Source organism: Nonomuraea sp. NPDC049684, from assembly GCF_044465345.1.
Taxonomy (GTDB): Bacteria; Actinomycetota; Actinomycetes; order Streptosporangiales; family Streptosporangiaceae; genus Nonomuraea.
Genome location: NZ_JBITLO010000009.1, coordinates 223,526 through 279,749, shown reverse-complemented (window position 1 = coordinate 279,749; position 56,224 = coordinate 223,526). Strand labels below are relative to the sequence as shown.

51 protein-coding genes and 1 riboswitch (1 of these 52 only partly in view) are annotated in these 56,224 nt (G+C 72.4%); of the genes, 19 read left to right on the top strand and 32 right to left on the bottom strand.

The window, feature by feature from the left end:
• Positions 1–91: 91 nt before the first annotated feature.
• Entirely contained in the window at positions 92–277 is a 186-nt protein-coding gene (locus ACIBST_RS27925) for a hypothetical protein (RefSeq protein ID WP_397175859.1), read from the top strand.
• A 101-nt stretch (positions 278–378) separates the two neighbouring features.
• Here ACIBST_RS27925 and ACIBST_RS27920 read toward each other — a convergent pair whose 3' ends face one another.
• Together ACIBST_RS27920 and ACIBST_RS27915 are read right to left on the bottom strand one after the other, a co-directional pair.
• A complete protein-coding gene (locus ACIBST_RS27920) occupies positions 379–1,068 on the bottom strand; it encodes a hypothetical protein (protein ID WP_397175857.1) in 690 nt (229 codons plus the stop codon).
• 81 nt (positions 1,069–1,149) lie between these two features.
• Positions 1,150–2,322: an Ig-like domain-containing protein gene (locus ACIBST_RS27915; protein WP_397175855.1), complete on the bottom strand. Its 1,173-nt coding sequence runs from the start codon at positions 2,320–2,322 to the stop codon at positions 1,150–1,152.
• Between the two features lie 224 nt (positions 2,323–2,546).
• Here ACIBST_RS27915 and ACIBST_RS27910 point away from each other — a divergent pair, with 224 nt between their 5' ends.
• Positions 2,547–3,434 carry a polysaccharide deacetylase family protein gene (locus tag ACIBST_RS27910; protein ID WP_397175854.1) on the top strand — a complete coding sequence of 296 codons (888 nt, stop codon included), beginning with the start codon at positions 2,547–2,549 and terminating at the stop codon, positions 3,432–3,434.
• A 28-nt stretch (positions 3,435–3,462) separates the two neighbouring features.
• On the opposite strand, the gene ACIBST_RS27905 is transcribed toward ACIBST_RS27910, so the two are convergent.
• Positions 3,463–4,113: a hypothetical protein gene (locus tag ACIBST_RS27905; protein WP_397175852.1), complete on the bottom strand. Its 651-nt coding sequence runs from the start codon at positions 4,111–4,113 to the stop codon at positions 3,463–3,465.
• 144 nt (positions 4,114–4,257) lie between these two features.
• On the opposite strand from ACIBST_RS27905, the gene ACIBST_RS27900 reads away from it, so the two are divergent.
• Genes ACIBST_RS27900 through ACIBST_RS27890 form a run of 3 tightly spaced genes read left to right on the top strand, consistent with a single transcriptional unit; the run spans position 4,258 to position 6,933 of the window.
• Entirely contained in the window at positions 4,258–5,793 is a 1,536-nt protein-coding gene (locus ACIBST_RS27900) for an aldehyde dehydrogenase (protein ID WP_397175851.1), read from the top strand.
• On the top strand, positions 5,790–6,515 hold the full coding sequence (locus ACIBST_RS27895; RefSeq protein ID WP_397175850.1) for a gamma-glutamyl-gamma-aminobutyrate hydrolase family protein: 726 nt from the start codon (positions 5,790–5,792) through the stop codon (positions 6,513–6,515). The genes ACIBST_RS27900 and ACIBST_RS27895 overlap by 4 nt, the downstream gene beginning before the upstream one ends.
• Positions 6,493–6,933, top strand: a complete 441-nt coding sequence (locus ACIBST_RS27890; RefSeq protein WP_397175848.1) for a GNAT family N-acetyltransferase — start codon at positions 6,493–6,495, stop codon at positions 6,931–6,933. Before ACIBST_RS27895 ends, ACIBST_RS27890 begins: the two co-directional genes overlap by 23 nt.
• 26 nt (positions 6,934–6,959) lie before the next feature.
• Here ACIBST_RS27890 and ACIBST_RS27885 read toward each other — a convergent pair whose 3' ends face one another.
• Genes ACIBST_RS27885 through ACIBST_RS27870 form a run of 4 tightly spaced genes read right to left on the bottom strand, consistent with a single transcriptional unit; the run spans position 6,960 to position 10,994 of the window.
• Positions 6,960–7,808 (bottom strand): fumarylacetoacetate hydrolase family protein, encoded by an 849-nt coding sequence (locus ACIBST_RS27885; RefSeq protein WP_397175846.1) that lies wholly within the window; start codon positions 7,806–7,808, stop codon positions 6,960–6,962.
• Positions 7,801–8,709 (bottom strand): 3,4-dihydroxyphenylacetate 2,3-dioxygenase, encoded by a 909-nt coding sequence (locus ACIBST_RS27880; protein WP_397175844.1) that lies wholly within the window; start codon positions 8,707–8,709, stop codon positions 7,801–7,803. Before ACIBST_RS27880 ends, ACIBST_RS27885 begins: the two co-directional genes overlap by 8 nt.
• Entirely contained in the window at positions 8,702–10,162 is a 1,461-nt protein-coding gene (locus ACIBST_RS27875) for an aldehyde dehydrogenase (RefSeq protein ID WP_397175842.1), read from the bottom strand. Before ACIBST_RS27875 ends, ACIBST_RS27880 begins: the two co-directional genes overlap by 8 nt.
• A 25-nt stretch (positions 10,163–10,187) precedes the next feature.
• Positions 10,188–10,994, bottom strand: a complete 807-nt coding sequence (locus ACIBST_RS27870) for an acetoacetate decarboxylase family protein (protein WP_397175840.1) — start codon at positions 10,992–10,994, stop codon at positions 10,188–10,190.
• A 127-nt stretch (positions 10,995–11,121) separates the two neighbouring features.
• On the opposite strand from ACIBST_RS27870, the gene ACIBST_RS27865 reads away from it, so the two are divergent.
• Positions 11,122–12,447 carry a glutamine synthetase family protein gene (locus tag ACIBST_RS27865; RefSeq protein ID WP_397175839.1) on the top strand — a complete coding sequence of 442 codons (1,326 nt, stop codon included), beginning with the start codon at positions 11,122–11,124 and terminating at the stop codon, positions 12,445–12,447.
• 4 nt (positions 12,448–12,451) lie between these two features.
• On the opposite strand, the gene ACIBST_RS27860 is transcribed toward ACIBST_RS27865, so the two are convergent.
• The 3 genes from ACIBST_RS27860 to ACIBST_RS27850 are packed head-to-tail and all read right to left on the bottom strand — an operon-like array spanning position 12,452 to position 16,782.
• A complete protein-coding gene (locus tag ACIBST_RS27860) occupies positions 12,452–14,716 on the bottom strand; it encodes an arylsulfatase (RefSeq protein ID WP_397175837.1) in 2,265 nt (754 codons plus the stop codon).
• Positions 14,713–15,666, bottom strand: coding sequence for an aldo/keto reductase (locus ACIBST_RS27855; RefSeq protein ID WP_397175835.1), 954 nt, complete (start codon positions 15,664–15,666; stop codon positions 14,713–14,715). Before ACIBST_RS27855 ends, ACIBST_RS27860 begins: the two co-directional genes overlap by 4 nt.
• Before the next feature lie 12 nt (positions 15,667–15,678).
• The gene (locus ACIBST_RS27850) at positions 15,679–16,782 is read right to left on the bottom strand and encodes a zinc-binding dehydrogenase (protein ID WP_397175833.1); all 1,104 of its coding nucleotides are present in this window, start codon (positions 16,780–16,782) and stop codon (positions 15,679–15,681) included.
• Between the two features lie 83 nt (positions 16,783–16,865).
• Between ACIBST_RS27850 and ACIBST_RS27845 the strand changes: the two genes are divergently transcribed.
• A complete protein-coding gene (locus ACIBST_RS27845; protein ID WP_397175831.1) occupies positions 16,866–18,221 on the top strand; it encodes an amidohydrolase in 1,356 nt (451 codons plus the stop codon).
• A gap of 40 nt (positions 18,222–18,261) precedes the next feature.
• Here the strand turns inward: ACIBST_RS27845 and ACIBST_RS27840 are convergent, their stop codons facing one another.
• On the bottom strand, positions 18,262–19,008 hold the full coding sequence (locus ACIBST_RS27840; RefSeq protein ID WP_397175829.1) for an SDR family NAD(P)-dependent oxidoreductase: 747 nt from the start codon (positions 19,006–19,008) through the stop codon (positions 18,262–18,264).
• A 113-nt stretch (positions 19,009–19,121) separates the two neighbouring features.
• On the opposite strand from ACIBST_RS27840, the gene ACIBST_RS27835 reads away from it, so the two are divergent.
• On the top strand, positions 19,122–20,093 hold the full coding sequence (locus ACIBST_RS27835) for an aldo/keto reductase (RefSeq protein ID WP_397175827.1): 972 nt from the start codon (positions 19,122–19,124) through the stop codon (positions 20,091–20,093).
• 50 nt (positions 20,094–20,143) lie between these two features.
• On the opposite strand, the gene ACIBST_RS27830 is transcribed toward ACIBST_RS27835, so the two are convergent.
• The 4 genes from ACIBST_RS27830 to ACIBST_RS27815 are packed head-to-tail and all read right to left on the bottom strand — an operon-like array spanning position 20,144 to position 25,412.
• Positions 20,144–21,055: an ABC transporter permease gene (locus ACIBST_RS27830; RefSeq protein WP_397175825.1), complete on the bottom strand. Its 912-nt coding sequence runs from the start codon at positions 21,053–21,055 to the stop codon at positions 20,144–20,146.
• Positions 21,052–21,996, bottom strand: coding sequence for an ABC transporter permease (locus ACIBST_RS27825; protein WP_397175824.1), 945 nt, complete (start codon positions 21,994–21,996; stop codon positions 21,052–21,054). The genes ACIBST_RS27830 and ACIBST_RS27825 overlap by 4 nt, the downstream gene beginning before the upstream one ends.
• A gap of 9 nt (positions 21,997–22,005) precedes the next feature.
• A complete protein-coding gene (locus tag ACIBST_RS27820; RefSeq protein WP_397175822.1) occupies positions 22,006–23,607 on the bottom strand; it encodes an ABC transporter substrate-binding protein in 1,602 nt (533 codons plus the stop codon).
• 56 nt (positions 23,608–23,663) lie between these two features.
• Entirely contained in the window at positions 23,664–25,412 is a 1,749-nt protein-coding gene (locus ACIBST_RS27815) for a dipeptide ABC transporter ATP-binding protein (RefSeq protein ID WP_397175821.1), read from the bottom strand.
• Between the two features lie 214 nt (positions 25,413–25,626).
• Between ACIBST_RS27815 and ACIBST_RS27810 the strand changes: the two genes are divergently transcribed.
• Positions 25,627–26,616: a methyltransferase gene (locus ACIBST_RS27810; protein ID WP_397175819.1), complete on the top strand. Its 990-nt coding sequence runs from the start codon at positions 25,627–25,629 to the stop codon at positions 26,614–26,616.
• 72 nt (positions 26,617–26,688) lie between these two features.
• Here ACIBST_RS27810 and ACIBST_RS27805 read toward each other — a convergent pair whose 3' ends face one another.
• The 4 genes from ACIBST_RS27805 to hpaD form a co-directional block, all read right to left on the bottom strand.
• Positions 26,689–27,276: a TetR/AcrR family transcriptional regulator gene (locus ACIBST_RS27805; protein WP_352352627.1), complete on the bottom strand. Its 588-nt coding sequence runs from the start codon at positions 27,274–27,276 to the stop codon at positions 26,689–26,691.
• A 70-nt stretch (positions 27,277–27,346) separates the two neighbouring features.
• A complete protein-coding gene (locus tag ACIBST_RS27800) occupies positions 27,347–28,012 on the bottom strand; it encodes a GntR family transcriptional regulator (RefSeq protein ID WP_397175817.1) in 666 nt (221 codons plus the stop codon).
• The gene (locus tag ACIBST_RS27795) at positions 28,009–28,836 is read right to left on the bottom strand and encodes an alpha/beta fold hydrolase (protein ID WP_397175816.1); all 828 of its coding nucleotides are present in this window, start codon (positions 28,834–28,836) and stop codon (positions 28,009–28,011) included. The genes ACIBST_RS27800 and ACIBST_RS27795 overlap by 4 nt, the downstream gene beginning before the upstream one ends.
• A gap of 14 nt (positions 28,837–28,850) precedes the next feature.
• A complete protein-coding gene (gene hpaD, locus ACIBST_RS27790) occupies positions 28,851–29,711 on the bottom strand; it encodes a 3,4-dihydroxyphenylacetate 2,3-dioxygenase (RefSeq protein ID WP_397175814.1) in 861 nt (286 codons plus the stop codon).
• Between the two features lie 162 nt (positions 29,712–29,873).
• Between hpaD and ACIBST_RS27785 the strand changes: the two genes are divergently transcribed.
• From ACIBST_RS27785 to ACIBST_RS27770, 4 genes are all read left to right on the top strand, one after another.
• Positions 29,874–31,292, top strand: coding sequence for a fumarylacetoacetate hydrolase family protein (locus tag ACIBST_RS27785; RefSeq protein WP_397175813.1), 1,419 nt, complete (start codon positions 29,874–29,876; stop codon positions 31,290–31,292).
• Between the two features lie 20 nt (positions 31,293–31,312).
• On the top strand, positions 31,313–32,224 hold the full coding sequence (gene dapA, locus ACIBST_RS27780) for a 4-hydroxy-tetrahydrodipicolinate synthase (protein ID WP_397175811.1): 912 nt from the start codon (positions 31,313–31,315) through the stop codon (positions 32,222–32,224).
• Entirely contained in the window at positions 32,224–33,690 is a 1,467-nt protein-coding gene (gene hpaE / locus ACIBST_RS27775; RefSeq protein ID WP_397175810.1) for a 5-carboxymethyl-2-hydroxymuconate semialdehyde dehydrogenase, read from the top strand. Before dapA ends, hpaE begins: the two co-directional genes overlap by 1 nt.
• A gap of 122 nt (positions 33,691–33,812) precedes the next feature.
• The gene (locus ACIBST_RS27770) at positions 33,813–35,072 is read left to right on the top strand and encodes a lamin tail domain-containing protein (RefSeq protein ID WP_397175808.1); all 1,260 of its coding nucleotides are present in this window, start codon (positions 33,813–33,815) and stop codon (positions 35,070–35,072) included.
• A gap of 130 nt (positions 35,073–35,202) precedes the next feature.
• Here ACIBST_RS27770 and ACIBST_RS27765 read toward each other — a convergent pair whose 3' ends face one another.
• The 9 genes from ACIBST_RS27765 to ACIBST_RS27725 all read right to left on the bottom strand — a co-directional run bounded on the left by ACIBST_RS27765 (position 35,203) and on the right by ACIBST_RS27725 (position 45,467).
• Positions 35,203–37,956, bottom strand: a complete 2,754-nt coding sequence (locus tag ACIBST_RS27765) for a DUF5682 family protein (protein ID WP_397175807.1) — start codon at positions 37,954–37,956, stop codon at positions 35,203–35,205.
• Positions 37,953–39,065 carry an AAA family ATPase gene (locus ACIBST_RS27760; protein ID WP_397175805.1) on the bottom strand — a complete coding sequence of 371 codons (1,113 nt, stop codon included), beginning with the start codon at positions 39,063–39,065 and terminating at the stop codon, positions 37,953–37,955. The genes ACIBST_RS27765 and ACIBST_RS27760 overlap by 4 nt, the downstream gene beginning before the upstream one ends.
• 14 nt (positions 39,066–39,079) lie before the next feature.
• Complete coding sequence (locus ACIBST_RS27755; RefSeq protein WP_397175803.1) at positions 39,080–40,381, bottom strand: VWA domain-containing protein; 1,302 nt, start codon at positions 40,379–40,381, stop codon at positions 39,080–39,082.
• Positions 40,378–41,799 (bottom strand): hypothetical protein, encoded by a 1,422-nt coding sequence (locus ACIBST_RS27750; RefSeq protein WP_397175801.1) that lies wholly within the window; start codon positions 41,797–41,799, stop codon positions 40,378–40,380. Before ACIBST_RS27750 ends, ACIBST_RS27755 begins: the two co-directional genes overlap by 4 nt.
• A complete protein-coding gene (locus tag ACIBST_RS27745) occupies positions 41,799–42,302 on the bottom strand; it encodes a hypothetical protein (RefSeq protein WP_397175799.1) in 504 nt (167 codons plus the stop codon). Before ACIBST_RS27745 ends, ACIBST_RS27750 begins: the two co-directional genes overlap by 1 nt.
• A gap of 182 nt (positions 42,303–42,484) precedes the next feature.
• Positions 42,485–42,898, bottom strand: a complete 414-nt coding sequence (locus tag ACIBST_RS27740; protein WP_397175798.1) for a cupin domain-containing protein — start codon at positions 42,896–42,898, stop codon at positions 42,485–42,487.
• A 16-nt stretch (positions 42,899–42,914) separates the two neighbouring features.
• On the bottom strand, positions 42,915–43,730 hold the full coding sequence (locus ACIBST_RS27735) for a phosphoenolpyruvate hydrolase family protein (protein ID WP_397175796.1): 816 nt from the start codon (positions 43,728–43,730) through the stop codon (positions 42,915–42,917).
• The gene (locus ACIBST_RS27730) at positions 43,730–44,953 is read right to left on the bottom strand and encodes a Tm-1-like ATP-binding domain-containing protein (protein WP_397175795.1); all 1,224 of its coding nucleotides are present in this window, start codon (positions 44,951–44,953) and stop codon (positions 43,730–43,732) included. Before ACIBST_RS27730 ends, ACIBST_RS27735 begins: the two co-directional genes overlap by 1 nt.
• Before the next feature lie 10 nt (positions 44,954–44,963).
• Positions 44,964–45,467, bottom strand: a complete 504-nt coding sequence (locus tag ACIBST_RS27725) for a nuclear transport factor 2 family protein (RefSeq protein WP_397176065.1) — start codon at positions 45,465–45,467, stop codon at positions 44,964–44,966.
• A 91-nt stretch (positions 45,468–45,558) separates the two neighbouring features.
• Here ACIBST_RS27725 and ACIBST_RS27720 point away from each other — a divergent pair, with 91 nt between their 5' ends.
• On the top strand, positions 45,559–46,107 hold the full coding sequence (locus ACIBST_RS27720; protein ID WP_397175793.1) for a TetR/AcrR family transcriptional regulator: 549 nt from the start codon (positions 45,559–45,561) through the stop codon (positions 46,105–46,107).
• A gap of 51 nt (positions 46,108–46,158) precedes the next feature.
• Here the strand turns inward: ACIBST_RS27720 and ACIBST_RS27715 are convergent, their stop codons facing one another.
• A complete protein-coding gene (locus ACIBST_RS27715; RefSeq protein ID WP_397175791.1) occupies positions 46,159–46,878 on the bottom strand; it encodes a CHAP domain-containing protein in 720 nt (239 codons plus the stop codon).
• A gap of 14 nt (positions 46,879–46,892) precedes the next feature.
• A riboswitch (cyclic di-AMP (ydaO/yuaA leader) is annotated at positions 46,893–47,030 on the bottom strand.
• Between the two features lie 261 nt (positions 47,031–47,291).
• Positions 47,292–47,639, bottom strand: a complete 348-nt coding sequence (locus ACIBST_RS27710) for a luciferase family protein (protein ID WP_397175789.1) — start codon at positions 47,637–47,639, stop codon at positions 47,292–47,294.
• Positions 47,640–47,881: 242 nt separating this feature from the next.
• Here ACIBST_RS27710 and ACIBST_RS27705 point away from each other — a divergent pair, with 242 nt between their 5' ends.
• From ACIBST_RS27705 to ACIBST_RS27685, 5 genes are all read left to right on the top strand, one after another.
• Positions 47,882–49,840, top strand: coding sequence for a glycosyl hydrolase family 18 protein (locus ACIBST_RS27705; protein ID WP_397175787.1), 1,959 nt, complete (start codon positions 47,882–47,884; stop codon positions 49,838–49,840).
• A 162-nt stretch (positions 49,841–50,002) separates the two neighbouring features.
• Complete coding sequence (locus ACIBST_RS27700; RefSeq protein WP_397175786.1) at positions 50,003–51,046, top strand: PP2C family protein-serine/threonine phosphatase; 1,044 nt, start codon at positions 50,003–50,005, stop codon at positions 51,044–51,046.
• Between the two features lie 119 nt (positions 51,047–51,165).
• Positions 51,166–53,466 (top strand): chitinase C-terminal domain-containing protein, encoded by a 2,301-nt coding sequence (locus ACIBST_RS27695; RefSeq protein ID WP_397175784.1) that lies wholly within the window; start codon positions 51,166–51,168, stop codon positions 53,464–53,466.
• A gap of 203 nt (positions 53,467–53,669) precedes the next feature.
• Positions 53,670–55,067, top strand: a complete 1,398-nt coding sequence (locus tag ACIBST_RS27690; RefSeq protein WP_397175782.1) for an APC family permease — start codon at positions 53,670–53,672, stop codon at positions 55,065–55,067.
• The gene (locus ACIBST_RS27685; RefSeq protein WP_397175780.1) at positions 55,064–55,702 is read left to right on the top strand and encodes a GPP34 family phosphoprotein; all 639 of its coding nucleotides are present in this window, start codon (positions 55,064–55,066) and stop codon (positions 55,700–55,702) included. The genes ACIBST_RS27690 and ACIBST_RS27685 overlap by 4 nt, the downstream gene beginning before the upstream one ends.
• Positions 55,703–55,731: 29 nt before the next feature.
• Here ACIBST_RS27685 and ACIBST_RS27680 read toward each other — a convergent pair whose 3' ends face one another.
• Positions 55,732–56,094, bottom strand: a complete 363-nt coding sequence (locus ACIBST_RS27680) for a hypothetical protein (protein WP_397175778.1) — start codon at positions 56,092–56,094, stop codon at positions 55,732–55,734.
• Positions 56,091–56,224 carry the final stretch of a hypothetical protein gene (locus ACIBST_RS27675; RefSeq protein ID WP_397175776.1) on the bottom strand. Its footprint extends 1,645 nt past the window's final position, so 134 of the gene's 1,779 nt are visible here — the last part of the coding sequence; its start codon lies off the right edge, out of view; its stop codon occupies positions 56,091–56,093. The genes ACIBST_RS27680 and ACIBST_RS27675 overlap by 4 nt, the downstream gene beginning before the upstream one ends.

Here is a 56,224-nt window from a genome sequence, read left to right as displayed (position 1 = left end):
CGAAAGTCCGTCAATGTGAGACCTGCCTGTCGAGCACTTCGCCTCGCATCAGGACCGCCACGGGCACGCCGGAGCCGATGAAGGAGCATCCATGGCACCGCGGATCGTCACGCACCACCCGGACCTCGCCGACCTGTCCGTGCTCTCACCCGCGCGGCCGGCGGAACTCGGCAACTCCGTCATCGCCATGGAGCTGCTCGAACTGCTCGGATCGACGCCGGAGGAGGACGAGGTGTTCGCCGCGTTCGACAACAGCACGCCCCCACCACGCCGCTGATCACGGTACCGGTCCGCCCGTCGAAGGGCCGCGGTGGCCGGTCGTGCTGACCGGCCACGCACCACGCGAGCGCCGCTCCGGCCTTCCCCGCTGTCCGGCGGTCAGGCGAAGCGTTCGATGGTCACGGGGATCAGGCCCTGGCCGCGGATCGCCTGCCGGTGGTGGTGGAGCAGGGCGCCGATGGCGGCCAGCGGGCCGGCGCTCAGGCGTACGGTGACGTCCAGGCACCAGGCGATGCCGGGGCCGATGCGCCGCAGCTCCCAGGTGAAGGTGTGGCCGGCGGCGGTCGCCGTGGCGGTGCCGGCGATCCTGGCCCGCGGGTTCTCCCGCGGCGGCTCCAGGCGCAGGACCGTGCTGACGTTCGCCAGGCCGCGCTCGCCGAGCTCGCCCGCGAACAGGATGCGGTAGCGCCGGGTCTGCGCCGAAGGGGAGCCGCCCAGGTCGAGAGGGGCCGCGGCGGGGAGCGCCTGGCGGTACTGGAAGAAGGCCCGCAGCTCGGCCTCCTCCGGCAGCGCGCCGCCGCCGAGCATCGAGTAGGTCTCGCGGGCGTCGCGCCGCGTCACGGGCAGCACCCGGTCGCGCAGCGCGGGGTCGGCGCGGATGGCCCGGCTGGATCCGGGCGACTCGCGCCACTCGCCGCACTCGGCGGTCCATTCCGCGCAGTCGATGCCCGCGGCGGTGTAGTCGTCGCAGAGCACGAACTCCTCGACCAGGATGCCCAGGGGAAGTGTTCCGCGGCCACGGTCGGCGGCGTAGATCAGGTAGTAGTCCAGGGGTGCGTCGGCGTCCATTGGCGACATGATCGTGGTGCGGGCCCCCGCGGGCAAGGCGACATTCTGATGTTCGCGCAGGTCCTGCCGCCAGATGGGGGTCTAGCCGGTCACGGGCTTGCCCGTGGCGCTGCCGGCGAGCCATTCCGTCCACGACTTGGCCCACGGGGTCGGGCCGTTGCCGAACCGGAGCTTGCGCGAGGTGCCCTTGACCTCGATGACGTCGCCGCGCTGGGTGAAGTCGTAGAACCAGCGGGCGTCGGCGGGGCTGGCGTTGACGCAGCCGTGGCTGACGTTGGAGTTGCCCTGCGCGCCGGTCGACCAGGGCGCGGCGTGGAAGAAGGTGCCGCTGTAGGTCATCCGGACGTTCCACTTGGTCTTGATCCGGTACTCGCCCGGCTCCCCGATGGTGGCCGAGTCCATGACGGTCTCCGCGGCCTTCTCCTGGGCGATCATGACGCCGGAGTAGCTGTCGTCGCCGGGTTTGCCCAGGCTGACGGGGATCGTCCGGACGACCTTGCCGTCCGCGGTGACGACCGCCCGGTGGCGGTCGGCGTCCACCTTGGTGATGTGCCGGGGACCGACGGTGAAGGACAGGCTGCGGTCCCTGGTCCCCCACAGGTCCTCGCCCGCCCGCAGCCCGGCCAGGTGGGCGACGACCTTGACCTTCTCGCCCACCGGCCAGTACTCGCGCGGCCTGAACTGCACCTCGCGGTCGCTCACCCAGCTCCACGCGCCCTCGACCGGCTCGGACATCTCCACCACCAGCGAACGCTCGACCGCCGCGCGGGCCTGCCTGGAGGTGACCGGGTGGGACAGCAGGAGCTGCACCGGCATCCCGACGCCGACCTTCTCGCCGTCCAGCGGCGACATGCCGCTCTGCAGGGTTCGCCCGGGCTTGAGCGTGGTGAAGGACGACCGCCCGGTGACGGCCCTGCCGTCGGCGCCGGTGGCCTGCGCGCTCACCGTGTACGACGTCGCCGGGCGCAGCGGCCACCGGGGCCGCCAGGTGCCGTCGGCCGCCGTCGAGCCGGTCACCTGGCGTCCCTTGGCGTCGGCGACGGTCACCTTGGTGACCTTGCCGCCGGTGACCCGCACGCTGATCCCGGTGTCGGGGGCGACCTTCTTGCTGCCGTCCGCCGGGGTGATCGCGAGCCTGGCCGCGGGGCCCTCGGCCTGCCGCGGCCCGTCCGCCGGCCGGCCGCCGCCGGAGGCGCATCCGGCGAGCAGGAGCCCCGCGAGGGCGAGCGTCGTACTGGTCCGGCCGTTCCGCATCTCCGATGCCTCCCGTGCCTGACAAGGCGTCAACTTCTTCATTGAACGGTCTGTGCTGTCACGTGCGGACACCTCTGCCCAATGAGCAGGTGAGAAACCTTCATCCGCCGATGAGCACTCTTGCGAACCTTGCGGGCGGATCTGGTGTCCAACTCTGTGGAACGGTCCTTCTGGGCCGGTCTCAGGGGATGACGCACCGGGGGCGGTGCATGAGGGGGAACGTCATGAACGGCGGCATGAAGCGGTACCTGTCCGGTATCGGGATGACCGCGGCGACACTGGCCGTCACGACCGCGCTCGCGGGAGCCACCCCCGCCCGCCCCACGCCCTCCCCCACCCACCCTGCTCCGTCGGCCTCCCCCGAGCCGAAGCCCGACCACAAGCCGGACCACAAGCAGGACCACAAGCCCGACCACAGGCAAGGCCACAAGCCGGACCGGACAGAGCCGTCGGCCGAGCCCACCGTGCCTACCGTGCCCACCGAGCCGGACAAGCCCGACTGCCGCAAGGTCAAGTGCGTGGCGCTCACGTTCGACGACGGCCCGGGGCCCTACACCGGGACGCTGCTGGATCACCTGGCGAAGTACCGGGCCCACGCCACGTTCTTCGTCGTCGGCCGGAACGTCGGCGTCCACCCCGACGTGGTGCGGCGCACGGTCGAGGCGGGGCACGAGCTGGGCAACCACACCTGGTCCCACCCCGACCTGACCCGGCTGTCGCCGGCCGCGATCAGGTCCCAGCTCGCCCGCACCGACCAGGCCGTCAAGTCCGCCGCGGGCGTCGTCCCCGGCCTGGTACGCCCCCCGTACGGCGCGACGGACGGCGACGTGCGGCGGCAGGCGCACCGGCCGCTGGTCCTGTGGAGCGTGGACACCCTCGACTGGCGCTACCGCGACAGCGCCAGGGTGGCCCGCGTCTCGCTCAAGCGGGTCCGCCCCGGCAGCGTCATCCTGTTCCACGACATCCACCCGACCACGGTCAAGGCCGTGCCGCGGGTGCTGAAGGGCCTGTCCGCCCGCGGCTACCGGTTCGTCACGGTCAGCGAGCTGTTCGGCGGCCGGCCGCCGAAGGTCGTCCACAACGCCCGCCGGCTCTCCGGCGGCCCCAGGTAACCGGGCAGGCGTCCCCCCGTCGGCGGGGTCACTCCTCGACGGTCTCCTCGTAGCCGATCGCGGCGTCGGCCGCGTCGCCGCCCGACTCGCGGGCCCGGTAGCTGTCGCCGCCGTAGAACCGGAAGGCGCCGTTGTCGGCCCGTCCGCCGACGGGCGGCACGCGGCCGTCGATGGCGATGTAGTACCAGCCGTAGCCGCCCTGCCGGTCCTCGCAGAAGTTGTTGACCACGCGCCGCCGGGACGGCTTGGCGACGCACACCTCGACCCACTCCGACGGCGTCTCGATGGCGGTCTTGGCGCCGGGGCCGCCCTGCGGCGACGCCTTGGTGAGCCCGTCCTCCCCGAGGTCCTCGTACGTGCCGCCGTCGGCCCGCTCGCCCACCGCGGGGACGGTGGCGTCGCCGGCGTAGAAGTACCAGGCGTAGCCCCGGCGCTCGTCCTCGCACGGGCGGTAGCCGGCCCTGGTCTGCGAGCCGGTGTCCACGCAGACGGCGATGCGGGCGGACTCGTCCTGCGCCGCGGCGTCGGACCCGCCGTCGGGCTCGTCGTCGATGACCTCTTCGATGTCCTCCGGCGACACCGGCCGGCCGGTGTCGGCGACGGTGCAGCCGGCGGTGAGGGCGGCGGTCAGGGCGGCGGTCAGGGCGGCGGCGAGCGCGAGGCAGACGAGTCGTAACAAGGATCCTCCACGGACTCGGGGTGACGACCGGCCAACGAGCGGACCGCCGGACCCGGTTCCCCGCCGGTGGCGGCCGGCCATTGACGGCCAATCGTTTGGGACCGTACATTTTCGGAGCACCCGTCCGCGACAGAAGGGCCGACGATGCCGGTCAACGGCGACCTGCCGACGCTCGACCAGACGTTCGCCACCAAACAACAGGTGACCCACGAGGCATGGCTGAGCCGGGCCGCGGCGGTCACGCCCCCGTCCGCGCACCACATCGACGGCGCAGACGAGCCCGGCGGCGCGTCCTTCACGGTGCGCTCGCCGCGCGACGGCCGGGTGCTGGCCGAGGTGGCCGACGGCGGCGAGGCGGAGGTCGGGCTCGCGGTGTCGGCGGCGCGGCGGGCGTTCGACTCCGGGCCGTGGCCGCGGATGGCGCCCGCCGAGCGCGGGCGGGCGCTGGTGCGGCTGGCGTCCCTGATCGAGGAGCGGCGCGAGCACCTGGCGCTGCTCGTCAGCCTGGAGATGGGCAAGCCGGTCACCGACGCGCACGACATCGAGCTGCGCGCCGCGATCACCACCTTCCGCTGGTACGGCGAGCTGGCCGGCAAGCTGGCCGACGAGGCCCCGCACGTGCCCGCCGACGCCCTCGCCCTGGTCACCCGCGAGCCCGCCGGGGTCGTCGGCGCGGTCGTGCCGTGGAACTTCCCGCTCACGCTGGCCTCGTGGAAGGTGGCCCCCGCCCTGGCCGCGGGGTGCACGGTGGTGCTGAAGCCGTCGGAGCTGTCGCCGCTGTCGGCCCTGGAGCTGGGGCGGCTGGCCACCGAGGCCGGGCTGCCGCCGGGCGTGCTCAACGTGGTCGCCGGCGACGGCCCCACCGCCGGGCGGGCGCTCGGCCTGCACCCCGGCGTGGACGTGCTGGCCTTCACCGGCTCCACCGCCGTCGGGCGGCACTTCCTGCGCTACTCGGCCGACTCCAACCTCAAGCGCGTGTGGCTGGAGCTGGGCGGCAAGTCGCCCAACATCATCCTTCCCGACGCCCCCGACCTGGAGGCCGCCGCCGCCACCGCCGCCTGGGGCGTCTTCTTCAACCAGGGCGAGATGTGCACCGCGCCGTCCCGCCTGCTGGTCCACCGGTCGGTGGCCGACCGGGTGACGGAGGCCGTGGTCGCCCGCGCCCGCGCGCTGCGCGTCGGCGACCCGCTCGACCCGGCCACGGAGATGGGCGCCCTGGTCGGCGAGGCCCACCTGGAAAGGGTGCGCGGCCACGTCGAGGCCGGTCTGGCCGGGGGCGCGCGGCTGCGTACGGGCGGCGGCCGGATCCTGGCCGGCACCGGCGGCGCCTACCTCGAACCCACCGTCTTCGACCGGGTGGACCCCGGCTCCCGGCTGGCCAGGGAGGAGATCTTCGGCCCGGTGCTGTCCGTGCTGGCCTTCGACGACGTCGAGGAGGCCGTCCGCCTGGCCAACGACACCGAGTACGGTCTCGCGGCCGGCCTGTGGACCTCCGACCTGGGCACCGCCCACCGCGTCGCCCGCGCGCTGCGGGCGGGCACCGTCTGGGTCAACTGCTACGAGGAGGGCGACCTGACCGTGCCCTTCGGCGGCATGCGGCAGTCGGGCAACGGCCGCGACAAGTCGGCGCACGCGCTGGAGAAGTACACCGAGCTCAAGACCACCTGGATCCAGTTGTGAGACCGCTGATCGCGATCCCCGCCCGCTTCTCCGCCACCGCCTCGGCCCTCCGCCACGCCGCCGAGGTGAGCGCCCGCGCCCTGGTGGAGGCCGTGTGGCGGGCGGGCGGCGAGCCGGCCACGATCCACCCGGACGGCGCGGACGGCGTGGCGGCCCGGATGGCCAGGTTCGACGGCCTGCTCCTGCCCGGCGGCGGCGACGTGGCCCCCCACCGCTACGGCGCCCCCGACACCCACGAGGACGTCTACGACGTGGACGACGACCAGGACGCCTTCGACCTGGCCCTGGCCCGCCACGCCCTGGCCGCCGGGCTGCCCACGCTGGCGATCTGCCGGGGCCTCCAGGTCGTCAACGTGGCTCTCGGCGGCACGCTGGAGCAGGACATGGGCGGCCCCGACGGCGGCCACCGGCACGTCGTGCACCCGGTGTCGCTGCGCCCCGGCACCCTGCTGGAACGCGCGGCCGGGACGGCGAAGGTGGAGGCGTCCTGCTTCCACCACCAGCGCGTCGAGCGGCTCGGCGACGGCCTGTCCCCCGCCGCGCACGCCGCCGACGGCACGGTGGAGGCCCTTGAGCACGACGGCGCGCCCGGCTGGTTCACCGCCGTGCAGTGGCATCCCGAGGACACCGCCCACCGCGATCCGGCCCAGCAGGCCCTGTTCGACGCGCTCGTCCGCCAGGCGGGGCATCATGGCTGTCATGATCCGCGCCGCCGTCCCTGACGACCTGCCCGCACTGCACGGCCTCGCCGTCGCCTTCTACGCCGAGGACGGCTTCACCACCCCGGCGCAGACGCTGAAGGCCAACCTGGCCAGGCTGATCGCCGCGCCCGGCGTCCGGGTCGCGGTGAGCGAGAGCGAGGGCCGGCTGGTCGCGTTCGGCATCACCACGACCACGTTCGGGCTGGAGCAGGGGCTGTACGCCGAGCTGGAGGACCTGTTCGTCGCGCCGGAGGCGCGGCGGCGGGGCGAGGCGGAGCGGCTGATCGAGGACAGCCGCCGGTGGGCCGCCGAGCGGGGCTGCACGGCCCTGGAGATCGTGATCGCCCCGAACGGCGCCGACGTGAGCCACCTGTTCGCCTACTACGGCAAGCGCGGCTTCCGCGACGAGGGCCGCCGCATCCTCAGCCACCGGCTGTGACCCTCACGGGCGGCGGCCCCTGAGCCCTATGACCGGCGTGGCGGGCGGACGCCGCGGAACTCCCAGTCGCCGCCGAGGGCGGTCGAGCGCACCTCCTCCGACTCCGTCGGCTGCGCGCCGACGTCGGAGCGGATGGGGGCCGGCCCGGTCACGACGTGGTTGGTCAGCCGGCCGAGCCCTTCCGCCTCGACCTCGACCACGTCGCCCGGCCGGACGGGCCGCGAGCCCGCCGGGGTGCCCGACAGCAGCACGTCGCCGGGGTGGAGGGTGATCGTCCGGGCGATGTCGGCGACCAGGTAGTGCATGTCCCAGGTCATCTCGTCGGTGTTGCCGTCCTGGACGACCTCGCCGTTGACGTACGTGCGCAGGCGCCTGCCGCGGAAGTCCCAGCCGGTCACCAGGCCGGGGCCGAGCGGGCAGAGCGTGTCGGAGCCCTTGACGCGCAGCATCGACCCGGCGTCGGTGTCGCGGAAGTCGTGCAGCCCGAAGTCGTTGGCCACGGTGTAGCCCGCGATGAACGCCTCGGCCTCGGAGGGGGCGATGTTGCGGCAGGTCCGGCCGATGACGATGGCGATCTCGCCCTCGTAGTTGAGCCACTTGCAGCCCTGCGGCCGCACGACCGCGCCCCGGTGGGAGTTGAGCGAGGAGGTGGGCTTGTGGAAGTAGGTCGGCGCGTCCGGCAGCCGGGTCCGGAACTCCTCGACCCGGCTGCGGTGGTTCAGGTGCACCGCGATGATCTTCGTGGGGACGACCGGCGGCAGGTGCACGGCCTCCTCGGCCCCGACCCGGCGGCCGTCCGCGGCGACGAGCTCGTCCCCGTCGCGGACGGTCTCGGTGACGGCGCCGTCCAGCAGGACGCGGCGGTACTCAGGCATGGGCGTTCTCCTGTCGGGGTGCGGTCCAGCCGCCGGCCGGGCGGTCGAACCAGAGCAGGGCCTGGCCGGTGCCGACGGAGTTCTCGTACTCGCCGTACTGACGGGCGGGGGCCGTGCAGCGCTCCTCGCCGAGGGCGCCGGCCAGCATGACGTAGTGGTGGAATCGGGCCTCGGGCCTGTACGTCCAGAACTCCGGCATCGTGCGCAGGACCTCGTCGTGGCGGCCCTGCCGGAACCATTCGATGCGCCGCAGGTCGGCGGCGCGGGCCTCGGGGGTGAAGATGTGCCGCGGGTCGCTGGACTCGTGGTCGCGCAGCTCGCGCAGCGGCCAGAACGTGTGCGACAGCGCGCCGGAGGCGATCACCAGCACCCGTCGGTCGGTGGCCGCGACGCCGTCGGCCAGCGCGCGGCCGAGCCGCAGATGGTCCTCCATGTCGCCGGTCTGGCAGACGCCGATGCTCACCCAGCGCTTGCCGGGCAGTCCCTCGCCGAGGTACTTCCACAGGTTGGTGGTGGCGTAGTAGATCGGCAGGTACTCGTCGTCGATGGGGGTGATCCAGGTGCCGTGGCGGTCCGCGAAGGAGGCCACGTTGCGGGCCAGCTCGGGGTCGCCGGGGAAGTCGTACGGCATCCGGCACATGCCGCGCGGCAGTTCCTCGGAGGTGAACAGCCCGGCCCGGCGCGTCTGGGCGGTGACCACGAACTCGACCGTGGTGGCCCAGTGGGAGTCCAGCACCACGACGGTGTCGTAGTCGTCGCGCTCGAAGACGTCCCGGCGCAGCTCGCGCAGGCCGGTGACGAGGGTGATCTCCTTGCCCTCGTTCAGCTCCCGCCGGGTGCGCTCGGGCAGCACGATGGTGGGGACGTGCGCGAGCAGGCCCGCCCCGACGATCTCACCCATGGTCGTTCCAGCCCTTCGGCGCGGTGACGGTGTTCTTCAGGTCGCAGTAGAAGTCGAAGCTCCAGGTGCCGCCCTCGCGGCCGACGCCGGACTCGCGGGAGCCGCCGAAAGGCGCGCGCAGGTCGCGCACGAAGAAGCAGTTGACCCACACCGTGCCCGCCACCAGCCGTTCGGTGACCCGGCGGGCGCGTTCGCGGTCGCCGGTCGCGACGGTGGCGGCCAGGCCGAAGCGGGTGTCGTTGGCCAGCCGGACGGCCTCCTCCTCGGTCTCGAACGTCTGCAGCGTGAGCACCGGGCCGAAGACCTCCTCCTGGACGATCTCGCTGTCCTGGGCCACGTCGGTGAGCAGGGTGGGCCGGTAGTACAGGCCGTCCCCGCGCTCGCCGCCGATGACGGCGCGGGCACCGGCCGCCAGGGCCCGCCGGACGAACCCGTCGATCTTCTCCACCTGGCGCGGATGGATGTTGGGGCCGACGTCGGTGGCCTCGTCGCGCGGGTCGCCCTGGACCAGGGCCGCGGCCCGTCCGGTGAAGCGGCGGACGAACTCCTCGGCGATCGGCGCCTCGACCAGCAGCCGGGTGGCGGCCAGGCAGACCTGCCCGGCGTTGTCGTACTGCTCGACGGCCAGGTCCACGGCCAGGTCGAGGTCGGCGTCGGCGAAGACCAGCAGCGGCGACTTGCCGCCCAGCTCCAGGCTGAGCGGGGTGAGGTTGGCGGCGGCCGAGCGGGCGATGCGCCGCGCGGTCGGCACCGAGCCGGTGAAGCTGACGCGGCGCACGCCGTGGTGCTCTACCAGGGCCTGCCCGGCCTCGTCGCCGAACCCCTGGACGACGTTGAGCACGCCGTCCGGCAGCCCGGCCGCGGCGGCGACGTCGGCCAGCAGGGAGGCGGTGAGCGGCGACCACTCGGCGGGCTTGAGCACCACCGTGTTCCCGGCGGCGAGCGCGGGGGCGATCTTCCAGGTGGCCAGCATGAGGGGCGCGTTCCACGGCGTGATCAGGGCGCAGGGCCCGGCCGGGTCCCAGGAGACGTGGTTGGCGTGGCCGCGGGTGTCGAAGTCGTCGTGGCCGAGGCCCTCCAGCCAGTCGGCGAAGAAGCGGAAGTTGTGCGCCACGCGGGGCATGACGCCGCGGCGGTGCGAGCGCAGCAGGGCGCCGTTGTCGCGGGTCTCGACGGCGGCCAGCTCCTCCAGCCGCTTCTCGACGCCGTCGGCGATGGCCCGCAGCACGGCGGCCCGGCCGGCGCGCGGGGTGGCGGCCCAGCCGGGGAAGGCGTCCTGGGCGGCGGTGACGGCGGCGTGCACCTCGGCGGGGCCGCCGCGGGCGATCTCGCCGAGCGCGGCGCCGTCGATGGGCGAGAGGTCGGTGAACGTGCGCGCGGAGGCGACGCGCCGGCCGCCGATCCAGTGGCGGGTGTCGACGGTGACCCCGGCGACGGTGATCTGTTCGGACATGTCGGGTGCTTTCCTTCTCAAGGGGCTAGTGCGCGCCGGAGGTGCCGGATTCCAGGAGCGTGCCGCCGTCCCACACCACGCCGACCTGGCGGAAGTAGGCGCCGATGGGCTCGCGGACGACCAGCCGGGACAGCTCCTCGGTGGGGGCGTCGAACAGCTCCAGCTCGGCGTCGCCCGCCCACGCCTGGCCGGCCTCGAAGGCGGCGGCGCCGGACTCGACCAGCTCGTCGAGCGCCAGCCCGCCGCCCTTGCCGATGGCGGGCAGCCAGCGGTGGTGGGCCATGGGGTGGCCGTTGACGAACCCGTTGTGCGGCGACGGCTCGCGCAGGGTCACCACGGCCTGGGCCAGGCGGCGGTCGGCGGCGGCCAGCGTCGCGCCGAACCGGGCGCCCGCCTCGATGCGGGGCGCGGGGCCGTACGGGTGCGGCCGGGTCTGGTGGATCGACCCCAGCTTCTTCGGATAGCCCTGCTGCAGCCCCCTGGCGACGGCGAAGTCCTTGTCCACCCAGATGTAGACGCACCTGGAGTAGGTCCGCCCCCGGTAGGAGCACCGGACGACGGCGAACGCCTCCTTGTACTGCGAGCGCACCGGGTCGAGCAGCTCCTCGCGGGAGGCGGCGCAGGACTGCCAGTCGGCCCAGATGAGCGCGACCGCGCCCGGGTCCTCGGCGGCCGGTTCCAGCGGCTCGGGCAGCAGCTCGCGCACCCGGTCGGGGTCGGTGCGGTACTCGATCGTGAGCAGGTCGCCGGAGTAGTGCCACGGCGGCTCCGGGACGAGGGACGAGCGGCCCGTGGCCGTCTTGGGGTGGAAGTAGCCGCGGACGCCGGCCAAGATGGTCCTCCTGGAACTCGTTTGGTTCCAAATAAAATATGAACATCCAGGCCGATCGGTCAACAGCTCTTGCGGCAGCCAATACGCGCCCGTTACGTTTGGCGTCAAACGACCCTAGGAGAGACCGGTGCAGCAGCACATCGACCGCCTGACCGAGCGGGGCGTCGACGTGGTCCGCGTGACCTACCCCGACCTGACCGGGACCGACCGCGCCCGCGACGTCCTGCTGGAGGCGCTGCCCGACGCCCTCGGTCACGGCCTCGCCTTCTGCCGCGCCGTCTACCACTCCACCCCGCGCGGCGGCACCGCCGACATCAGCGGCGGCCTGGACGCGGGGCTGCCCGACATCGCCGTCGTCCCCGACCTGGCCACGCTCACGCCGCTGCCGTGGGAGCCCGGCGTGGCCTGGTGCCACGGCGACGTCGTCGACCCGGCCACCGGCGCCCCGGCCCCCGAGTCGCCGCGCGACCTGCTGCGCGCCGTGCTGGTCCGGTGCGCCGAGCAGGGCCTGCGCCCGGTCGTCGGGCCGGAGTTGGAGTACTTCCTGTGCGACCCGGCCCCCGCGGGCGGCTGGCAGCGCTACGCCGAGGCGACCGGCAACGTCTACACCGCCGGCCGCCGCGGCGACCCCGACGGCCACCTCACCCGCACGCTGCGGCACCTGCGCAACCTCGGCCTCGGCGTGACGGCGGGCAACCACGAGTTCAGCAGCGGCCAGTTCGAGATCAACCTGCGGCACTCCGAGGCGCTCGACGCGGCCGACCGGGCCTTCTGGTTCAAGGCGGCGGTCAAGGAGCTGGCCCGGGTGGAGGGCAGGCTGGCGACGTTCATGGCCAAGCCGTTCAACGACGAGGGCGGGTCGGGGTTCCACCTGCACCTGTCGTGCCTGGGCGAGGACGGCGGCAACGCCTTCGACGACCCGGCCGCGCCGTACGGGCTGTCGGCGACCGCGCGGCACGCGATCGCGGGCGTGCTGGCCCACGCCCCCGCGCTGGCGGCGCTGGCCAACCCGACGGTCAACTCCTACAAGCGGTTCGGCCCCGACACGCTGGCCCCCTGGCTCGTCGACTGGGGGCTCGACAACCGCAGCGCGATGCTCCGCGTCCCGCCGGAGCGCGGCGCGGGCGCCCGCTTCGAGCTGCGGCTCGGTGACGCCAGCGCCAACCCGTACCTGCTGGTCGCCGGGACCGCGGCCGCCGCGCTGCTGGGGGTGCGGGCGGCCGAGGAGCCGCCCGCGCCGCTCGTCGGGTACGGCTACGACGCCTCCAAGGCCCCGGTGCTGCCGATGACCCTGCCCGCGGCCCTGGACGCCCTGGAGGCCGACGGCGAGCTCACCGAGCTGCTCGGCAAGGACTTCACCGCCGCCTTCCTGGCCTACAAGCGCGACGAGGTCGCCCGCTTCCAGCGGCACGTCACCGACTGGGAGTTCGGCGAGTACGCCTACCACCTGTGACCCGTCATTCGATCGCGCGCTGCGCCAGGTCCTCGGCCAGCGCGATGATCTCCGGGTTGTAGGGCGCCTTCTCCCCCGGGACGTACCGCACCCGGTCCAGGCCGCGCCGGTAGCGGAACACGCCCCGGCGCTCGTGCAGCTCCCAGTCCACCGGTCCGCCGTAGTCGAAGCCGACGCTGATGCCGGTGAAGGGCGCCATGCCGAGCAGTTGCGGGACCCGCTCGACGGCCAGCGCCGGCTTGCCGTCCACCAGCGCCTCGATGTCCCAGCGCATCTCCGGCAGCGCCGTGAAGCGGGCCGTGACGGTCACCGGGCCCGCCGCCGGGAGCGGGCCGGCCGCCCGCACCGGCACGCCGTAGGCGTTGTAGGTCAGCCGCAGCTCGCCGTCCTCGACGTACAGGACGTAGCCGCCGCCCTGGTCGCCGTGGGCCACGATCACGCCCTCGTCGCCCGGCCGCCGCTCCAGCCACGCCTCGATGGTGAAGGACCGCATGGAGGTGAGCCTGCTCGACCGGAACCGCTCCAGCACCGGGGTGCCCGGATGGATCGTGACCGGCTCCGACAGCGCCAGCTCGGCCGCCGGCCGGGTGTTGAGCATGTCCGGCGTGTCGGCCAGCGGGAAGACCGTGTTGAGCCAGGCCGCCGCCCGCCACTTCGCGGCCAGGTCGGCCACCCGTTCCGGCTGCTCGGCGGCCAGGTCGGTGGTCTCGGCCGGGTCGCGGGCGATGTCGTACAGCTCCCAGCCGTCGTCGGTGAACGGCGTGCCGGGCAGGTGCGGGGCGATGAGCTTGTAGTGGTCCTCGAAGTAGCCGCGCTGCCCGCCGCTCTCGACGTACTGCGAGCGGTGCCGGCTCGGCCGGTCGCGCTCGCGCAGGAAGTGGTCGAACGGGACGCCGTCCACGTCCTGCGGAGGGTCCAGGCCGGCCAGGGTGAGGAGGGTGGGCGCGACGTCGGTGACGTAGGCGTACTGGTCGCGCACGCCCGGGTCGCCGTCCTGCCTGGGCAGCCCGGCCGGCCACGACAGCACGAACGGCACGTGGATGCCGCCCGCGTAGGCGTGGCCCTTGTAGAGGCGGAACGGGGTGTTGGAGACGTTCCCCCAGCCGCGCGGGTAATGGCCGTGGACCTGGGGGCCGCCGACGAGGCCGAGGTCGCGCGGCACGTCGTGGCACCAGTCGCCGGGCAGGCCGGCCAGGTGCACGAAGCGGCTGAGGTAGCTGCGGGTGCCCTCGGGGCCGCCCTCGGCGGTCGCGCCGTTGTCGCTGGTGACGACGATGACGGTGTCGTCGTACTCGCCGATGCGCTTGAGGTGCTCGACCAGCCGGCCGAGGCTCTGGTCCACGGCGTCCACGGCGGCGGCGTAGACCTCCATGTGGCGGGCGTACAGCTCGGTGCGCTCCTCCCACGGCGCCAGGTCCGGGTCCGAGGGCCGGGTGCCCTCGGGGAAGAGGCCGTCGCGGAGCTGGCGGGCGAAGCGCTCCTCGCGGATCCGCGCCCAGCCCGCGTCGTAGCGGCCGCGGTACTTGGCGACGTCGGCGGGCTTGGCCTGCACCGGCCCGTGCACGGCCTGGTGGGCGAAGTAGAGGAAGAACGGCTTGTCGGCGTCGTTGGCGCGCAGGCCGTTGATCATGCCGATGGCGCGGTCGGTGAGGGCGTCGGTCAGGTAGAAGCCGTCCGGGAAGCCCTCGTCGGGGATCGGGCCGTTGTCGCTGATCAGGCGGTGCGGGTGGAACAGGGACGTGAAGCCGTCCATGGAGCCGTAGTAGCGGTCGAAGCCGCGCTGGAGCGGCCAGGAGCTCTTGTCGGCGCCGTCGTGCAGCTTGGACTCGACGGTCAGGTGCCACTTGCCGACCATGAACGTCGCGTACCCGCCGGCCCGGAACGACTCGGCCAGCGTGGGCACCTCCCGCGGGATCTCCATCCGGTAGCCGGGATAGCCCGGGTCCACGTGGGCCACCGTCGCGAACCCGGCCCGGTGCGGGTTGAGCCCGGTCATCAGGGCGGCCCTGGAGGGCGAGCAGAGCGGGGTGCTGTGGTAGTTGACGAGCCGGTAGCCGGACTCGGCCAGCGCCTGCACGTGCGGCGTGTCGATCTCCGAGCCGAACGGCGACAGGTCGCTGAACCCGAGGTCGTCCACCAGCACGACGACCACGTTGGGCGCCCCGGGACGCGCCCGCGGCGGCCGCGGCCACCAGGGCGTGGACTGCGAGGCCAGCTCGCGGGCCGTGCCGCCGAAGCCCTCGTACCCCCTGCTCGGCGGCGTGCTCACGGGCCCTCCGGGTCGACGGCGTCCCGGTCGGCCCACAGCGGCGCCACCCGGGCCCGCAGCTCCTCGGCGCCGACCCGCTCGACCAGTTCCACGGCCGCCAGGTTGTCGCGGAGCTGGTCCAGGCTCGTCGCGCCGAACAGCGTGGTGGTGTTGGCCGGGTGGGTGAGCGTGAAGGCCACGCACACCTGCGCGGGGGTGGCGTCCAGGTCGGCGGCGATCGCGGCCAGCTCGGCCGCCGAGGCCGCGATGCGCTCCCTGACGCCGCCGGGGTCGCGGCCGACCTGCCGGTCCACGCCCTTGCCCAGCAGCACGCCGCCCTCCAGCACGTCGGAGGACTGCAGCGTGACGCCCTGGGCGAAGATGCGGGCGAACGGCGCGCCGTCGGGGATCGAGCGGCGCGAGACGCTGTACTTCAGCTGCGCGACGGCCGGGCCCTCGACGCCCTCGCCGGCGGCGGCGTCGATGAGCGTCTGCACGTTCGAGGCCGACCAGTTGTTGACGCCCCAGCTCCGGATCAGCCCTTCCTTCGCCAGGCCGGCCAGGTCGAGGACGAGCCGGTGCAGGTCCACGCCGTCGTGCCGCAGGTCGCCCAGCACCACGAGGTCGGCGTGGTCGGCGCCGGCCCGGAACAGGGCGTTGAGCAGCTGGTCGCGCAGGCTGTGGTCGGGGTAGCCCTCCAGCCACAGCTTGGAGGAGAGCAGGTAGTCCTCGCGGCGCAGGCCGGCCGCGCGCACCAGGGCCGAGAAGATCACGTCGGTGAACACGGGCGGCATGCCGGGGAAGCCGTAGACGCCGACGTCGAACAGGTCGATGCCGCGGTCCACGGCCTCGCGGATCATGGCGACCGCGTCGTGGAAGTCCATGCGGTCGTAGGTGTGCCAGGAGCCGAGGGCGAGCACGCCCGTCTCCGGTCCGGTACGTCCGATGCGGCGGCGCGGGATGGTCTGCACGGTTCGGCTCTCCTAGGGCAGGCGGGGGTCGACGACGGCCTTGATCTGGCCGAGCCGGGACATCGACTCGACGCAGGCGGTGGCCTGCGCCAGGCCGACGGGCTCGCTGAACAGCTCGTCCCACGGCATGCGGGCGGCGAAGGTCCGGAAGAACTCGATCGAGCGGTGGTAGTCGGCGATGTCGCCGTTGAGCGAGCCGACCACGGTCAGCTCCTTGCCCATGACCGCGCCGAGCGGCACGGGCGCGAGCTCGAAGCCGGTGGAGCCGACGATCACCACGGTGCCGCGCTGGGCGGCCACCGCGACGGCCTCCTCGGCCACGGTAGGCGCTCCGGCCAGGTCGAACACGTAGTCGGCGCCGCGCTCCCCGGCCAGCTCCCTGATCCGGGCGACGCGCTCCTCCTTGCTCAGGTCGGTCGAGACGGTCGCGTCGGCGCCGAAGCGCCGGGCGGCGGCCAGCCGGTCGTCCGGGCCGCCCACGGTGATGACGGTGCCCGCGCCGGCGATCCTGGCGACGGCCGTGGCGAAGATGCCGAGCGCGCCCGCGCCCTGCACCACCACGGTGGCGCCGGTCCTGATGCCGCCGGCCCGGTCCACGGCGCGCAGCACGGTCTTGGCCGCGCAGCCCGACATCGAGGCCCAGGTGTCCTTGACGTCGGCGGGCAGCAGCAGCTTGGCCGCGCCCGGGGTCACGTAGCAGTACTCGACCAGGCCGCCCGTGGCGTACGGGGGGCGGTCGGCGCGCTGCGTGAAGCCGTAGCCGCGGTTGGCGCAGGCGACCGGCTGGCGCAGCACGGCGCAGCCGTAGCAGTGTCCGCAGGTGGACTCCGACCAGCCGATGCGGTCGCCCGCGCCGACGGGGCGGCCGAGGGCGTCGGTGGTGCCCGGCCCGGCCTCGACGACCTCGCCGACCATCTCGTGGCCGAGGATCATCGGGAGCATCCCGGGGAACGTCATCTGGCCGGCCCACAGGTGCACGTCGGTGCCGCACAGGGTGGTGCACGTGATGCGCACCAGGGCGGCGCCGGGCTCGACGGCGTCCGGCAGCGGTACGTCCTGAAGGCTGAGGGGCTTGCCGTGCTCGGTGAGGACGGCGGCGGCGGTTCTCGTAGGCATGGTCACCTTCGTGGCTTTCGACCGTTAAGTGTGGTTAATCTACACTCGTTGACAAACAATTACAGCCCCTCGGGAGGAACCCGGTGTCAGCGGACGAGTACGCGGACCTCGTGGCGGTCGGCGGCAACGTGCTCACCTTCGACGCCCGCGACGGGCGGGCCAGCGGCCTGGCGGCGCGGGCCGGCCGCCTGGTGGCGGTCGGCACGGACGAGGAGGCCCTGGCGCACGCCGGGCCGGGCACCCGGGTGCTCTCCCTGGCCGGCCGGACGGTCCTGCCCGGCATCAACGACTCCCACCTGCACGCCGCCTGGCTGGGCGCGGTCTGGCCGGACACGCTGATCAGCGAGAACGGCCTGTCCGCCCACCAGGGCCGGCTGCTGGCCGACGAGGAGTCCAGGCGGGCCGCCATCCTGCGCGCCGGGCGGATCTGCGCCTCGCTCGGCATCACCAGCTACACCGAACCCGGCCTCGGCCCCGGCGAGGACGACGGCGAGACCGGCTGCTTCTCCCAGGCCGTCCTGGACACCTACACGACGCTGGCGAAGGAGGGCGAGCTGCGGGCCCGGGTGACCGCGTTGCGGCTGTTCGGCGCCCTCGACGGCCCCAGCACCCTGGAGGACGTCGCCACCGGCCTGGACGCGCCCCTCCCCCGCGCCGACCCCGCCTGGCTCAACGTGACCGGGCTCAAGATCTTCGCCGACGGCATCCCGCCCATGGGCTCGGCCTGGACCTGCCACCGCTACACCTCCGGCGGCCACGGATCGCTGCTGGTGGCGGGGGCGGACGACACCGCGCGCGAGCACAACCTGCGCACCATGATCCGGCTGGCGCACCGGGCGGGCCTCCAGGTCGGCGTGCACGCCACCGGCGACCGGTCCATCGACGCGTTCGTGGACACGGTGGCCGAGCTGGAGCACGGGGCCTCGGGGCGGCACTACGTCATCCACGGCGACCTGGTGAACCCCGCCCAGATCGCCCGCATGGCCGGGCTCGGCATGGGCCTCACCACCCAGCCGGTGATCGCGTCCGCCACCGCCGGCTGGGTGGCCGGCGCGCTCGGCCCGGAGGTCGCCGGGACGGCCTGGCCGCTCCAGGAGCTGCTGGCCAGTGGGGTGACCTTCACCCTGAGCAGCGACGGGCCGGTGACCACGCCCGACTGGCGGGCGCAGGTGGCGGCGGCGTGCGGGCTGCTGGGCGAGCGGGCGCCGCGCCCCCGGCTGATGACCCGCCTGCTGCGCTGCTACACCACCGCGCCCGCGGTCCAGGACGGGGCGGAGGCGTGGAAGGGGTCGCTGGAGTGGGGCAAGGCGGCCGACTTCTGCGTGCTGGAGCGCGACCCCCTGGAGGTCGCGCCGGCGGACCTGCCGCAGGTCGCGGTCGACGCCACCGTGACCGCGGGGCGGATCGTCCACCTGCGCGACGGGGTGTCGCTGGACTGACCGGCGGGGCCGGTGGCGGCCCGGCCCCGCCGGGGGCGGGTCAGGCCAGGAGCTGGCCGCCGTCCACCTGGAGGCTGACGCCCGTGATGTGGCGGGCGCCGTCGGAGGCCAGGAAGAGCACGGCGGGGACGATGTCGGCCACCTGGGCGATCGAGCCCAGCGGGATCCGGGCCTCCCACGCCTTCCTGGCCGCGTCGTCGGTGGCGAACATGGCCGTCATCGGGGTGAGCACCGGGCCGGGGGCGACGCCGTTCACGCGGATGCCGTGGGGGGCCAGCTCGATGCCGGCCGAGCGGGTCAGGGCGTCGATGGCGGCCTTGGTGGCCTCGTAGTGGCCGAGGCCGGGCGTGGGCCGGCGGGCGCCGATGGAGGAGATGTTCACCATGCAGCCGCGGACGCCGCGCGCCACCATGTGCGCCCCGACGGCCCGGGTCATCAGGAACGTGCCGCGGAAGTTGACCCGGGCGCAGGCGTCGAAGACGTCGACGTCGAGCCCGATGAGCGGGCCGCCGCCCGCGGTGTGCCCGGCGTTGTTCACCAGCACGCCGATGTCGCCGTGCTCTGCGGCGACGGCCGCGACGGCGGACTCGACGGAGGCGGCGTCCCCGACGTCCACCTGGACGTGGTGGGCGCCGAGCTCGGCGGCGACCGCCCTGGCCCGCGCCTCGTCGAGGTCGGCGATGACCACCCGGTCGCCCGCCGCGGCGAAGGCTTCGGCGACGCCGCGGCCGATGCCGCTCGCGCCGCCGGTGACGAGGACGGTCCTGGGAACGACAGGCTCGCTCATGTGGGGGTTCCTGTTCGGTTCGGGCCTTCGCAGACGGGGCTGCGCGGGCGTCCTGAGTTTATTATTATACAAGCGTAGACAAAAAGGCTTCATCCGGCAGGGAGTGGATCGACGTGAGCGACACACAGCGGGTTCCGGCACGGCGTCTCGGACCGGGCGGCCCGGCGACGTCCCTGTTCGGGCTGGGGTCCTGGAACACCTGGGACCGCATGGAATTCGGCGACGCGGTGGCCCTGATCAGGGCGGCCCTCGACGCCGGGGTGACCCTCTTCGACGTCGCCCACTACAACATGGGCCCGCACGCCGAGCAGGCCCGTACGGACCTCATCTTCGGCCGGGCGGTGCGCGAGGCGGGCGCGAGCCGGGAGGACTGGCAGCTCTGCGGCAAGCTCTGGCTGTGGGAGTACCCGCGCACGGGCTTCCGCGAGCAGCTCGACGTCAGCTTCGACCGCGTCGGCGTCGAGAGCGCCGAGACCGTCGTGGTCGGCGACTATATGCAGCGGCCCGACATCCGGCGGATCGTCACCGACGTCGCCGAGCAGATCGCGGCAGGCCGCTTCACGAGCTGGGGCGTCAACAACTGGATCGCCGAGGACGTCGACCTCGCGCTGAGCTTCGCCGCCGAGGAGGGCCTCACGCCGCCGAGCTTCGCCCAGCTCAAGTACAGCATCGCCCGCCGTTCGATGGCCGAGGGCGGCTTCTACGGCCGGCACTTCGCCTCCGGCGCGCTGGCGTTGCAGGCCAGCGACGTCTTCGAGGGCGGCATCCTGGTGGGCAGGAGGTTCCCCGAACGGAAGATCGGCGCGGACCCGGGCGGCATCCGGGAGGCCGTCAGGCAGGCCGCGGACGCCGTCGCGCGGGTCGCGGCCGAGTTCGGCGCGACGCCCGCCCAGGTCGCGATCGCTTTCTGCCTGGAGCATCCGGCGGTGGCCAACGTGCTGTTCGGGGTGAGCAGGGCGGCCCAGCTGGAGGACAACCTGGGCGCGCTGCGGCTGTGGCGCGAGCACGGCCCGCAGGTGCGCGCGGCCCTGGCCGGCCTGTGGCTGGACCGCGACGTGCGCGCCGACGGCGTCTGGACCCCCTGACCCGGCCGCGGGGCCGCCCGGCCGATCGCCGGGCGTCCCCACGCGTGCCCTCACCGCGCCGGACGGCGGGTGCGCAGCTTCTGCAGCTCGCTCATCGACCGGGCGCGCGCGTCCACCACGTTGCGCATGCTCGACCCGATGAGGTTCAGCAGCAGCACGCAGAGCATGATGGCCACGCCCGGCAGCACGATCAGCCACGGCGCCTGCGTCAGGTACGACCGCCCTTCGGCGATCATGTTGCCCCACGTCGGCGTGGGCGGCGCGATGCCCAGGCCGAGGAAGCTCATCGCACCGTCCACCAGCATGGCCGAGGCCGACAGGATCACGACCTGCACCAGCGCCAGCGGCAGCACGTTGGGCAGCACGTGCACGAACAGGATCTTCGCCGGCCGCATGCCGGACACCCGCGCCGCCCCGATGTACTGCCGGGCCGCCACGCCGAGCACCCGGCTGCGGATCACCCGGGCCGTGAACGGCGTGAAGATGACCGTCAGCGCGATCAGCTCGGTCCAGATGCTGGCGCCGAGCCCGATGGCCAGCGCCATGGCCAGGATGATCGCCGGGAACGACATCCAGGCGTCCATGATCCGCATGACGACGGCGTCCACGGCCCGGTAGAAGCCGCTGACCAGGCCGATCACCATGCCGGTGAAGGCCGCGCAGAGCGTGATGAGCGCCGAGAGGCCGAGCGAGGCCCGGCCGCCGGAGACCAGGCGGCTCAGCACGTCCCTGCCGTAGGAGTCGGTGCCGAGCAGGTGGTCGGCCGAGGGCGGCAGCAGCCGGTGCACCGGGTCGGTCGCGTTCGCGTCCGGCAGGAACACCGGCAGCAGCACGACGGCCAGCACGACCAGGACGAGCAGCGCGGTGGCGGTGATCAGCACCCGGTTGCGGCGCCAGGCCCGGGAGGCCGCGGAGGGCCGCCCGGCCGTCCCGACGCGCCCGGCGACGGCCTGGGAAGTCACGAAACACGCACCTTGGGGTCGAGGAGGGCGTAGGACAGGTCGACGACCAGGTTGACCAGCACGAACATCAGCGCGACGAACAGCGTCACGCCCTGGACGAGCGGGAAGTCCCTGGTCGAGACCGCGCCCATGAGCAACGAGCCCAGCCCGGGGATGACGAAGATCGACTCGATGATCACGATGCCGCCGACCATCATCGCGAAGTTGCTGCCGAGCTGGGTGACCAGCGGCATGAGCGCGTTCGGCAGCACGTGCCCGAGCATGACCTGCCGCTCCGACAGGCCCTTGACCCGCGCGGTGCGCAGGTACGTCTGCGGCAGCTCGCCGAGCACGCTCTCCCGCAGGGTCAGCGTGAACAGCGCCGACTGCCCGATGACCAGGCACACCACCGGCAGCACCAGCATCGGCACCCCGGCGACCGGATCGGCGAAGAGGTCGGCGTACCCGCTGGAGGGGAACCAGCGCAGCGACACGGCGAACACCAGCACCAGGATCAGCGCGATCCAGAAGTCGGGGATCGCCATGCCGAGCGAGGAGAGCAGGTTGAGCGCGCGGGCCACCGGGTTGCGCGGCGAGACCGCGTTCCACGAGGTGACCAGCACCGCGACGACGAAGCTGAGGACGGTGCTGATCACCGCCAGGGTCAGCGTCGGGACGAAGTGCTCGGCCACGACCCCTGCCACCGGCGCGTGGTAGGTGATCGACGAGCCGAAGTCGCCGCCCGCCACGTTGCCGAGCCAGCTCAGGTACTGCTCCCACAGCGAGCCCGTCAGGCCCATGCTCTGCCGGAGCGCCTCGACGTCCTGGGGCCTGGCCGTCGGGCCGAGGATGGCGATGGCCGGGTCGCCCGGGATCAGGCGGATGACGAAGAACATCATCGTGCCCACGATCAGCAGGATGACGACCAGGTCACGCAGCCGCCGGAGCAGGAGTCCCGCCATGTTCCCCCCTCACTTCCGCAGCCAGGAGTTCCAGAACACGCGGTAGAACGTGTCGTACCCCTTGAGCTTGGGCGAGTAGGCGGCGTACAGCTTCGACTGGCTGATCGTGATGACCGGGAACTGCTGCCACACGAACGCCTGGAGCTGGTCCATCAGCGTCCTGGCGGTCTCGGGGGAGGTCGCGGCGTTGTAGTCCTCGATCAGCTTGGCCAGCTCGGGCGAGCCGGAGCCGTTGAACGCCCCGAGGGTCAGCGCGGGCATCTGTGAGGGCGAGGTGAGCGCGGCGTTGAAGAACAGGGTGGTGACGTCCCAGCCGCCGGGGTCCTTGGTGATCGTGCCGAGCATCGTCGGGAAGTCGTAGGTGTCGATCTTCGTCTTGATGCCGATCTTGGAGAGCTGGTCCTGCAGCAGCACCGCCCACTGGCTGAACTGCGGGTAGCTGCTGGAGGTCAGGATCCGCACGGTGTCACCGGCGTTGACGCCGGCCTGCGCGAACAGCTCCTTGGCCCTGGCCGGGTCGTGCTGCCTGTAGACGTCGTCGCCGGCGGTGGAGTACAGGCCCTTGTTGTCCTGCGAGACCAGCGCGCCCACCTCGGCGGTCAGGTCCGGGCCGCCGCCGGTGGCGGCGTTCAGCGCGGGCTTGTCCATCAGCAGGTTGAGCGCCTGCCGGGCACGCACGTCGGAGAACTTCGAGCCCTTGTTGAAGTTGGGGATCAGCACGTTCTGGTTGGCCCCGGCCAGGTTCGACACGACCACGGCGGGGTTGTTCTTCAGCGGGGTGTACTGGTCGTCGCCCGGCATGGCGTGCGCCCACTGGCCGGTCTGCAGGCCGTTGACCACGGCGTCCTGGTCGGCGACGACCTTGTAGGTGACCGTGTCGAGGTAGGCGTGCTTGGCGCCGGCTTGGCCGCCCCAGTCCTCCTCGGCGCGCGACTTGTAGTCGTCGTAACGCTCCAGCACGACCTGCTGCCCGATGTCCCAGCTCTTCAGCTTGTACGGCCCGGTGCCGACCGCGCCCTCCTTGGCGAAGCCGGTGGCCGGCACGTCCTTGAGGTTCTTCGCCTCGTAGATCTCCGCGCCGGGGCTGGCCAGCTCGTCGATCAGCGGGTATCGCGGCTTCTTCAGCTCCAGCGTGACCGTGCGGTCGCCGGTGGCCTTGAGGCTCTTGACGTCGGCGGCGACCTGCTGGCCGGTGACGTGGCTCTTCAGCCAGCGCTCCAGGCTGGCGACCACGTCGGCGGCGGTGAGCGGGGCGCCGTCTTGGAACGTGACACCGGCGCGCAGCTCGAAGGTGTAGGTGAGCCGGTCGTCGCTGCGCTTGTAGGTGTCGACCAGCATCGGCCTGGCCGCGAAGGCCCTGTCGACCTCGAAGAGCTTCTCGTACAGCATGTTGCCGATGTGGGCGGTGACCTGGCCGGGGTTGGCGACCATGTCCAGCGACTGCGGGTCGGTCGGCACCGCGACCACGAGGTCGCCCCCGCGTACGGGGGCGCCGGCGTCGGCGGAGGACGAGGAGGACGACGTCGCGCCGCCCGCGCAGCCGGCGAGCAGCAGGGCGCTCGCCGCGGCGGCGGAGACGAGCCCGGCCCTCAGGCTCTTGAGCACGTTCATGGTGGGTTCTCGCTCTTGCTCTAAAAGGGGGGACAGAAGAGAAGGCCGGCCCGGGGCTATTCCACGTATGCCGACAAGTCGGGGTTCGCGGCGAGGAGCCGGCGCGTGTACTCGTGGGTGGAGGAGGAGGCGATGGTTTCCGGGGCGCCGACCTCGATGAGGTCGCCCTTGTACATCACGCCGACGCGGTCGGCCACCGACAGCACCAGGCTGAGGTTGTGCGTGATGAACAGGAAGCTGATGCCGTGCGAGCGGCGCAGCTGCAGGAGGAGGTTCATGACCTGGCCCTGGACGGAGACGTCGAGGGCTGAGGTGGGCTCGTCGGCGACGATGAGCTTCGGCTCGGCGGCGACCGCGCGCGCGATGGACACGCGCTGGCGCATGCCGCCGGACAGTTGCGAGGGCAGCTTGCGGGCGCAGTCGGCGGGCAGGCCGACCTCGTCGATCAGCTCGGCCACCCGCCGGTCGAGGTCCGCGCCGCGCAGCGGGGTCAGCTCGCGCAGCGGCTCGGCGATGATGCGGGCCACGGTGTGCCGGGGGTCGAGCGAGCTCTGCGGGTCCTGGAAGATGAGCTGGGCGGCGCGGCGGAAGGAGCGCTCGTCGCCGCGCAGCCCCGCCTCGGTGATGCGGTGCCCGCCGAAGGAGATGCTGCCCGAGGTCGGCCGTTCCAGGGCGCTGACCATGCGGCCGAGCGTCGTCTTGCCCGAGCCGGACTCGCCGACCAGGCCGAAGAACTCGCCGGGCGCGATCTCCAGCGAGACGCCGCCGACCGCGCGCACGCTCGCCCGGCGGCCGGTCCGGTAGACCTTGGTGACGTTCTCGATGACCAGGGGCGGGGTGCCGTCGGCGGGGGCGGGCTCGTCGCCGAGCGCCGGCGTCTCGGTCACGCTGCCGCCGGAGCTCCCGATGGCGGTCTCGGTGGCGGTCTCGGTGGCGGCCCGCAGCCGGGTCTCCGAGATCGTCGGGAATCCCGTACGGCGGCTGACGCCGAGCTGCGGCACGCATTCCAGCAGCGCCTTGGTGTACGGATGCGTAGGCTTGCGGAGGATGTCCATCTTGTCGCCGATCTCCACGAGCCTGCCCCGGTACATGACGGCGATCCGGTCGGCGATCTCGGCGGCGACGCCCATGTCATGGGTGATGAAGACGCAGGCGGTCCGGTGCTCACGCTGCACGCGACGGAACAGCGCCAGGATCTCGGCCTGCGTGGTCACGTCGAGGGCGGTGGTCGGCTCGTCGGCGATGAGGACGTCGGGGTCGGACATCAGCGCCATGGCGATCATCACGCGCTGCTGCATGCCGCCGGACATCTGGTGCGGATAGAGCGCCATGATCCGGTCGGTGTCGGCCAGCCCGACCTCGGTGAGCAGGCTCCTGGCCTTGGCCTCGGCCTCGCGGCGCAGCCGGCTGCCGCGGCGCAGCGCCTGCCGGGGCAGCGCGCCCTCGGGCCGGTAGCCCTCGATGAGCTGCGCGCCGACGCGCTGGGCGGGGTTGAGCGAGTCCAGGGCCTCCTGGAAGATCATGCCGATCCGGGCGCCCCGGTAGGCGCGCATGCCCTCGGCGCTCAGCCGCGTGACGTCCACGCCGCCGACCTCGATCGCACCCTCGGTGTAGGCCGGGGCCACGAACTCCAGCAGGCGGATGATCGACAGCGCCGTCACGGTCTTGCCGCTGCCCGACTCCCCCACCACGCACAGCGTCTGCCCGGAGGCGACGTCGAGGGTGAGCCGGTGGACGAGTTCCTGGGGCTCGGCGTCCTCCCGGGTGACGCCGATGGTCAGATCCGTCAGGTTGAGCAGCGACATGCGCGAGAGCTCCATTCCAGGCACCGGTCCCGTGCTCGAAGTGGGGCACGCAAACCCACACTGAGCTGCCGAAAGGCCATGTTCGAGCCAGATAGTTCTACAAAGGTTGACAGAGGGTCCCCCTACTGTCAACGGTTATTCCACGTTCGTAGACAGAGGGTCTATGGTGAACGTCTACATTCGTAGACAATACAGAAAGGGCAGGGCCTTGACCATGTCCACGCCTTCCCCCACGCCGGATCCGATCGTCGCCATCGCCACCGGTTACATGGGCGCCAAGCAGCTCTTCGCGGCCAGCCGCATCGGGCTGTTCGAGGCGCTCGCGGACGGCGAGCGCAGCGCCGGGGAGATCGCGGCGGCCACCGGCGTCACCCCCCGCATGGCCCGGATCCTGGCCGACAGCATGGCCGGGCTCGGCCTGCTGACCAGGACCGACGGCCGGTACGCCCTCGGCGCCGACGCGGCCGGCTACCTGGCCGGGCAGAGGTCGTCCGAGCTCGACCTCGGGCCGTTCCTCACCTTCCTCAACCAGATCAGCTACGGCCACTGGCTGCAGTTCGACACGACCGTGGACACCACCGAGCCGGGCGTCCTGGACACCTCGGGCGACCGGTGGAGCACGTTCATGGCCGGGGTGATGACGTACAACAGCCTGCACGCCAGGATGCTGGGCGGCGCGTTCGACTTCTCCGGCTTCCGCAGCCTGCTGGACCTGGGCGGCCTGTCCAGCGCCTTCGCCTTCGAGGCCCTGCGCGCCAACCCTGAGCTGCGGGCGTCCTTCGTGTACGACCCGGCCTTCGCCGACTCCGTCACCCGGCAGGTGGCCGAGGCCGGGTTCGCCGGCCGGGCCGAGGTGACCGGCGCCCCGACCGACACGGCCACGCCCGCCGGGCCGTACGACCTGCTCATGGTCAACCACGTCATCCACCGCTTCGGCGTCGAGCAGAACCGGGCCATCCTGCGCAACGCCCGCGCGGCGGCGGCGCCGGGGGCGCGGCTGCTGCTGCTCGACTTCTTCCTCGACGACGACGCCGAGCAGCGGGCCATCGACGCGCTGCACGCCGGGGAGTACCTGGTGATCGACGGGACTGTCGTCCACGAGGAGTCGCAGGTGCGCGCCTGGCTCGACGAGGCCGCCTGGAAGCCGGTGGACAAGCTGGCCCTGCCGGGCAGCCCGCGCGTCATCGTGGCCGAAGCGGTCTGAGCACGGCGCGGCCCGTGCCGCCGGAAAGGCGGCGCGGGCCGGAACGCGCGGGTCAGGGCCGGGAGATGCGGGTCAGGGCCGGGAGATGCGGTCGAAGAACGACTCCAGGTGCCGCTTCTGCAGCTCGACCGTGGAGAACTGCGGGCCGACCAGGCTCATCACGTTGGCCCCCGCGTTGAGCAGCACGAGCTCGTCCACGAGCTGCTCGTCGGGGATCGAGGTGTGGATGTCGCCGTCGGCGCGGCCCTCCTCGATCAGCCGGTGCAGCATGCCGCGCCAGGCCCGCAGGTGCTCCAGGTACTTGTCGTACAGCTTGGGGTTGGTCAGCGAGGTCTGCCAGAAGATCAGCAGCACCCGGCCGGCCGTGATGCGCTCCTCGTCGATCGGCATCGCGGCCTCGCACATCTCGCGCAGCGCGCCCAGCCCGCGGCGGCCGTCGAGCTTGACGTAGCTGGTCACGATGGCCAGGGCGCGCTCGTACGTCGCCTCGATGATGTCTTCCTTGCCGGGGAAGTAGTGCTTGAGCGCGCCGTTGGCGAAGCCCGCCGCGTTCGCGATCTCGCGCATGGTGGCCGCCTCGATGCCCCCCTTCGTGATCAGGTCCCACGTGACGTCGATGATGTCGCTGCGACGCTGGTCGTGGTCGATGATCTTGGGCATGCGGCACCCCTTCGTACGGCGTTTCGTCTACCAGTGTAGGACAAAATGCCGCGAGGGTATGACCCGATCGTTAGCCGTGGGTGACCCGGACGTCATAGAGGGCGCCGGCGGTGTTCGTCTTGTGCGCGCAGGCCAGCCGTTCGATCTCGGCGGGGTCGGCTCCCCCGGCGATGAGATCGAGCAGGTGCTCGTGCTCCTCGACCGAACGGCGGGCCCGGCCCGGCAGGTAGCCGAACACCGAGCGCCGCATGTGGTCCAGCCTGGTCCATTCGGCCTCCAGCAGGAAGTTCAGGTGCTCGTCGTCGCAGTGCTCGTAGACCGAGAAGTGGAAGGCGCGGTTGAGCGCGGTGAACGCGGTCGGGTCGAAGGAGTCGAGCGCCTGGAACAGCCGGGCGTTGATGTCGCGGGAGCGCGCCACGTCCGCCGGGCCCATGCGCGCGGCCGCGACGGCGGTCGCGTACCCCTCCAGGCGGGCCAGCACCTCCAGCGTGTGCCGCACCTGCGCCGCGTCGAAGACCGCGACGCGGGCGCCGACGTTGCGCACGACCTCCACCAGCCCGTCGGACTGCAGGCGGCGCAGCGCCTCGCGCAGGGGGATCGTGCTGACGCCGATCTCCCGCGCGAGGCGGTCCATGACGAGCTGGTAGCCGGGGCCGTAGGTGCCGTCCAGGATGCGCGCACGCAGGATCTCGTAGCTGAGCTCCGCCTTCGACGCGACTCCGCCGGTGCTGGTCACGCGCCGGACGCCGGATCGGCCGTTGCGTCGGACACCGCGTCGGACACCGCGTCGGACGCTGCGTCGGGCACTGTGCCGGACGCTGTGCCGGACGCCGGGCCCGGCGCCGTGCCGAGCGCTTCGGCGAGCGCGGCGCGGAACTCGGGGCCGGCCAGCGCGCCGCGGTGGTCGCCGGGGACGGTGACCAGCCGGGCGCCCGGGACCAGCGCGACGACGTTCTCGATGCCGGAGGTCATCATGTCCCGCGCGCCCGCCACGAACACCGGCGGCGTGCGCCCGGCCCAGCCCTTGGGCTCGAACGGCGTGCCGCGCAGTCCCTCGACCAGCCGGACCAGCCCGGCGGCCCGGCCGGGGTCGCCGCCGGAGGCGCCCGCGATCATCGCCGCGATCATGCCGGTCATCGGGTCGCCCGGCTCGCCGCCCGCCACGGCCGAGCGCAGCGCCGCCACGTCCAGCACGGCGAACGGCTCGAACGGGCTGAGCCCGCCCAGCACGACCGCACGCACCCGGCCGGGCGCCAGCTCCGGCAGCTCCCAGGCGAGCCGGGCGCCGAGCGAGTAGCCCACCACGTCGAGCGGCCCGTCGCCGGTCAGGGCGAGCAGCGCCGCCGCGATCCCGGGCGCGCCCACCGGCTCGTCCGGGGCCGGGCTCCCGCCGTGGCCGGGCAGGTCGGGCACGACGACCACGCGCCCGGCCGCGGCCAGCGCCGCCGCGATCCCGGTCTCCACCCAGTCCTGCCGCCCGCTGGAGGCGAACCCGTGCAGCAGCAGCACGGGCGGCCCCCCGGCGGGCCGGTCGGGCGTGAACGTCTGTACGGCCGCCATGTGCGCCGGCTCCTTCATCTCGTGTGGTACGCGGGTACGGGGAAGTCGACGACCACCTGGCCGGTGCCGCTGCTGCCGAAGTACGGGCAGAGCTGCTCGCCGCGCCCGGTGTACTCGCGCCAGCCGAGCAGCCCGAACAGCATGGCGGTGTCGGCCATCGCGCCCTCGCCGGTGCAGCGCTCGTTGTAGTCGGGCAGCATGTCGAGGAATTCCGGGATGCGTCCTTCGTCCCACATCTCCAGCACCGCGTGGTCGACCTTGCGGTTCAGCTCGCTGCTCACGTCGTCGAGCAGCGACTCGGCGATCTCGTTGGGCGGGAAGGCGTGCGAGAGCGACCCGCTGGCCAGGAAGGCCACCTTCCTGTCACTGCGGCGTACGGCCCGCAGCAGCGCCTCGCCGATCCGCCGGTTCTCCTCGACGGTCGAGTAGATGTTGCAGCCGATGGGCAGGACCCGGATGTCGGCGTCCTGGTTCATGAAGTACATCGGCACGAGTGTGGCGTACTCCAGGCCCAGGTCCTGGTAGGTGTGCACGCGGGCCTTCTGGCCGCCCGCGACGATCTCCTCGCGGATCAGCTCGGCCAGCTCGGGATCACCCGCGTAGTCGTAGGCGAGGTCGTGGATGAAGTGCGGCAACTCATGGCTGACGTACGTGGCCCGGTGGCGCGGCTTGCCGTTGAGGTGGAAGCCGATGCTGTTCATCCAATGGGTGTCGGCGATCAGGAACGTGTCCGCGCCGCGCTCGCGGGCCCGCCTGCCGACCTCGGTCAGGGCGAGCTCCGCGGGCCGGCGGATGCCGAAGTGTTTGCCGGGCTGGATCGACAGCCAGATCGACGGCACGTGCGTGATCTTGGCGGCCAGCACGATCTCACCCATCACGCCACTCCCCGGCCTGCTTGGGCGGTCTGAACCATCATCCGCACTCTCCTCTCCACTGATGACGTGATGAGCATCATGTAGGCATCTGAGGGGGTATGTCGATATTGTTCCACATGCCATAACATAAATGATGTCGTATATGATTTGGAAGGAGACGAGGTGGGACACCCTCTCGGCCTGTCACCAGGGAAGATCGTCGCGGTCCATCTGAACTACCGCAGTCGCGCCGCCGAGCGCGGTCGCGTCCCTGCCGTCCCCTCCTACTTCCTCAAGCCGCCGACGTCCCTGTCGTGGTCCGGACGGCCCGTGGTGCGTCCCGAGGGGTGCGAGCTGCTGGCGTTCGAGGGCGAGATCGGCATCCTCATCGGCAGCCGCGCCCATCGCGTCTCCCCCGAGCGTGCGCTGGAGCACGTGGCCGGGTACGTGGCGGCCGACGACTTCGGCGTCTACGACTTCAAGCACGCCGACCTCGGCTCCAACCTGCGGGCCAAGGGCCAGGACGGGTTCACGCCGGTCGGCTCCGAACTGCTCACCGGCGCCGACCCCGGACGGTTGTGGCTGCGCACGTACGTCAACGGCGAGCTCGTCCAGGAGGCGTGCACCGACGAGCTGCTGTTCGGCTTCGACCTGCTCGTCGCCGACCTGTCCCGGTACATGACGCTGGAGCCCGGCGACCTGATCCTGGCCGGCACCCCGGCGGGCTCGACCGTCGTGAGGCCCGGCGACGTGGTGGAGGTCGAGCTGGAGGGCACGGCCCGGCTGCGCAACGAGGTCGTCGCCGGCCAGGAGCCACCCACGGCGTACGGCGTCCAGCCCCAGGTCACCGAGGCGACCAGGGCCGCCGCGTACGGCGCCGCCCATCCCGCCCCCGACTCCGTCCCTGATCCTGGCCCCCTGACCCAGGAGGTCGTCGCCGCGCTGCGCTCGGTCTCCACCGCGACGCTCTCCTCCCAGCTCCGCGCGCGCGGCATCGACCACCACTTCATCGAGGGCGTCCGCCCCGCCCGTCCCGACCTGCGCATGGTCGGCGTCGCACGCACCCTGCGCTACCTGCCGCTGCGCGAGGACGTCTTCGCCGAGCGCGGCGGCGGCATGAACGCCCAGAAGCGGACCGTCGAGGAGCTCCAGCCGGGCGAGGTGCTGGTCATCTCCGCCCGCGGCGAGCACGGCGCGGGCACGCTGGGCGACATCCTGGCCATGCGCGCCCTGCGCCGCGGCGCGGCCGGCGTCGTCACCGACGGCGGGCTGCGCGACAGCCCCTCCTTCGCCTCGCTCGACCTGCCCTCCTATTACGGCGCCGCGCACGCCGCCGTGCTCGGCCGCCGCCACGTCCCGATGGACTCGCAGGTGCCGGTGGACTGCGGCGGCGTGCTGGTGTGCCCCGGCGACGTGCTGGTGGGCGACGCGGAAGGGGTCGTCGTCATCCCGCCCGCGCTGGTCGCCGAGGTCGCCCGGGACGCCGTCCGGCAGGAGGACGAGGAGCGTTTCATCCTCGATCGCGTCGCCGAGGGAGCCTCGATCGACGGCCTCTACCCGCTGAAGGGCGCCTGGCGCGAGGCGTACGAGCAGCAGCGCTGACCCCCCAAGAAGGAGAACCCATGAAGTTCCGCTCGGATCCGTCGACCATCCGCGGATCCATCGCCCCCGTGGTGACGCCGTTCGCCGCCGACGGGTCGCTGGACCTGGAGTCGTTGCGCTCGCTGGTGCGCTGGCAGCTCGACCAGGGCTCGCACGGCATCTCGACCGGCGGGTCCACCGGCGAGCCCGGCGCCCAGTCCGTCGAGGAGCGCGTCGCGGCGATGGCCGTGGTGGCCGAGGAGACCGCCGACCGGGTGCCGTTCCTGCCCGGCACCGGCTCGGCCAAGCTCGACGAGACCCTGCGGCTGACCGCCGAGGCCGAGCGCCTGGGCGCCGACGCCGCCCTGGTCATCACGCCCTACTACGCCCGTCCCACCCAGGAAGCCCTCTACCGCTGGTACGCCACGGTCGCCGCCGAGTTCCCCGCGCTGCCGATCGTGATCTACAACGTGCCCTCGCGCACCGCCGTCGACATCGCCCCCGCGACCGTGGCCAGGCTGCGCCGCGACCACGACAACGTCGTCGGCATCAAGGAGACCACCAAGGACTTCGAGCACTTCTCGCACGTGCTCAACCTGTGCGGGCGCGACTTCCTCATGTGGTCCGGCATCGAGCTGCTCTGCCTGCCGCTGCTGGCCATCGGCGGCGTCGGCTTCGTCAGCGCGGCGGCCAACCTGGCGCCGAAGACCGTGGCCCGCATGTACGAGGCGTACACCGCGGGCGACCACGCGACCGCGCTGGAGCTGCACTACTCGCTGCACCCGCTGGTCGAGCTGCTGTTCGTGGAGACGAACCCGGCTCCCGCCAAGTGGGTGCTGGAACAGCGCGGCCTGATCGCCTCCGGCCACGTACGAGCCCCCCTGATCACCCCCACCGAGCCCGGCATCGCCCGGATCAACGAACTACTGGCACAGAGCGAGGGAGTCGCCTGATGAAACTGGAGCACTACATCGGCGGCCGGCACGTCCCGAGCCAGTCCGGTGCGACCTTCACCGCGCTCGACCCGACCACGAACGAGCCGTACCTGGAGGTGGCCGCGGGCGGCGCGGCCGACGTGGACGCGGCCGTCGCCGCCGCCCAGAAGGCGTTCACCGACGGCCCGTGGAGCACGATGCCCGCCGAGCAGCGGGCCGGGACGCTGCGCGCGATCGCGGCGGCCATCGAGTCCAGGGACGACGAGATCGCCGCGCTGGAGTGCCGGGACACCGGCCTGCCGATCACCCAGGCCCGCGGCCAGGCCCGCCGCGCGGCGCACAACTTCCGCTTCTTCGCCGACGTGATCACCACCATGGGCGAGGACGTCTACCGCGTCGGCTCCGCGCAGCTCAACTACGTCGTGCGCAAGCCGGTCGGCGTGGCCGGGCTGATCACGCCGTGGAACACGCCGTTCATGCTGGAGACCTGGAAGCTGGCCCCGGCGCTGGCGGCCGGCTGCCCGGTGGTGCTCAAGCCGGCCGAGTGGTCCCCCGCCTCGGCGAGCCTGCTGCCGGAGATCATGGAGGAGGCCGGGCTGCCCGAGGGCGTGTTCAACCTGGTCCACGGCATCGGCGAGGACGCGGGCGCGGCGCTGGTGGCCCACCCCGACGTGCCGGTGATCTCCTTCACCGGCGAGAGCGGCACCGGGCAGACCATCATGCGCAACGCCGCGTCGTCGCTGAAGACGCTGTCGATGGAGCTGGGCGGCAAGTCGCCGCTGCTCGTCTTCGACGACGCCGACCTGGAGCGGGCGCTCGACGCGGCCGTCTTCGGCGTGTTCTCGCTGAACGGCGAGCGCTGCACGGCCAGCTCGCGGATCCTCGTCCAGGACACCGTGTACGAGGAGTTCGTGACCAGGCTGGCCGGGCGGGCCGCGCGGGTCCGCGTCGGCGCGCCCGGCGACCCCGCCACCGAGCTGGGCGCGCTCATCCACCCCGAGCACTACGAGCGGGTCATGCAGTACGTCGAGCTCGGCTCGCGCGAGGGCGCCCGCCTGGTCGCCGGCGGCTCCCGGCCCGAGCACCTGACGGCGGGCAACTTCCTGGCCGCGACGGTGTTCGCCGACGTGGCCCCGCACATGCGGATCTTCCAGGAGGAGATCTTCGGACCGGTCGTCTGCGTGACGCCCTTCTCCACCGAGACGGAGGCGGTGGAGCTGGCCAACGCGACCCGGTACGGCCTGGCGGCGTACCTGTGGACCAACGACCTGCGCCGGACGCACCGGCTGGCCCAGTCGATCGAGGCGGGCATGGTGTGGGTCAACTCCCAGAACGTGCGCGACCTGCGCACGCCGTTCGGCGGGGTCAAGGCCAGCGGCGTGGGCCGGGAGGGCGGCCGGCACAGCATCGACGTCTACACCGAGTCGCACATCGTGCACCTGGCCACCGAGGACCTGCCGATCCCCCGGTTCGGAGCCGCCTGAGCCGGCACGTCCCGCGCCGGGCCGCCCCCCGGCCCGGCGTGGGACGTGGACGCCGGGAAGCGCGCGGAGTTACGCTCCCGGTGGCCGATACGGCGGTGATGGCCGTCTTTGGGGGGAACCCAATGAGCTACACACTTTTGCGCGGCAGCTTCGTCATCCGTTACCCCGACCTTCCCCGGCAGGGCCCCGAACCCGACGGCGACACGATCAAGTTCAGGCCGGACACGCCCGCGCTGGTCGAGGCGCTGGCCCGGCCGTCCGGACGGCCGCCCGAGCTCGGCGCGCGCGGCATCTCCGTCCGCCTGGAGGCCGTCGACGCCCTGGAGACCCACTTCCAGGACACCCACCAGGAGCTGACCGGCGCGAACGCCGCCCGCGACGAGCTGCTGCGGCTGCTCGGCTTCACGAACGTGCGCTTCTTCGACGACCTGCCCAACAAGGTCCAGTCGGCCGACCAGGACGAGCTGCGCGGGCACGTCCTCAGCAACGGCATCGACGCCAACGGCCGGCTGATCGGCTTCGTGTTCACCGGCGAGCACCCCGGGCCCGACGGGCAGGCCGTGTTCCTCGACGAGGCGCTGGTGGACACGTCCGCGAACGCCAAGCTGCTGGCCGCCGGGCTGACGTACCCGGCCTTCTACGCCACGCTGCCCGCGACGCTGCGCACGCACCTGGCCGGCGTGTCGCGCACGGCCAGGACGGAGGCGGCGGCCACCGGCATCTGGCCGCGCTCGGCCGCCGACCCCGACGGGCCGGCCGAGGTCGGCTCGCTGGAGGCGCTCACCCGGCTGGTCATGTGGCCGAAGCTGTTCCGCCGGCTGGTGCCCTACCTGGCGACCGGGGCGGCGAACCTCGACGGCTTCGACGCCTGGCTGCGGGCCGACCCCGTCAACCGGGACGACGCGGTGTTCCTGCTGGACCGGCTCGAACACGGCAACCTGCACGACGTGATCCGGGCCTCAGGCACCCAGATCCAGCTCACGGCCTGGCCCGAGGACTTCGTCATCAGCCCCGACCCGGCGCCGCCCGGCGCGCCCGTCCTCGCCCGCCCGCCGTCCACCGGGGACGTGCTGATCGTGGCCGCGCTGCCCGACCCGGTGGGGGCCGACCGGGGGCACGAGACGGTCACCCTCCTCAACGTCACCGGCCGGTCCGTGGACCTCGGCGGGTGGGCGCTGGCGGACTCGGGGGGCGGGCGCATGGAGCTGACGGGGGTGCTCGCGGGCGGGGGCGTGCTGCAGGTCGTGCTCGACGGCCGGGTACAGCTCCGCAACCAGGGCGAGACCATCCTGCTCGTCTCCCCCGAGGGCGTCACGATCGACCAGGCCGCCTACAAGCCCGACCACGTCCACCCCGGCCACACCATCTGCTTCGGCCGCTGACCCCCGCCCCGAGCACCGGCCTTGCGGTGCTCGGGGCCGCTGCCTCCACCCCGAGCACCGGCGTTACGACGCTCGGGGCCGCTGCCTCCACCCCGAGCACCGGCGTGCCGGCGCTCGGGTGAGGGGGTGGTCAGGTGAGGAGGGTTGCCAGGGCGGCGGCGGTGGCCGGGTGGTCGGTGAGAAGGGTCTCGACCTCGCGGTGCCGGGCCCCGCCGACGGCGGAGGACTCTTGCCAGCCGCCCTCGCAGCCCAGCAGCCCCGCCACCGCGTCGCACGCCGCCGGATGCCCCGCCAGCAGCTCGGCGACCGGCCCGGACGCGACCGCGGGGGCCGCCTTCGGCACGGCCGCCGCCGTCCGGGCCCACGGCGGCGTCCAGGCGTCGACCGCCGTCAGGCTGCCGGGGAACGTGCGCCCGGCCTCCCGGACGAGGACCGGCATCAGCTCGCCCGCCTGGTCGCGCAGCGTCGTGATCAGCTTCGGCAGCCACGGCAGCAGCACCTGGTCGGGCAGCCGTCCGAACGCCTTGGAGATCACCTCCACCACGAACCCGGACAGCGCCGGAGCCGGCTCCATCGCCTGCACGAACCCGGTGATGTACTGCGGGAACGACGGGATGACCAGCGGGTTGCCGAGCAGCTCGTCGCACCGCGACCGCAGCTCGGCCAGCGGCAGCAGCCCCAGCAGGTGCTGGGCGGCCCACAGCAGCGCCACCTTGGCCGGCGCCTCCGGATGCGACTGCCGCACCGCGATCTCCAGCTGCGCCCGGTCGCACCCGAGCGCCAGCGCCAGCCCCTCCATCGTGAACAGGAACCCGAGCATCGCCGACACCTGCCGCACCCCGGTGTCGTCCTCGACGAACGCGGTCGGGAGCAGGGTGCAGTAGTGCGCGTACCCCTCGGTCACGAACGCCTCGCACCACGCCGGCAGCGTGGGTTCGGCGGTGCGGTAGTAGGCCAGCAGGCGGCGGATGCGGCGCAGCACGTCGGGCGCGTCGTCGACGCCGCGCTCGCCGGCCAGCAGCTCCACCGCCCGCGCGCCCAGCTCGTCGGCGACGCGCCCGCCGCCCAGGTAGAGGATGGCGTCCTCGACGGCGGCCAGGGCCACGGCGGCGGTGGCGTCGGGCTCCCGGACAGCGCGCCGCAGCCGCTGCTCGACCACCTGCTCGATGGTGACGCCCTCGTAGCCGAGCTCGATGATGGCCCGCTGGTTGCGGCCGAGCGCGAGGTCCCAGCTCTCCTGGATGGCCCGCTCGCCGAGCTTGCGCTCGCCCATGATCGGCCGGGCCGCGTCGGCGGGCAGCACGTAGCGCAGCATCCACAGCAGGTCGGAGCAGGGCCGCAGCTCGGGGTCGGCGTGCAGGTCGAGCAGCGCGCGCTGGATCGTGCGCTTGTCGAAGTCGACGCCGAGGGGCCGCAGCCGGTCGTAGACGTTCTGGGCCAGCGGCGGCAGCGCGTCGTAGCCGACCGAGCCGATGCGGTCGCCGCCGAGCAGGATCTCGCACAGGCGCCGCACGTCGCGCCGGCCCGGCACGACGTCCTTCTCGATGCAGGTGACCGCCGCGTCCTGGAAGTCGTACGGCGTGGGCCTGGCCCGGTTGCGCATGCCGGCCAGCAGGATCGACGTCTCGAACACCGCGATGGCGTCGGCGGTGCTGGCGAGGTAGCCGTTGCGCCGGGCCAGCCGGACGATGTCGACGCTCCACCCCAGCAGCTCGGCCTCGTCGAGCGCGTCGAGCGTCGGCGGCCTGGACAGGAACCCGGTCAGCCGGTCGGCGACCTGCGCCGGCGCGGCGGGCGCGGGCAGCTTGACCGGCCGTTTCCTGGCCCCCTTCTGCCCGCTGAGCTGGAACGGCGTCAGCTTGCCGCGCGTCACCGCCTTGGCCCAGGTGGCGGCGGCGATCGACACCGAGCCCGAGGCCAGCCCGAACTGCGCCTCGATGGCCGAGTGGCTGGAGGGGATCAGCCCGTACAGCCAGCGGGTCGCGGTGCGGGGGGCGATCTCGTACGGGGCCGTGGCGGCCAGCCCGAACTGCTCGACGCGGCTGGCGGCGTGGAAGGCGCCGCAGACGTAGAGGCAGTCGGCCGGGTCGGCGCCCGAGGCGGACAGGTGCTCGCGCATCCTGGTCCACATGTAGCGCTCGCGCTCCTCGTCGCCGGCCAGCCGGTCGTCGTCGGGGCGCAACCGGCGGAACAGGCTGCCGATGAGGACCATGACCTGGCGGTAGGTGTCGTAGTCGGCGCCGGAGAGCGGCTGCTCGACGTACTGGTCCCACCATTCCGACCAGTGGCGGACCTTGCCGTGGTGGAGCAGGTGCTCCTCCAGCTCGGCGAAGCGGGGGCGCAGGTCGCCGATCTCCACGCCGACGGCGTCGCCGTGCAGGCCGGCCTCCTCCCCCGGTTTCGCCGGCTCCTCCCCCTCGCGCGGCAGCCACTGGAAGACGTGGTCGGCCGAGCGGTCGACCAGCACCAGTTCGACGTCCGGGGTCTCCAGCGCGTACGAGATGGCCTGGTACTCGGCCGACGCCTCGGTGATCGGGGCCACCACGCTCAGCGGCCCCGAACCCTTGGGGAAGCCGTCGAGGTCGGTCGCGAACGCCTGGAGCGCCACCGGCAGGCGGCAGTTGCGCAGCTCGGTCAGCAGCGGCGCCAGGTCCTCGCAGAGCTCCAGGTAGATGACCTTGGGCTGCTTCTCCCGCAGGCGGCGCACCATGGCCAGCGCCGAGGCGGGCGAATGGTGGCAGACCGGGAAGATCTCCAGCTCCTCGCGCAGCGCCCGGTCGACGTCCTCGACCATGCCGGTGAGGATGGACGAGACCGCGCCGTCGCCCGCGAACGCCGAGGCGGCCTCGCTGAGCTGATCCTTCAGCGGTTGGAAGAGGCTCATGACAGGGTGGAGATGGCCTGGCGGCCGCCCTCGAGGAAGTCCTGCCACGGGCCGCCGTCCTTCTTGCTGCGCGGCTCGACCACACCGTGCCAGTACTTGTTGAGGATGGCCAGGTCCTCCGGGCTGCGCCGGGCCAGCGAGCCGACCAGCGAGCCGGCCAGCGTCTCGGGGCGCAGCGTGCGGTCGCCGAAGAAGTGGCTGTGCAGGATGGCGTCCTCCAGCACGCCGATCTGCTCGGCCGTGGACAGCGCGGACTCCAGCTTCTCGTCGTCGCTGGTCGCCGAGGCGGCCGCGGCCCGCAGGTCGGCGAAGCTCTGCAGCAGGATGTCCAGCAGCGTGGGCGGCAGGTCGAGCTCGATCTGGTGCCGGCGCAGCAGCTCCTCGGTACGGAACCGGACGATCTCCGCCTCGCTCTTCTTGTTCGTCACCACCGGGATGCGGACGAAGTTGAAGCGGCGCTTGAGCGCGGAGGACAGGTCGTTGACGCCCCGGTCGCGGCTGTTGGCGGTGGCGATGATCGAGAAGCCGGGCTGGGCGAAGACGATGTTGTCGTCGTCGAGCTCGGGGATGGAGACGTACTTCTCCGACAGGATGGAGATCAGCGCGTCCTGGACGTCGCTGGTCGAGCGGGTCAGCTCCTCGAAGCGGCCGATCACGCCCTGCTCCATGGCGTTCATGATCGGCGAGGGGATCATCGACTCGCGCGACTGGCCCTTGGCGATGACCATCGAGACGTTCCACGAGTATTTGATGTGGTCTTCGGTGGTGCCCGCGGTGCCCTGCACGACCAGCGTGGAGTTGCGGCAGATCGCCGCGGCCAGCAGCTCGGCCAGCCAGCTCTTGCCCGTGCCCGGATCGCCGATCAGCAGCAGGCCGCGGTCGGAGGCCAGCGTCACGATGCTGCGCTCGACGAAGCTGCGGTCACCGAACCACTTCTGCGGGATCTCGCGGTCGAGCCCGTCGGAGCGCTCGGAGCCGAGGATGAAGATGCGGATCATGCGCGGGCTGAGCCGCCACGAGAACGGCTTGGGGCCGTCGTCGACCGACTCCAGCCAGTCGAGCTCTTCGGCGTACTTCGCCTCTGCGGGGGCGCGCAGCATGTCACTCATGGTCGGGGGTTCTCCTAGGTGAGGAAGTTCTTGAGCTCGAAGACGAGCTTGCGGACGTGGCCGGAGAGCACGGGGGTGCCCAGGTCCTTGAGTTTCTGGCGGTACCACGGGTCGACGCTCTGGTGGCCGGAGCTGTTGACCGAGCCGACGGGGATGAACTTGACCCCCGAGCGGTGGATCGACCCGAAGTCGTTGATCAGCGAGCGGTTGTCGTAGAAGTCGGAGATCCACACCATCACGGTGTTGCGCGGATCGGCGATCTTCGGCCTGGCCAGGGCCATCGCGGCCGTGCCGTCGGTGCCACCGCCGAGCGTCGTGCGCAGCAGCACCTCGAACGGGTCGTGCACCCAGGGCGTCAGGTCGAGCGCGCGGGTGTCGTACGCGACGAGGTGCACGTCGACCTTGGGCAGGCCGGCGAAGATCGAGGCCAGGATGGTGCAGTTGACCATCGCGTCGACCATCGAGCCCGACTGGTCGACGACCACGATGAGCCGGGCCGGCGTGGTGCGGCGGGCCGTCTGCCGGTAGTAGAGCCGGTCGACGTAGAGCCGCTGGTCTTCGGGGCTCCAGTTGGTGAGGTTCTTCCAGATCGTGCGCTCGATGTCGAGGTTGCGGAAGACCCGCTTCGGCGGCACCGACCGGTCGATGACGCCCACGCTGGTCTTCTCCACCTGCGTGCGCAGCACCTCCGCGACCTCGTCGACGAACCTGCGGATGAGCGCCTTGGCGTTGGCCAGGGCGACGCCGGACAGGTTGGACTTGTCGCGCAGCAGTTGCTCGATGAGCGACATGCTGGGCGTGAGCTGCCGGGCCAGGGCCGGGTCGGCCAGCACCTCGCGCAGCCGCATGCGCTTGACCAGGCCGCCCTCGATCATGGCGAGCACGGCGGCCAGCTCTTCGTTGCCCGGCCCGTTGCGCAGGCCGCCGGGCTCGCAGCCCATGCCCTTCTCGAACCAGGCGGCGTCCTGCTTCCAGCGGGCCAGGTCGCCCGCCGTGACGTCGCCCGTGCCGGTGGAGAAGACGTTGAGCAGCAGCTTGGAGACCAGCGCGGCGCGGCGCACCTCGCCGCCCTCCGCGTGCTCCTTGTCGGCCATCAGGTCCTGGAGCTCGGCGCCCAGCTCGGGGAAGCGCTGGACGAGCGTGTCCACCGAGACGCCGGGGTCGAGCAGCGCGGGCGGCAGCTCCAGGTCGCCGACGATGCCCATGCTGGCCGTCTCCAGCGCGGGCTGCTCGTCGGCCGAGAACAGCCGCGACATGAGCCGCCAGTACAGCACTTGGCGCCGGGTCTCGTCGGCGCTCGTGGTCGAGTCGGTCATTTCCGCAGCAGCCGTCCTGCCCGTTCGCGCAGCACGGCGACGACGTCGCCGGCCTTGGCCTCGGCCTTGACGACCTTGGGGTCGGTCGGGCCGTTCGCCCAGTCGCCGTTGTGAACGGTGACCGGCTTCTTCTTGACCGTGGCCTGGACGGCGAGCGGCTGCAGCAGCCACCGGCCGCCGTCGCGGCGCACCAGCCCGACGCACGCCGAGGACGCGGCCACCAGCTCCGGCGTGAGCGGGCAGCTCGCCGGGAGCCGGTCGAGGTCGAGGGCGAGCTTGTTGCCGCCCAGGTCGAGGGTGTGCCCGTCGACCGTGTACCCCTCGACCAGCACCGGCTCGGCGATGCGCACGGGGTGGCGGTCGAGCGGCGGCGTGGCCGGGGCCAGCGCGCCCGCGAGCAGCACCCGCGCGGTGGTGAACGGGTCGGCCTCGGCGCCGGTGCGGGCGCGGTCGTCGTGCCAGAGCAGGTCGCCGCCGGGCAGCAGCGGCATGCCGTCGATCTCCACGGACCGGTGGCCGGCCAGCGCGCCCATGAGCACGGGCCGCCCGCCGAACAGCCGCCACACCGACGGCCCCACGATGGTGTCGACCTTGGCCGCCGCGACACTGGTGCGCACCAGCCGCGTCCGGCCCCCGGCCTCCTCCAGGACGCCGTGCACCTGCACCCGGACGACCGTGGCGTGCTCGTGCACGTCGGCGCCGAGGATCAGCAGCCGCCCCGACACCGGCTCGGGCACGCCGTGCCACGGCCCGGACTGGGCGAGCAGCAGCCCGCGCGTCCACAGGTCGGCCCACCGCCGCAGCGGCAGCCGGTCCATCGTCGCCACCGGGGACGCGGCCCGCAGCTCGGTCGCCAGCCCGTCGAGCAGCACGGCGAGCCCGCGCAGCTCGGGCACCCCGAGCAGCGCCTCGATCGCCTGGTCGGCGGCGGAGACGAGGTCGTCGTCGACGCCCCGCCAGCCGGTGATCGCCAGCTCCCGCAACCAGACCCGGCACCCGGCCAGCAGGTTCTCCGGCACGCCGCCCACGGACGCCGCCCCTGTTGTGGCGTCCGTGGCGGCGTCCGTGGCGGCGGCCGGCGGCCAGGATGCGCGGCTGCGGCCCAGCGCCTGGTCGAGGCGGGCGAGCAGGGCGTCGTGCACCGCCCCGAACAGCGCGGCCCGCCCGCCGGCCAGCGCCGCCAGGTGCTCGTCGGCGACCGACCCCGCGGTCACCTTCTCCACCGCCTCGCCCAGCCGGTCGCCGAGCGGGGAGCCCGCGAGCGCGCCGGCCAGCGCGGCCAGCGCCGCGGCGGGCTCCTCGGCGACCCTGGCGAACCCGTGCCCGAGCGCGCCGTCGAACCCCGTGGCGAGCGCGAGCGCCTCCTCGACCCCGGCCGGCCCGTCGCCGGCCAGCTCCCCGAGCTGTACGTCGAGCATCAGCCCACCTCTCCCGTCTGCGGCCCCATCGCCGGGAACCAGTGGAGCTCGGCCAGCGGCTCGGTGCTGTCGGGCACCTCCAGGTAGGCCAGGTGGCGCAGGAACCGGCTGAACACCACGGCCGCCGGGGTGCGCTGGGGGGTGCCGTTCAGCACGCTCATCAGGTGGCCGCCCTCGGGCACCTCGACGCGCAGGTAGCGGGCCACCCGGTCGAGGCCGTACTGGAGCACGGCCTCGTCGGCCAGCATGCGGATGTGTTTGCACGCGTAGCCGTGCAGCGCGCCGCACGGGCGGTTGTTGTTGGTGCTGCAGCTCAGGTCGTGGGTGCCGGCGGCGATCGAGGAGACGTAGACCCGCTCGATGTCGGACCCGCTCGACACGACCCCCTGCAACCTGCCGTCAGCCAGCTCGACGAAGGGCACCTTCGCCAGCTTGCGCGGCTGGACCGGCGGCACCACCCGCACGACGCTGCGCTGCTCCCACGCGGTTTCGTCCGCGTCCAAGGTCTCGACCTCCAGTCTGACGGCATGCTCGCGCCGACAGCCAACTCCGAATGGGCTTGATCAACAGACCCGGAAATCTACCGGAGGCCACCGACAGACCGGACGTGAACGATCATTCACATGGAGGCCGGGCACGCCGCGGGCCGTGCGCGGGCCCGAACCCCGCGCACGGCCCGCGCCGCTCAGGAGGTGGCGGCCGCCCAGGTCGGGTGGTCGCCGGGGCCGAGCTCCACGAAGCCGGGCAGCTCGCGCAGCGCCAGCTCGGCCCCGCCCGGCGTGTACGTCGCGATGATCCGCAGCGGCCGCCAGCCGGTGTTGAAGGTGGAGTGCAGCGTGCCCTTCGGGATGTAGATCGCCTCACCGGCCCGGACCGGGAACTCCGGGTCGTCGCCGACGGTCTGCCGCCCCTCGCCCTCGATGACGTAGAGGACCTCGTCGGAGTCGGGGTGCAGGTGGCGTTCGTGGCCCTTGTTCGGGTTGATGACGACCTCGCCGAACGTGGAGGACGCGCCCGGCACGGCGTCGGGCGTCACGTGCCATTTGATGGCCCCCCAGTCGAAGATCATCGTGGGCAGGGCGTCCGGTCGTCGGTGCATGGCGGGTTCCTCCCGGTCAGAGCTGCTTGAAGGCGCGGACCTGTTCGGCGATGGCCCGCTCGGCGGGCAGGCGTTCCATCGAGGACGCGCCGAAGAACCCGGCGACGCCGACCGTGCGCTGCTGGATGTGACGCACGTCGTCGGGCTCGGCGATGGGACCGCCGTGGCACAGCACGATGACGTCGGGGTTGACGGCGACGGCGGCGTCGCGCATCTCCTGGATGCGCACGGCCGCCTCGTCGAGGCCGATCGCGGTGACGGCGCCGATGCTGCCCTTGGTGGTCAGGCCCATGTGCGGGACGAGGACGTCGGCGCCCGCCCGCGCCATGGCGGTGGCCTGCTCGGGGGTGAACACGTAGGGGGCGGTGAGCAGGTCGCGCTCGGCGGCCAGCCTGATCATCTCCACCTCCAGGTCGAAGCCCATGCCGGTCTCCTCCAGGTTCGCCCGGAAGACACCGTCGATCAGGCCGACCGTCGGGAAGTTCTGGACGCCGGTGAAGCCCATGTCCTTCAGCTCGTCGAGGAAGCGCGGCATCAGCCGGAACGGGTCGGTCCCGCACACCCCGGCCAGCACCGGCGTGTCCTTGACGACCGGCAGGACCTCCCCCGCCATCTCCACGACGATCGCGTTGGCGTCGCCGTAGGGCATCAGGCCGGCGAGCGAGCCGCGGCCGGCCATCCGGAACCGCCCGGAGTTGTAGATGATGAGCAGGTCGACCCCGCCCGCCTCGGCGGACTTGGCCGACAGCCCGGTGCCCGCGCCGCCGCCGATGATCAGCCGGCCCGCCTCCCGCTCGGCGCGCAGCCTCCGTAGTGCCTCGTCGCGACGCATCAAGCCCCCTTCTCGATCAGCCGGTGCAGCCGGTCGGCGGCCGCCACGGCGAACTGCGCGTTGTTGATGTCCTGGTCGCTCTGCACGACCTCGACGGCGCTGCCCGCGACGGCCGCGAGCACGGCGTCGAAGCAGGCCGCGTCGGCCGCCGGGTCGTGGAACGGGCCGCCCTCGACGTCGACGGCCGAGACGCCGCCGCGCGGCACGAACAGCGTGACCGGCCCCGACGCGCGGGCCAGCCGCTCGCCGATCGCCCGCCCGATCTCGGCGTTCTCGGCGGGGGTGGTGCGCATGAGCGTCACCGTCGGGTTGTGCACCAGGAGCTGCCGTGACCTGAACCGGTCCGGCACGGTCTCCATCGGGCCGAAGTTGACCATGTCGACGGCCCCCAGGCTGACGACCTGCGGGATGCCGGCCCGCCCGGCGGCGGTCAGGCGGTCGGGGCCCGCCGACAACACGCCGCCGACGAGCTCGTCGGCCAGTTCGGTGGTGGTCAGGTCGAGCACCCCGGCGAAGTGGCCGCCGGCCGCCAGCGCCTCCATGGCCCGGCCGCCCGAGCCGGTGGCGTGGAAGACCAGCACCTCGTAGCCCAGGGACTCCAGCCGGGCCCGCGCGGCGTCGACGGCGGGCGTGGTGACGCCGAACATCGTGGCCGCGACCAGCGGTTTGTCCTCACCGGACGGCTCGGCGCCGGCGTCGTGGGAGGCGGCCATCGCGCTGACGGCGGCGGCGGCGTTGGTCAGGATGCGGCGGGAGACGGAGTTGACGCCCGCGACGTCGACGACGCTGTACATGAGCGTCACGTCGGTCTCCCCGACGTAGGCCGACACGTCGCCGCTGACCATGGTCGAGACGAGCAGCTTGGGCAGGCCGACGGGCAGCGCCCGCATGACGGCGGCGGCGATGGAGGAGCCGCCGCTGCCGCCGAGCGCGAGCACGCCGCTCAGCTCGCCGCGGGCGTGCAGGTCCTGGGCCAGGGCGGTGGCCCCGGCGGCCATCGCGGCGAGCGCGGCGCCGCGGTCGCCGGCGCTCCTGAGCCGGTCGAGGGTGGTGCCCGCGGCCCGCGCCACGGCCTCGGCGGGGACGTCGGCGGCCAGCGCCGGGGCGCCCATGACGCCGGTGTCCATGAGGACGACGCCCTGGCCGGCCCGGATGATCAGGTCGCGGACGAGGGCGTACTCCTCCCCCTTGGTGTCGAGGGTGCCCAGCAGCAAGACCGCCATGTCAGACCTCCTACGATCGGCCTTCCGACCTTACCCCGGCGATCTCCGCGCGGCGGATCCCGAGGACGTCCACGCCGTGTTCGGACGGCGGGCGGGAGCCGAAGATGCGGCGTTCATCCTCGGTGATGGCGACGTCGTTGATGCTGGCCTCCCGGCGGCGCATCAGCCCCGACGCGTCGAACTCCCACTGCTCGTTGCCGTAGCTGCGCCACCACTGGCCGGCGGCGTCGCGGGACTCGTACTGGAAGCGGACGGCGATGCGGTCGCCGGTGAACGCCCACAGCTCCTTGCGCAGGGCGTAGTCCAGCTCGCGGGCCCACTTGCGGCGCAGGAACTCCGCGATCCCGGCGCGGCCGGTGACGAACTCGCCGCGGTTGCGCCACACCGAGTCCTCGGTGTACGCGAGCGCGACGCGTTCGGGGTCGCGGGTGTTCCAGGCGTCCTCGGCGGCCTGGACCTTGATCCGGGCGGTCTCCTCGGTGAACGGCGGCACGGGCGGGCGGGTCATGGGCAGTCCTCTCCGGTCGAGAGAACGGTCGTTCTCCCGGGTTGTGCGCTAGCGTAGAGAACGACCGTTCTCCGCGGCAAGCACTTGGAGGGGTGTCATGGATCACGAGCAGCGGCTGCTGGACGCCGCGGGCGACCTGTTCTACCGCCGCGGCGTGCAGGCGGTCGGCATGGACGAGATCCGGGCCGCCTCCGGCCTCTCGCTGAAGCGCCTCTACCAGTGCTTCCCGTCGAAGGAGGCGCTGGTCGTGGCCTATCTGCGGCGGCGCGACGAACGCTGGATGGCCTCGCTCACCGCGTACGTGGCCGACGCCGGCGACCCCGTCCCGGCGGTCTTCGCCTGGCTGGAACGCTGGTTCGCCGAGGACGACTTCCGCGGCTGCGGGTTCGCCAACGCCTTCGCCGAGCTGGGCGCCGGTTCGGCCGCCGTCCGCACGGCGGTGCGCGAGCACAAGGAGCGCCTGCGCGCCTACCTGCGCTCGCTCGCCGAGGAGGCGGGAGCCGGGGACCCCGGCCTGCTCGCCGAGCAGTTGCTCACCCTGATCGACGGCGCCACGGTGACCGCGATGATCTCCGAGGAGCCGGGCGCGGCCCGCTCGGCCGGGCAGGCCGCGGCGGCCCTGGTCCAGCGGCAGCGGCGGCCCTGAACGCGAAAGAGCGCACTCCCCTCGGGGAATGCGCTCTTTCGCAAGGGTGGATCAGGCGGCGTACGACGGGTAGCCGTAGCCGACGACCTGGGAGGTCGGGCGGACGCGCTGCTCGACCTTGCCGTTGCCGGTGTTGCCCTCGATCGTGGAGATCGTGCCGTCGCCGTTGTCCTTGACGACGAAGCCGACGTGCTGGATGTCGCTCAGGCTCTTGCTGCCGCTCCAGGAGAAGAAGACGACGGCTCCGGGCTTGGCCTCGGTGCCCCAGCGGTGGTTGGCGGCGAACCACTTGGCGTGGGTCACGGTGTAGGCGTCCCAGCCGACCTGCGGGCGGGCGCCGGTCTGCTCGCCGACCCAGGAGACGAACATCGAGCACCAGGGGGCGTTCAGGTACATGGCGCGGTTGCCGCCGTCACGCGCGGCGGTCTCGGCGGCGCGCTGGGAGTCGGCGTACCACTTCTGGAACTTGGTGCCGCCGCCGTTGGCGTCCTCGGACGTGCCGACCTGGGCGCGGGCCGTGGCCAGCACCTGGGCGGCGGTGACGTTGACCTTGCCCTTGGCGCTCTCGTCGGCGGCGCGGTTCTGCGCGACGTGCGGCTGCGCGGCCACGCCGGCGACCTTGGCGGTCTGGGCGGCGGTGTGGGCGGTGGCGTGGGTGGTGTCGGCGTTCACTGCCGCGTGCGTGCCGAGCACGCCGGCGACGGCGGTCGCGCCGAGAGCGATCTTGGCGAGGTCGAGCTTGAAGGCACGGTGAAGACGGTGCTTGGCCATGAGGGTGTTACTCCTTGAGCTTCCGTGCCGCTTGCCGGGTTAGCTGACGGGTTCGGGCGGGAAGCTGCCCTACGGCACCACGGTGCCGATTCACCCCATTGGACACATGGGTCCCCGGTTCCGCGCACAGGCGGATTCAGCGGTCTCTTGGTCAGGCAAAGGGCTGACGCATCGTCTTCCCGGGCCCGGGAAAGGGCCTGAAGGTATTTGCGCGACGCCCGGATGCGGGGATTGCCCGCATCGATTCTGTACAACACGGGTCCCGCTAGGGTAATTCCCTGGCAATGCCATCCCTACCTGGGACGACTCCCCGTTCGGCTGTGTACAACCAAGCTACCCGGCGAGTAATTCCCAGGCAAATGGCGGCAATGAATTCGACGCTGCGTCGGAGAAACGCTACGCAGCGAATCGGTTCACGCCACGTGCGCCTTTATCGCCACGCTGGTGAGGGCCAGCAACAATTCCAGATCCGGCTCGGCGTCGACCTGCACGGCGACCCAGGCGCGGTCGCGGCAGGCGTGAACCTGGTCGCAGGCCCGCAGATACGGCTCCAGGCGGCCGATGGCGGGGGCGGTGAGCCGCAGGTGGACCTCGTCCCGGCCGGCCAGGCGCAGGATCTCGGTTCCGTGTACGGCGAAGGCGACCTGTTGACCGGTGCCGCTGACGTTCAGCGACGGCCAGGACCGTAACTCCGCGACCGCGCGGGCCACGTAGGGCCCGCGTCGCGTGGGCGTCCGCCGCCAGGCGGAGATTCCTGCCACGCTCCCATGCTGAGCCACGGCTCAGCCCGCCGTCAGCCCCCGTTCCCGAACCGTTATCCCCTCGTGAACGGCCGTGTCCGCGGTCTGACCGGCACGATTACGGACGCCTGACCGATACGTATTGACGCTCCCCCAGGCAGAGGCTACCGTCGATTCACAACTTAAAGGAAACTTTCCTAATAGTTTCCCCAGAAGTCTCCCATCCCACTCCCCACACACCCCCCAACGGATGTCGGAGCGACATGAAACACACCATTCTGAGCAAGGTCCTGGCGGGAATGGCGGCGTTGGCCCTGCCCCTCACCGCGGCCGTGGCCGCCCCACCGCTGGCCTCCGCCAGCTCGGTGGCGTACGCGGCGGCCTGGGCCCCGTGGACCGCCTACACGGCGGGCACGGTCGTCACCTACAACGGCGTCGACTACGTCTGCCTCCAGGCGCACACCTCCCAGCCCGGCTGGGAGCCGCCGAACGTGGCGGCGCTGTGGAAGGTCTCCGGCGGCGGCGGCAGCGACACGACCGCGCCGTCCGTGCCGGGCAACCTGCGCTCGACCGGCGTCACGAACACGAGCGTGGCCCTGGCCTGGGACGCCTCCACCGACAACGTGGCGGTGACCGGCTACGAGGTCTACCGCGGCGGCACGCTGGTCACGACCGTCACGGGCACCACGTACAACGACACGGGCCTCACCGCGAGCACGGCGTACAGCTACACCGTGCGCGCGCGCGACGCGGCCGGCAACCGCTCGGCCAACAGCAACCAGATCTCGGCGACGACCACCGGCGGCGGTGGCGGCGACGACACGACCCCGCCGTCGGTGCCCGGCAACCTGCGCTCGACCGGCGTCAGCAACAGCAGCGTCTCGCTGGCCTGGAACGCCTCCACCGACAACGTGGCCGTGACCGGCTACGAGGTCTACCGCGGCGGCACGCTGGTCACGACCGTCACGGGCACCACGTACAACGACAGCGGCCTCAGCGCCAACACCTCCTACAGCTACACCGTGCGCGCGCGTGACGCGGCCGGCAACCGCTCGGCCGACAGCAACCAGATCACCGCGACCACCACGGGCGGCGGCGGTGGCGGCGGCAACAAGGTGCTGGGCTACTTCGTCCAGTGGGGCATCTACCAGCGCGGCTACCACGTCAAGAACATCGACACCAGCGGCTCGGCGGCCAAGCTGACCCACATCAACTACGCGTTCGGCAACGTGCAGAACGGGCAGTGCACGATCGGCGACAGCTACGCCGACTACGACCGCTTCTACCAGGCGGGCGAGAGCGTCGACGGCGTCGCCGACACCTGGGACAACGGCGCTCTGCGCGGCAACTTCAACCAGCTGCGCAAGCTGAAGAAGAAGTACCCCAACCTGAAGGTGCTCTTCTCCTTCGGCGGCTGGACCTGGTCCGGCGGCTTCGGCCAGGCGGCGCAGAACCCGACGGCCTTCGCCGACTCCTGCTACAAGCTGGTGGAGGACCCCCGCTGGGCCGACGTCTTCGACGGCATCGACATCGACTGGGAGTACCCGAACGCCTGCGGCCTGACCTGTGACACCAGCGGCGCGGCGGCGTTCAAGAACGTGATGTCGGCGCTGCGCTCCCGCTTCGGCGCGAACAACCTGGTCACCGCGGCCATCACCGCCGACGGCAACAACGGCGGCAAGATCGACGCGGCCGACTACGGCGGCGCCGCCCAGTACGTCGACTGGTACAACGTCATGACGTACGACTTCTTCGGCGGCTGGGACGCGCAGGGCCCGACCGCCCCGCACTCCCCGCTCACCACCTGGGACAAGATCCCGGTCCCCGGCTTCTACACCGACAACGCCATCCAGAAGCTGAAGAGCAAGGGCGTCCCGGCCGCCAAGCTGCTGCTCGGCATCGGCTTCTACGGCCGCGGCTGGACCGGCGTGACCCAGGCCGCGCCCGGCGGCACCGCGACCGGCCCGGCGCCCGGCACGTACGAGCAGGGCATCGAGGACTACAAGGTCATCAAGACCCGCTGCCCGTCCACCGGCACGGTCGCGGGCACGGCCTACGCCTACTGCGGCAACCAGTGGTGGAGCTACGACACGCCGAGCACCATCGGCGGCAAGATGAGCTACTCGAAGAACCAGGGCCTCGGCGGCGCGTTCTTCTGGGAGCTCAGCGGTGACACCACCAACGCCGAACTCCTCACGGCCATGAAGAACGGCCTCGGATAAGTTCGCACGTCAAGGGCCGGTCCCGGGTTTCGGGGCCGGCCCTTCGCCGTGCCCGGCGCGCCGCAGGACGGAACGCGGACGCCTTGGGAGAAGCTGGTCACCGGGGGGTGAACGACGATTCTCTGGGGTGGCGGGCACAGGCGGCCCTTCTTCACGACACCGGTGTTCGTGGTCGGCCTGATCGGGATCACGGCGCTGGTGGTCGGGCTGGACAGGTTCACCGGCGGGGGCGCGGAGCTCGTGCCGGTGCTGATCTTCCTGCCCGCGATCGTGTCGGCGCTGGGCTCGGTGTGGCAGACGGCGGTCGCGTCGGTGTGGGTGCTGGCGGTGGTGTCGGCCTCGGTCGCCTATCTGGGCGGCAACCTGCGGACGAACCTGGAGGTATCCGGCTTCACCGCGGCGTTCGGGCTGATGAGCGTGGTCGGCGCGAGCTACCGGATCCAGCGCGAGGAGGAGGTGCGCCGGTTGCGCTCGGCCGCCGCGGCGTTGCAGCGGCAGCTCGTCAGGCCGCTGCCGCTGCGCTCCCTCGACGTGGTCGTGGACGGCCTCTACCAGCCCATCGAGGAGGACACGATGGTGGGCGGCGACATGTACGAGGTGGCGCCGTCGCCGTACGGGACCCGGGTGATGATCGCCGACGTGCAGGGCAAGGGGCTGCCCGCGATCGGCGCCGCGCTGGCCGTGCTGGGCGCCTTCCGGGAGGCGGCCTACCGCGAGATCTCCCTCATGGGCGTGGCCGACGCCCTGGAGGACGCCGTGATCAGGCACAACAGGTTCGCCGCGCACACCGGCGAGCCCGAGCGGTTCGTCACCGCGCTGCTGCTGGACATCGGCCCCGAGCTGGAGGTGGACGCGGTCAACTGCGGGCACATCGCGCCGTACCTGATCCACGGCGGGAACGCCGGGCAGCTCTGGCTCGGCGAGCCGGAGGTGCCGCTCGGCCTGGCCGGGCTGGCGGGCGAGCCGCGCCACGGCGCGCGCTTCGCCTTCCCGCGGGGGGCCTCGCTGCTGCTGTGCACCGACGGCGTGACCGAGGCCCGCGCCCGCGACGGCTCCTTCTACCCGCTGGAGCAGCGGCTGCGCTCCTGGGCCCGTGACCCGCCCGCCAGGACCGTCGAGGCCCTGGCCGCCGACCTGAACGCCTTCACGCACGGCGCCCCGCGCGACGACATCGCGGTGCTCATCCTGCGCCGGACCGGATCGTGACCGGCCGGGCGACCGGACGGCAACTATTAAGAAAGTTTCCTAACAGAAAGCATTGACGGCCCTGTTCGCCAGGCTTACCTTCCGATCAACCCCCCAGTCATGCCCCCTCGGAGGTGGCCTTGAAGCCCACACGCCTACGCGCGGCCCTGGCCGCGTGCGGCACCTCACTGGTCCTCATCGCAGGAGCCCTGGCCGGTACGGCCACCGCCGCGGCCGACAACGCCGCCTGCCGCCCGGACGGCCTCTACCAGACCCCCGGCGTGGACGTCCCCTACTGCCTGGCCTACGACGAGGACGGCCGCGAGAAGATGGGGGCCGACCACCCCCGCCGCATCATCGGCTACTTCACCAGCTGGCGCACCGGCAAGAACGGCCAGCCCGCCTACCTGGCCGGCGACATCCCGTGGGGCAAGGTCACCCACATCAACTACGCCTTCGCCCACGTCGACGGCAGCAACAAGATCGCCGTGGACGCCAACGCCACCGCGACCGAGTGGCCCGGCGTCCCCGGCGCCGAGATGGACCCGGCCTACGCCTACAAAGGCCATTTCAACCTGCTGAACAAGTACAAGAAGCAGTACCCCGGCACCAAGACGCTGGTGTCGGTCGGCGGCTGGGCCGAGACCGGCGGCTACCTCGACGCCGGCGGCGCCCGCGTGCCCTCCGGCGGCTTCTACTCGATGACCACCAACGCCGACGGCTCGGTCAACCAGGCCGGCATCGGCACGTTCGCCGACTCGGTCGTGGCGTTCGTGCGCGCGTACGGGTTCAACGGCGTCGACATCGACTACGAGTACCCGACCTCGATGAAGGACGCGGGGAACCCGCTCGACTGGACCATCGCCAACGCCCGCAGGTCGAACCTGATGAAGGGCTACGCGGCCCTGATGAGGACGCTGCGCCAGAAGCTGGACACCGCGGCCGCCGCCGACGGCAGGTACTACATGCTGACCGTCGCCGCCCCCGCCTCCGGCTACCTGCTGCGCGGCATGGAGACCTTCCAGGTCACCCAGTACCTGGACTACGTCAACATCATGTCCTACGACCTGCACGGCGCCTGGAACGAGTTCGTCGGCCCCAACGCCGCCCTGTACGACGACGGCAAGGACGCCGAGCTGGCCAAGTGGGGCGTCTACACCGCCGCCCAGTACGGCGGGCTCGGCTACCTCAACACCGACTGGGCCTACCACTACTTCCGCGGCGCGATGCCGGCCGGCCGGATCAACATCGGCGTGCCGTACTACACGCGCGGCTGGAGGAACGTCAACGGCGGCGCGAACGGCCTGTGGGGCACCTCCAACGGCCCGAGCGGAAGCTGCCCACAGGGCCTGACCACCTGCGGCGACGGCGCCCGCGGCATCGACAACCTCTGGCACGACGAGGAGAACGGCAAGGAGGTCGGCGCCGGCTCCAACCCCATGTGGCACGCCATGAACCTGGCCAAGGGCATCGCCGGCTCCTACGGCCCCGCCTACGGCCTGGACCCGGCCAACGACCCCGAGGACCGGCTGACCGGCACCTACACCCGCAACTACAACGCCACCCTGACCGCCCCCTGGCTGTGGAACGCCGGCAAGAAGGTGTTCCTGTCCACCGAGGACGACCAGTCGCTCGGCGCCAAGGCCGACTACGTCAGGAACCAGGGCATCGGCGGCGTGATGATCTGGGAACTGGCCGGCGACTACGCCTGGGACGCGGCCAAGGGCGAGTACTTCATGGGCCAGACCCTGACCGGCCTGCTCTACGACAAGCTCAGGACCGCCGCCCCGTACGGCGCGGCCAAGGCCAAGGTGGCCGTCCCCGCCGAGAAGGTGGACGTCACGATCGAGGCCACCGGCTTCCCCGCCGGCGACAGCAACTACCCGATCAACCCCAAGCTCGTCATCACCAACAAGACGCAGACCACCATCCCGGGCGGCGCTGAGTTCCAGTGGGACTACGCGACCTCCGCCCCGAACAACGCCAAGGACCAGTCCGGCTTCGGCCTGCGGGTGATCAGCAGTGAGCACACCGGCAACAACGTCGGCGGGCTCAAGGGCGACTTCCACCGGGTGTCGGTGAAGCTGCCCACCTGGCAGACGCTCGCCCCCGGCGCGTCGGTGACCCTCGACTACGTGTACTACCTGCCCGTCCCCGGCCAGGCGAACTACACGCTGACCTTCGGCGGCCGGACGTACGGGCTGGTCCAGGACCTGGCGCGGGGCGGCGTCGCGCCCAGCCCGAGCCCGTCCGCGACCCCGACCGTCACCCCGACCGGCGGCGCCTGCACCGCGCCCGCCTGGAGCGCGACGGCCGTCTACAACGGCGGCCAGCGCGTCTCGCACAAGGCCCACACGTGGGAGGCCAAGTGGTGGACGCAGGGCCAGGAGCCCGGCACCACCGGCGAGTGGGGCGTGTGGAAGGACGTCGGCGCCTGTTGAGGCGGCGCCCCCGGCCGGCGGGCGGGACGGCACGCGTCCCGCCCGCCTCCGCCGGGCTCAGGTACGCAACCACCTGGAGCAGCCTCTTGCGACGTGACCGTGGGCTACGGAAGGATCGCCAGATCGAGCCCCACCGGTATCCGTAACCCCATGCGTATACCGAGGCCCGTCACCCCCCGCATGGACGACATGGAGAGGCTGTCGTGCAACCTCAGGAGAGCATCGAGCAGTTCGGCTACCGTCAGGAATTACGCCGCGGGGTCGGACTGACCGATCTCGTGTTCTACGGCCTGATCTTCATGGTGCCGATCGCGCCGTTCGCGATCTTCGGCCCGGTCTACAAGACCTCGGGCGGCATGCCCGTCATGGCGTACCTGGTGGGCATGGTCGCGATGTTGTTCACCGCGGCCTCCTACGCGCAGATGGTCAAGGCCTTCCCGCTGTCGGGGTCGGTCTACAACTACGCGGGCCGCGGCATCGCCCCGTCGGTCGGCTTCATGACCGGGTGGGCGATCCTGCTCGACTACCTGCTCGTGCCGAGCCTGCTCTACCTGGTCGCCTCGATCGCCATGAACAACAGCGTGCCAGGGGTGCCGGTCTGGGGGTGGCTGCTCATCTTCGTGGCCGTCAACACGGTGGTCAACCTGCGCGGCATCCGGATGACGATCACCCTCACCAAGGTGCTGATCACCTGTGAGCTGGTCGTGCTCGGCCTGTTCGTGCTGATCGGGATCTGGGCCCTGCTCCAGGGCCGGGGCCACGGGTTCAGCCTCACACCGCTGTTCAACCCCGACACCTTCTCCTGGCCGGTGATCTTCGCCGCGGTCTCCGTCGCGGTGCTGTCCTTCCTCGGCTTCGACGGCATCAGCATGCTCGTCGAGGAGTCCGCGGGCGGCTCGGCCCAGGTGGCCAGGGCCATGCGGCTGGCGCTGATCCTGGCCGGGCTGCTGTTCGTCGCCCAGGTCTGGGTGGCGGCGCTGGTGGTGCCCGACCCGGCCGGCCTGCTGCAGACCGGCTCGGAGACCGCCTTCTACGACGCCGCCGCCTCGGCGGGCGGCGAGTGGCTGCGGCACGTCACCTCGACGGCCACCGCCATCTCCTGGGGCTTCGCCGACACGCTGGTGGCCCAGGTCGCCGTCTCCCGCCTGCTGTACGCCATGGCCCGCGACCGGCAACTGCCCGCCTTCCTCGCCAAGGTGTCGATCAAGCACTCGGTCCCGGCCAACGCCATCCTGCTCGTCTCGGCCCTGTCCATCGCCATCGGCGTGTGGGCCTCGCAGCTCAAGGAGGGCGTCGGCCTGCTGAGCAGCCTGGTCAACATGGGCGGCCTGATCGCGTTCGTCGTGCTGCACGTGTCGGTGATCGTCCATTACCGGGTCAGGCAGCGCTCGTCGGACTTCTGGTCGCACCTGGTGATGCCGCTGATCGGCATGGCGATCCTGATCTTCGTGATCGTCAACGCCAACATCATGGCCCAGCGGGTGGGCCTGATCTGGCTCGCGGTCGGCGTCGTCGTCCTCGGCGTCCTGTACGCCCGCGGCCGTCGCCCGGTGCTGGACGGCGACGAGAAGGCCGGCCTGACCGGGATCCGGTCGCCGTGACGCGGCCGCCGCTCCACCACGAGCTGTTCCTCATCGGCCACGACCAGTCCGGCAAGCCCCTGGTGCACCAGCACTCGATGGCGCTCGGGCTGGCCGGGGCGGTGCTGCTCGACCTGGCGCTGAGCGGGCGCGTCACGGTCGGGCAGGGCCGGATCGCCGTCGTCGATCCCACCCCGGTCGGCGACGCGGTCGTGGACTCCCTCGTCCCGCTGATGGCCCGCGACCGGGCCGAGGGTGAGGCCAGGTTCTGGATCAAGAAGCTCGCCGAGGACGCCTACGACCGCACCCGGCAGAGCCTGGTCACCGCGGGCGTGCTGGTCATGGTGACCAGGCGGCGCATGGGCATGCTGCCGTACACGCGGTACCAGCTCGCCGACATCGCCTCGGTGGTGCGCGCCTCGGCCGGGGTGCGCTCGGCGGTGGAGGGCTGGAAGCAGCCCGACGGGCGCGGCGCGGCGCTGTGCGGGCTGGTGGGCGCGCTGCGGCTGGAGGCCGAGCTCTACCTCGACCAGCCCTCGGCCCGGCTCGTCGAACGCCTCCGGGAGATCGCGGGCGAGCACTCCCCCGTCGTCAGGGAGGTCGTGCAGCTCATCGACGACATGCTCGGCGAGGCCGCGATCGCGGTCTTCCGCTGACCACGGCCCCCTCCGAGAGCCGCGGGTGGTCAGCCGAACAGCTCGCGGATCTGGCCGACGACCTCCACGATCACCGACACCTCGGCCGCGCGGGCCGACAGCCGCTTGAGCGCGTCGAGGACGCGGGAGCGGTCGGGGTCGGCCTGCTCGATCTCCTGCCGCACGTCGGCGACGTCCCGGCGGGCCCGCGCGGGCTCGGTCACCTCGGCCTCGTGCTCGGCGAGCAGGCGTTCCAGCCGGTCGAGCAGCCGGGCCGCCTCGCCGGGGGCGGCGCCGCCCAGGTTGTTGACCGTCGCGCGGGAGTGCGGGCCCACCGCGATCGGGCCGCTCACCTCGCCGCCGCTGATGTGCACGCCGTACGAGCTCGGCGTCGGGGTTCCCTCGGTCGTCACGCGCCCTGCCCTCCCAGGTTGTTGACCGTCGCCGCGGCCTGGTGCCCGAAGGCGACCGGGCCGCTGACCGTGGCGCCGCCGCTGACCGACAGCGTGTTCATGGTCACGCTCGCCGCCTGCAACCGGTAGG

What these genes read in the sequence shown, in the direction of transcription:
- ACIBST_RS27925 (WP_397175859.1), top strand. Translation starts at nt 92, where the DNA reads ATGGCACCGCGGATCGTCACGCACCACCCGGACCTCGCCGACCTGTCC.
- ACIBST_RS27920 (WP_397175857.1), bottom strand. Translation starts at nt 1,068, where the DNA reads ATGGACGCCGACGCACCCCTGGACTACTACCTGATCTACGCCGCCGAC.
- ACIBST_RS27915 (WP_397175855.1), bottom strand. Translation starts at nt 2,322, where the DNA reads ATGCGGAACGGCCGGACCAGTACGACGCTCGCCCTCGCGGGGCTCCTG.
- ACIBST_RS27910 (WP_397175854.1), top strand. Translation starts at nt 2,547, where the DNA reads ATGAACGGCGGCATGAAGCGGTACCTGTCCGGTATCGGGATGACCGCG.
- ACIBST_RS27900 (WP_397175851.1), top strand. Translation starts at nt 4,258, where the DNA reads ATGCCGGTCAACGGCGACCTGCCGACGCTCGACCAGACGTTCGCCACC.
- ACIBST_RS27890 (WP_397175848.1), top strand. Translation starts at nt 6,493, where the DNA reads ATGATCCGCGCCGCCGTCCCTGACGACCTGCCCGCACTGCACGGCCTC.
- ACIBST_RS27885 (WP_397175846.1), bottom strand. Translation starts at nt 7,808, where the DNA reads ATGCCTGAGTACCGCCGCGTCCTGCTGGACGGCGCCGTCACCGAGACC.
- ACIBST_RS27880 (WP_397175844.1), bottom strand. Translation starts at nt 8,709, where the DNA reads ATGGGTGAGATCGTCGGGGCGGGCCTGCTCGCGCACGTCCCCACCATC.
- ACIBST_RS27875 (WP_397175842.1), bottom strand. Translation starts at nt 10,162, where the DNA reads ATGTCCGAACAGATCACCGTCGCCGGGGTCACCGTCGACACCCGCCAC.
- ACIBST_RS27850 (WP_397175833.1), bottom strand. Translation starts at nt 16,782, where the DNA reads ATGCCTACGAGAACCGCCGCCGCCGTCCTCACCGAGCACGGCAAGCCC.
- ACIBST_RS27840 (WP_397175829.1), bottom strand. Translation starts at nt 19,008, where the DNA reads ATGAGCGAGCCTGTCGTTCCCAGGACCGTCCTCGTCACCGGCGGCGCG.
- ACIBST_RS27825 (WP_397175824.1), bottom strand. Translation starts at nt 21,996, where the DNA reads ATGGCGGGACTCCTGCTCCGGCGGCTGCGTGACCTGGTCGTCATCCTG.
- ACIBST_RS27820 (WP_397175822.1), bottom strand. Translation starts at nt 23,607, where the DNA reads ATGAACGTGCTCAAGAGCCTGAGGGCCGGGCTCGTCTCCGCCGCCGCG.
- ACIBST_RS27815 (WP_397175821.1), bottom strand. Translation starts at nt 25,412, where the DNA reads ATGTCGCTGCTCAACCTGACGGATCTGACCATCGGCGTCACCCGGGAG.
- ACIBST_RS27810 (WP_397175819.1), top strand. Translation starts at nt 25,627, where the DNA reads ATGTCCACGCCTTCCCCCACGCCGGATCCGATCGTCGCCATCGCCACC.
- ACIBST_RS27805 (WP_352352627.1), bottom strand. Translation starts at nt 27,276, where the DNA reads ATGCCCAAGATCATCGACCACGACCAGCGTCGCAGCGACATCATCGAC.
- ACIBST_RS27795 (WP_397175816.1), bottom strand. Translation starts at nt 28,836, where the DNA reads ATGGCGGCCGTACAGACGTTCACGCCCGACCGGCCCGCCGGGGGGCCG.
- hpaD (WP_397175814.1), bottom strand. Translation starts at nt 29,711, where the DNA reads ATGGGTGAGATCGTGCTGGCCGCCAAGATCACGCACGTGCCGTCGATC.
- dapA (WP_397175811.1), top strand. Translation starts at nt 31,313, where the DNA reads ATGAAGTTCCGCTCGGATCCGTCGACCATCCGCGGATCCATCGCCCCC.
- hpaE (WP_397175810.1), top strand. Translation starts at nt 32,224, where the DNA reads ATGAAACTGGAGCACTACATCGGCGGCCGGCACGTCCCGAGCCAGTCC.
- ACIBST_RS27770 (WP_397175808.1), top strand. Translation starts at nt 33,813, where the DNA reads ATGAGCTACACACTTTTGCGCGGCAGCTTCGTCATCCGTTACCCCGAC.
- ACIBST_RS27765 (WP_397175807.1), bottom strand. Translation starts at nt 37,956, where the DNA reads ATGAGCCTCTTCCAACCGCTGAAGGATCAGCTCAGCGAGGCCGCCTCG.
- ACIBST_RS27760 (WP_397175805.1), bottom strand. Translation starts at nt 39,065, where the DNA reads ATGAGTGACATGCTGCGCGCCCCCGCAGAGGCGAAGTACGCCGAAGAG.
- ACIBST_RS27755 (WP_397175803.1), bottom strand. Translation starts at nt 40,381, where the DNA reads ATGACCGACTCGACCACGAGCGCCGACGAGACCCGGCGCCAAGTGCTG.
- ACIBST_RS27750 (WP_397175801.1), bottom strand. Translation starts at nt 41,799, where the DNA reads ATGCTCGACGTACAGCTCGGGGAGCTGGCCGGCGACGGGCCGGCCGGG.
- ACIBST_RS27740 (WP_397175798.1), bottom strand. Translation starts at nt 42,898, where the DNA reads ATGCACCGACGACCGGACGCCCTGCCCACGATGATCTTCGACTGGGGG.
- ACIBST_RS27735 (WP_397175796.1), bottom strand. Translation starts at nt 43,730, where the DNA reads ATGCGTCGCGACGAGGCACTACGGAGGCTGCGCGCCGAGCGGGAGGCG.
- ACIBST_RS27730 (WP_397175795.1), bottom strand. Translation starts at nt 44,953, where the DNA reads ATGGCGGTCTTGCTGCTGGGCACCCTCGACACCAAGGGGGAGGAGTAC.
- ACIBST_RS27720 (WP_397175793.1), top strand. Translation starts at nt 45,559, where the DNA reads ATGGATCACGAGCAGCGGCTGCTGGACGCCGCGGGCGACCTGTTCTAC.
- ACIBST_RS27715 (WP_397175791.1), bottom strand. Translation starts at nt 46,878, where the DNA reads ATGGCCAAGCACCGTCTTCACCGTGCCTTCAAGCTCGACCTCGCCAAG.
- ACIBST_RS27705 (WP_397175787.1), top strand. Translation starts at nt 47,882, where the DNA reads ATGAAACACACCATTCTGAGCAAGGTCCTGGCGGGAATGGCGGCGTTG.